At 72.9% G+C, this 41,013-nt stretch carries 26 protein-coding genes and 4 pseudogenes; 5 read left to right on the forward strand and 25 right to left on the reverse strand.

The window, feature by feature from the left end; all coding sequences use genetic code 11:
- The 12 genes from JK364_RS58615 to JK364_RS50950 all read right to left on the reverse strand — a co-directional run.
- On the reverse strand, positions 1 to 153 hold a 153-nt coding region (locus JK364_RS58615), incomplete at its 3' end, for a ubiquitin carboxyl-terminal hydrolase family protein (protein ID WP_504942995.1).
- A 121-nt stretch (positions 154 to 274) separates the two neighbouring features.
- Positions 275 to 1,036 carry a ClpB D2-like domain containing protein gene (locus JK364_RS50900; protein WP_230993814.1) on the reverse strand — a complete coding sequence of 254 codons (762 nt, stop codon included), beginning with the start codon at positions 1,034 to 1,036 and terminating at the stop codon, positions 275 to 277.
- A 43-nt stretch (positions 1,037 to 1,079) separates the two neighbouring features.
- Positions 1,080 to 2,501: a salicylate synthase gene (locus JK364_RS50905; RefSeq protein WP_201858306.1), complete on the reverse strand. Its 1,422-nt coding sequence runs from the start codon at positions 2,499 to 2,501 to the stop codon at positions 1,080 to 1,082.
- 64 nt (positions 2,502 to 2,565) lie between these two features.
- The gene (locus tag JK364_RS50910) at positions 2,566 to 4,323 is read right to left on the reverse strand and encodes an ABC transporter ATP-binding protein (RefSeq protein WP_201858307.1); all 1,758 of its coding nucleotides are present in this window, start codon (positions 4,321 to 4,323) and stop codon (positions 2,566 to 2,568) included.
- Positions 4,320 to 6,209 (reverse strand): ABC transporter ATP-binding protein, encoded by a 1,890-nt coding sequence (locus tag JK364_RS50915; RefSeq protein ID WP_201858308.1) that lies wholly within the window; start codon positions 6,207 to 6,209, stop codon positions 4,320 to 4,322. Before JK364_RS50915 ends, JK364_RS50910 begins: the two co-directional genes overlap by 4 nt.
- Positions 6,206 to 6,934, reverse strand: coding sequence for a class I SAM-dependent methyltransferase (locus JK364_RS50920; RefSeq protein ID WP_201858309.1), 729 nt, complete (start codon positions 6,932 to 6,934; stop codon positions 6,206 to 6,208). The genes JK364_RS50915 and JK364_RS50920 overlap by 4 nt, the downstream gene beginning before the upstream one ends.
- A 49-nt stretch (positions 6,935 to 6,983) precedes the next feature.
- Positions 6,984 to 7,853: a thioesterase II family protein gene (locus tag JK364_RS50925; protein WP_201858310.1), complete on the reverse strand. Its 870-nt coding sequence runs from the start codon at positions 7,851 to 7,853 to the stop codon at positions 6,984 to 6,986.
- Positions 7,850 to 9,103, reverse strand: coding sequence for a cytochrome P450 (locus tag JK364_RS50930; RefSeq protein WP_201858311.1), 1,254 nt, complete (start codon positions 9,101 to 9,103; stop codon positions 7,850 to 7,852). Before JK364_RS50930 ends, JK364_RS50925 begins: the two co-directional genes overlap by 4 nt.
- Before the next feature lie 8 nt (positions 9,104 to 9,111).
- On the reverse strand, positions 9,112 to 11,184 hold the full coding sequence (locus JK364_RS50935) for a Gfo/Idh/MocA family oxidoreductase (protein ID WP_201858312.1): 2,073 nt from the start codon (positions 11,182 to 11,184) through the stop codon (positions 9,112 to 9,114).
- On the reverse strand, positions 11,181 to 12,332 hold the full coding sequence (locus JK364_RS50940; RefSeq protein ID WP_201858313.1) for a saccharopine dehydrogenase NADP-binding domain-containing protein: 1,152 nt from the start codon (positions 12,330 to 12,332) through the stop codon (positions 11,181 to 11,183). The genes JK364_RS50935 and JK364_RS50940 overlap by 4 nt, the downstream gene beginning before the upstream one ends.
- Positions 12,329 to 17,884 carry a non-ribosomal peptide synthetase gene (locus JK364_RS50945; RefSeq protein WP_201858314.1) on the reverse strand — a complete coding sequence of 1,852 codons (5,556 nt, stop codon included), beginning with the start codon at positions 17,882 to 17,884 and terminating at the stop codon, positions 12,329 to 12,331. The genes JK364_RS50940 and JK364_RS50945 overlap by 4 nt, the downstream gene beginning before the upstream one ends.
- Positions 17,881 to 24,531, reverse strand: coding sequence for a non-ribosomal peptide synthetase (locus JK364_RS50950; RefSeq protein ID WP_201858315.1), 6,651 nt, complete (start codon positions 24,529 to 24,531; stop codon positions 17,881 to 17,883). Before JK364_RS50950 ends, JK364_RS50945 begins: the two co-directional genes overlap by 4 nt.
- 250 nt (positions 24,532 to 24,781) lie before the next feature.
- Here JK364_RS50950 and JK364_RS50955 point away from each other — a divergent pair, with 250 nt between their 5' ends.
- The gene (locus JK364_RS50955) at positions 24,782 to 26,449 is read left to right on the forward strand and encodes a (2,3-dihydroxybenzoyl)adenylate synthase (RefSeq protein ID WP_201858316.1); all 1,668 of its coding nucleotides are present in this window, start codon (positions 24,782 to 24,784) and stop codon (positions 26,447 to 26,449) included.
- A gap of 75 nt (positions 26,450 to 26,524) precedes the next feature.
- On the opposite strand, the gene JK364_RS50960 is transcribed toward JK364_RS50955, so the two are convergent.
- The 5 genes from JK364_RS50960 to JK364_RS50980 all read right to left on the reverse strand — a co-directional run bounded on the left by JK364_RS50960 (position 26,525) and on the right by JK364_RS50980 (position 31,860).
- On the reverse strand, positions 26,525 to 28,102 hold the full coding sequence (locus tag JK364_RS50960) for an ABC transporter ATP-binding protein (protein ID WP_201858317.1): 1,578 nt from the start codon (positions 28,100 to 28,102) through the stop codon (positions 26,525 to 26,527).
- Complete coding sequence (locus JK364_RS50965) at positions 28,099 to 28,959, reverse strand: ABC transporter permease subunit (protein ID WP_201858318.1); 861 nt, start codon at positions 28,957 to 28,959, stop codon at positions 28,099 to 28,101. Before JK364_RS50965 ends, JK364_RS50960 begins: the two co-directional genes overlap by 4 nt.
- Positions 28,956 to 29,906 (reverse strand): ABC transporter permease, encoded by a 951-nt coding sequence (locus JK364_RS50970; protein ID WP_201858319.1) that lies wholly within the window; start codon positions 29,904 to 29,906, stop codon positions 28,956 to 28,958. Before JK364_RS50970 ends, JK364_RS50965 begins: the two co-directional genes overlap by 4 nt.
- A complete protein-coding gene (locus JK364_RS50975) occupies positions 29,903 to 31,489 on the reverse strand; it encodes an ABC transporter substrate-binding protein (RefSeq protein WP_201858320.1) in 1,587 nt (528 codons plus the stop codon). The genes JK364_RS50970 and JK364_RS50975 overlap by 4 nt, the downstream gene beginning before the upstream one ends.
- Positions 31,490 to 31,638: 149 nt before the next feature.
- A complete protein-coding gene (locus JK364_RS50980) occupies positions 31,639 to 31,860 on the reverse strand; it encodes a ferredoxin (protein WP_201858321.1) in 222 nt (73 codons plus the stop codon).
- Positions 31,861 to 32,087: 227 nt separating this feature from the next.
- Between JK364_RS50980 and JK364_RS50985 the strand changes: the two genes are divergently transcribed.
- Positions 32,088 to 32,576 carry a GNAT family N-acetyltransferase gene (locus tag JK364_RS50985; RefSeq protein ID WP_201858329.1) on the forward strand — a complete coding sequence of 163 codons (489 nt, stop codon included), beginning with the start codon at positions 32,088 to 32,090 and terminating at the stop codon, positions 32,574 to 32,576.
- Positions 32,577 to 32,616: 40 nt separating this feature from the next.
- On the opposite strand, the gene JK364_RS50990 is transcribed toward JK364_RS50985, so the two are convergent.
- The 6 genes from JK364_RS50990 to rpmB all read right to left on the reverse strand — a co-directional run bounded on the left by JK364_RS50990 (position 32,617) and on the right by rpmB (position 38,281).
- On the reverse strand, positions 32,617 to 33,384 hold the full coding sequence (locus JK364_RS50990; protein WP_201858322.1) for a class I SAM-dependent methyltransferase: 768 nt from the start codon (positions 33,382 to 33,384) through the stop codon (positions 32,617 to 32,619).
- Positions 33,385 to 33,462: 78 nt separating this feature from the next.
- Positions 33,463 to 34,668, reverse strand: coding sequence for an aminotransferase class V-fold PLP-dependent enzyme (locus JK364_RS50995; protein ID WP_201858323.1), 1,206 nt, complete (start codon positions 34,666 to 34,668; stop codon positions 33,463 to 33,465).
- A gap of 5 nt (positions 34,669 to 34,673) precedes the next feature.
- Positions 34,674 to 36,011 (reverse strand): pyridoxal-phosphate dependent enzyme, encoded by a 1,338-nt coding sequence (locus JK364_RS51000; RefSeq protein ID WP_201858324.1) that lies wholly within the window; start codon positions 36,009 to 36,011, stop codon positions 34,674 to 34,676.
- On the reverse strand, positions 36,008 to 37,531 hold the full coding sequence (locus tag JK364_RS51005) for a Y4yA family PLP-dependent enzyme (protein ID WP_201858325.1): 1,524 nt from the start codon (positions 37,529 to 37,531) through the stop codon (positions 36,008 to 36,010). The genes JK364_RS51000 and JK364_RS51005 overlap by 4 nt, the downstream gene beginning before the upstream one ends.
- A 208-nt stretch (positions 37,532 to 37,739) precedes the next feature.
- On the reverse strand, positions 37,740 to 38,045 hold the full coding sequence (rpsN, locus tag JK364_RS51010) for a 30S ribosomal protein S14 (RefSeq protein WP_161164142.1): 306 nt from the start codon (positions 38,043 to 38,045) through the stop codon (positions 37,740 to 37,742).
- Positions 38,045 to 38,281, reverse strand: a complete 237-nt coding sequence (gene rpmB / locus JK364_RS51015; RefSeq protein WP_201858326.1) for a 50S ribosomal protein L28 — start codon at positions 38,279 to 38,281, stop codon at positions 38,045 to 38,047. The genes rpsN and rpmB overlap by 1 nt, the downstream gene beginning before the upstream one ends.
- Before the next feature lie 62 nt (positions 38,282 to 38,343).
- Here rpmB and rpmG point away from each other — a divergent pair.
- Positions 38,344 to 38,478, forward strand: a pseudogene (gene rpmG, locus JK364_RS56465) (50S ribosomal protein L33); the annotation flags it as partial.
- A pseudogene (locus JK364_RS56470) lies at positions 38,471 to 39,208 on the forward strand (GTP-binding protein); the annotation flags it as partial. The pseudogenes rpmG and JK364_RS56470, both read left to right, overlap by 8 nt.
- A gap of 184 nt (positions 39,209 to 39,392) precedes the next feature.
- Here JK364_RS56470 and JK364_RS58335 read toward each other — a convergent pair.
- Positions 39,393 to 39,623 (reverse strand): annotated as a pseudogene (locus JK364_RS58335) (transposase domain-containing protein); the annotation flags it as partial.
- Between the two features lie 297 nt (positions 39,624 to 39,920).
- Here JK364_RS58335 and JK364_RS58340 point away from each other — a divergent pair.
- A pseudogene (locus JK364_RS58340) lies at positions 39,921 to 40,133 on the forward strand (hypothetical protein); the annotation flags it as partial.
- Here the strand turns inward: JK364_RS58340 and JK364_RS51035 are convergent.
- On the reverse strand, positions 40,065 to 40,895 hold the full coding sequence (locus JK364_RS51035; protein ID WP_307841675.1) for a DUF6308 family protein: 831 nt from the start codon (positions 40,893 to 40,895) through the stop codon (positions 40,065 to 40,067). The pseudogene JK364_RS58340 and the gene JK364_RS51035 sit on opposite strands and share 69 nt — an antisense overlap.
- Positions 40,896 to 41,013 lie beyond the last annotated feature (118 nt).

The following is a 41,013-nucleotide window of genomic DNA, read 5'->3' on the forward strand; positions in this document are numbered from 1 at the left end:
CGAGGAGTCGCAGCACCCCACGTGCCCGCAGGTCAGGCAGAGCCGCAGATGGACCCAGGGGGACCCCAGCCGCAGGCACTCCTCACACCCCTCAGGGCTGCGCGGGGAGACCTGGCGCACCATCGACAGATGCGGATCGGGCTCGATGGCCATGGATGTCACCCTTTCTCGTTTCCAGGATGAGCAGGGACGGAACGGCCCGCACCTCGAGCCGCGGCGCGGTCCGGGGGGTGCGGCCGACGGCTTGGCGGTACGGTCCGGTGCGGCATCGCGCTCACGCGGCCTTCCCGAGTCCGGCGATCTCCGGGTGGCGTTCGTAGGTGACCGCCAGTTCGCCGTGCCGGCCGTCGACCTTGATGGTGGTGCCTTCCTCGACGTCGCCGCGCAGCAGGGCGCGTCCGATGCGGGTCTCGACCTCGTGGGAGATGTAGCGGCGCAGTGGGCGGGCGCCGTAGACCGGGTCGTAGCCCTTGTGGGCGATGATCTGACGTCCGGCCGGGGTCAGCTCGACGGCGATCAGGCGTTCGGCCAGGCGCTTGCGCAGCTCGTCGAACCGCAGCTCCACGATCCGTTCGATCTGGGCCTCGGCGAGCGGCTTGAAGAGCACGATGTCATCGACCCGGTTGAGGAACTCGGGGCGGAAGTGGCCGCGCAGCTCGCTCAGCACCAGGCCCCGGGCGTCCGGCTTGAGCTCGCCCTGGGAGGTGACGCCGTCGAGCAGGTGCACCGAGCCGATGTTGGAGGTCATGATGATCACGGTGTTGCGGAAGTCCACCAGCCGCCCCTGGGCGTCGGTGATCCGGCCGTCGTCCAGGACCTGGAGCAGGGTGTTGAAGACATCGCCGTGCGCCTTCCCGGCGTCCATGGCCCCCTCGGCGGCCCCGGCCCCGACCACGGTGTGCAGCTCGTCGACGAACAGCAGGATCCGCCCCTGGGCGGAGGTGACCTCGGTGAGCACGGCCTTGAGCCGCTCCTCGAACTCCCCGCGGTACTTCGCGCCGGCCGCCTCGGTGGCGGACCACGGAACGCCCTCCAACCGCCTCCGGGGCCGGAAGGGAAGCCTGGGAACCCGTGCGCTGTCAATCTGCTGAGAACCGCAGGTGCGGGGCGACGCTGCGGAGCTTTTCGCAGGTCTCCTCGATTTCCCGTTCGGGAAGAGACTGGGCGGTGACTCCCGCGCCCGCGCGCAGCCATGTCTCCTCGCCCTCTCCGATGAGGGTGCGCAGGACGAGGGCGGCGTCGAGAGTGCCTGCGGTGCTGCCGCGGAAGACCGCGCCACCGTAGAGGCCGCGGGGCCCTTCCTCATGGCGGGCCAGGGCCTGGAGGGCGGCGGGTTTGGAGACTCCGGTGGCAGTGATCGCGGGGAAGAGGGAGGCGAAGGCGTCCCACGGTCCGCCGTCCTTCCGAAGCCGGCCCCTCACCCGCGAGGCGAGGTGCTGCACCGAACCGCGTGGCCGGACCGTCATGAACTCCTCGACCGCGACGGAGCCGGTACGGCACACCGCCGCCATCTCCTCCCAGGCCAGGCGTACGGAGACGGCGTGCTCGTGTATTTCCTTGGGGTCGCTGATCAGTTCCGCGCGCCGGCGCTCGTTCTCCGCCTGGTCGGGGCCGTACGCGCGGGTGCCCGCGAGCGGCTGGGTGCTGACGCGGCCGTTCTCCGCGACCTCCAGGACGGTCTCCGGGCTGAACCCGGCCGCCCGGTAGCCGCCGAGGTCCAGCAGGTAGGAGCGGGCCGGGGTGTTGGACCGGCGGCCCGCGAGATAGGTCGCGGGGAAGTCCACGGCCGGCCCGGCGGGCAGCGGGACCTTCCGGGAGACCACGGCCTTCTCCAGGAGGCCGGCGCGGATGTCCTCGACCGTCCGGGCCACCGCGCTCCCGTAGGCGGCGGTGCCGGCGGCGATGATGTGCTCGGCTCCCCCCGGGGTCATCCCCTCCGGCGGCGTCCCCTCCGACGACGGCTGTCGGGGGGCCGGTTCGGCGAGCAGGTCGGCGACCTTGCGGAGCCACACCTCGTCCACCGCGCGGACCACGGTCTCCTTCCCCGTGAGGGTCACCTCGACGGAGGGGATCAGGGCGTGCAGCAGCGGTCCGTCACCGGCGGCCGCGGGGTCCGCGTGCAGGAGATGGGCCAGTTCGAAGGCCGCCCAGCCGTAGAAGCGGCGGCCACCGGCGTGCGCGCCGTGCGCCTCGGACAGGGCGTCCAGCGCGGCGGCGAACGCCGTCAGGGGCCTGCCGTCGGTACGCGAGGCCCACGTCCGTCCCCTCGCCCGCGCGGTGATGCCGGTGGCGTGCGCGGTGAGGCTGACGGCGGAGCCGGCCGCGAAGTGCCAGACGCCGCCTTCCGCCTCGTACACCATGTACTGGTCGGCGAGGCCGGCCCGGGCGAGGCGCGTCGCCGTGGCCGCGGCGTCGTGGCCGGCTTCCAGGGTGCTCGCGGATGCGAGCGGCGGGACGGAACCCGCCCACGAGTACCAGGTGTTCCGGGAGCCGTTGCTCATCGTGTCGTGCCTTCCTTGTGCCGCTGCCGCTGAGGCCGGTGGATCTCGGGTGCCGGGTGCGAGGTCACGAGCGCGCCGCCTCCAGTCGCCAGCCGTGGGCCCGGCTCCGGCGCTCCCAGAAGGAGGCGTAGGTGCCGCCCGCCGTGACCAGCTCGTCGTGCGTGCCGCGTTCGGTGATCTCCCCGTCCTCCAGGACGAGGATCTGGTCCGCGTGGACGACGGTGCTCAGCCGGTGGGCGATGACCAGCAGCGTCTTGCGTTCGGCCAGGGTGCGCACGGCTTCGGCGAACAGCGCCTCGTTCTCCTGGTCGAGTGCGGCGGTGGCCTCGTCGAGGACGAGGACGGGGGCGTCCTTGAGCAGGGCGCGGGCGATGGACACGCGCTGGCGCTGTCCGCCGGACAGCCGCGCGCCTCCCTCCCCCACCTTGGTGTCCCAGCCGTCGGGCAGTTCCTCGATCACCCGGTCGAGTCCGGACAGGGCCGCGGCCTCGGCCAGTTCCTCGGGCCCGGCGTCCGGGGCGGCGATCCTGACGTTCTCCTCGATGGTGCCGTCGAACAGGTAGACGTCCTGGAAGACGAGGGAGACGTATGCCGCCAGGTCGACGGCGGCGATCTCGCGGACGTCGACGCCGCCGATGCGGACGGTGCCTTCCGTGGCGTCCCGGAAGCGGGCGATCAGCGTGGCGACCGTGGTCTTGCCCGCGCCGGAGGGCCCCACCAGGGCGGTCATGCTGCGTTCGGGAAGTCGGAAAGTCACGTCGTTCAAGACCGGGCGGGCGGAAGCTCCGTCGGCCGCCCCGGTGTCGTAGCGGAAGCCGACGCCGGAGAACTCCACGCTCGCGTCGCGGGGTGTCTTCGGTTCGGCCGGCTGGGGGAAGGGCGACTCGTCGAGGACGGCGCCGAGCCGTTCCAGGGTGTTGCGGGCGATGCGCATGCCCGCGCCGGCCTCGGCGGCGGACGCCACGCTGTCGATGAGGCGGACGAGCAGCACCAGGAGCGCCAGGAGGGTGGGGACGCTGAGCGACCCGTCGAGCTGCCAGGACACCCCGAGTGCGAGCAGCAGGGCGAAGACGAGCCGGGTCGCGAAGGTGAAGGAGACCAGGCCGGGCAGGCCGCGGACGATGAGCCGGCGGTCGGCGCGCGCCTCGGCCACCAGGGCGTCGTCCAGCGCCCCGTAGCCCTCCGCGGTCCGGCCGAACGCCCGCAGGACCGGCTGGTTGCGCGTGTATTCCAAGACCCGGTCGGCGGACTCGCCGATCGCGGCGTCGCGGCCGAGGTCGAGCCGGCGCATCAGCGCGGTGCTCGCCTGCTGCACGGCGAACAGCACCGGCACGCAGGCCAGGAGCACCAGGGCGGTGCGTACGTCGAAGAAGAAGGTCGCGACGACCAGCGTCACCGGGGTGAGCACAGAGGTGATGAACGGGCGGAGCAGGTGGGCCGGTGTGCTCATCACCTGGATGACGTTCTGTCCGGCGAGCCTGCTGAACTCGGCCGTGCGGCCGGCGGTGAACCAGCCCAGCGGCAGACGCAGGGCCTGGTCCGCCATACGGCGGTGGAGCACCCGGGAGAGCTGGGAACCGACCCTGAAACCGCCGCTGACGGCCGCGCCCTGGAGCGCCGCGTAGACGAGGACGCAGCCGGTGAACGCGGCCAGCCAGGGCCAGACGTCGTCGGGGTCCGTGCCGAGCAGGGCTTTGAGGACGGGCACGAGGAGGGTGAAGGCGACGCCCTGGAGGACGGCCGCGCCGGACTGGAGGATCACCAGCCGGTTCAGTGGGCGGGAGCCTTCCGGCCCGAGGACGCGGTAGAGCTGACGGATCATCGTGCACTTCCCTCTCGGATGTCGTCCGCCGCGCGGTCGGCCCCCACGGGGGCGGACCGGTGGTGCGGTACGCCGTCGGTCTCGTCCGGGCCCGCGGTCCGCTGGGCCTCCCACAGCGCGGCGTAGCGGCCGCCGGCGGCGAGCAGGTCGTCGTGGCGGCCCTGTTCGGTGACGCGTCCGTCCTCCAGCACGACGATGCGGTCGGCGGAGCGGATGGTCGACAGCCGGTGGGCGATGACGAGGAGGGTGCGGCCGGCCGCGAGGGCGGACAGGCCGTCCTGGATCAGTGCCTCGGAGTGCGGGTCGGCGTAGGCGGTCGCCTCGTCGAGCACGAGCACGGGCGCGTCGGCGAGCAGCGCCCGTGCGATGGACAGGCGTTGCGCCTCTCCGCCGGAGAAGGTGACGGCGGTGCCGAGTTCGGTGGCGTAGCCGTCGGGCAGGGCCATGATGCGGTCGTGGATGCGGGCGGCGCGGGCGCACCGCTGGACCTCCTCGTGGGAGGCGTCGGGGCGGCCCAGGCGGATGTTGTCGGCGACGCTCGCCCGCAGCAGCCGTACGTCCTGGAGGACGAAGCCGACCCGTCGGTACAGCTCGGTGGCGGGGATGTCCCGCAGGTCGGCGCCGCCGAGGGTCACGGTGCCGGCGGTGGCGTCGTGGAAGCGGGGCAGCAGCGACGCCAGGGTGGACTTGCCCGAGCCGGAAGGGCCGACCAGCGCGGTGACCGTGCCGGGCGCGAGGTCGAGATCGACGCCGCTGAGGGCGTCGGTGTTCCCGTCGTAGGAGAAGGACACCCCCCGCAGGGAGACGTGGTGGCCCTCGGGGAGGACGGGGGTCGTCGGCTCGGGCAGGGTGGGCGCGTCCAGCAGTTCGGTGATGCGCACGGCGGCGGCCTGGCCGGCCCGGATCTGCTGGATGCGGGGGCCCACGACGCCCATGGGGGCGGCGACGGCGGGGCCGAGCAGGAGGAAGGGGACGAGTTCGGCGCCGGTCATCCAGTCCTGCGTGACGAAGACCGCGCCCAGCCCGGTCAGGAGCAGCAGGACCACGGCCGGTGCGACCACCAGGATCGCGGCGGTGGAGGTGAGCAGGGTGGACCGGACCCAGCCGGAGAAGAAGTCGGCGAAGCCCTCGGTGGCGCGGACGAAGCGCTCGTGGGCTTTGCCTCCGCGTCCGAAGCTCTTGAAGACGGCGATGCCGGACGCGAACTCCACGGCGGCGGCGGAGATCCGGCCCAGCGCGGCACCGAACTCGGCCATCTGGGCCGCGGCCCCGGCCATGGCCCGGCTGAACAGGAACACGCCCAGGACCAGGGGCACGACGCTGACCAGGGCCAGGCGCCAGTCGACGGTGAGCAGGTAGATCAGGATGAGTACCGGGGCGGTGAGCACCGAGATGACGTCGAGGAGGGTGTGGGCGAAGAGGGTGTGCAGCGCGCTCACGTCGTCCTGTACGGCCTGCTTGACCTCGCCGGTGCCTCGTTCGGTGAGCCTGCCGAGCGGCAGCCGTCCGATGTGCCGGGCGAGCCGGCGGCGGAGGGTGAGCTGAAGGTCGTTGTCGGCGATGTGGGCGAGGGCGCCGGCCGCCGTGCCGCACACGAGGGCGACGAGGCCGGCCGAGCAGGCCAGCGCCACCAGCGGCCAGAGCGCGTCACCGTCGGCCGGGGAACCCGTGGTGAGGCGCTCGGCGATGCGGGAGACGGCGATGAACGGCACCACTCCGGCGAGGGCGGTGGCGGCCTGGAGACCGACGGCGAGGGCCAGTCGTCCGCGGACGGGCGCGGCCAGCGTGCGCAGTGGCCGTGGCGGGTTGTCGGGGGTGCCCGCGCGGTCGGCCGCGGTGTCCGGGGCTGCCGGGGCCGGGCCGGCCTCGGGCGGTCGTGATTTCACTTGACGAGTACTCCGATTTCGGGGATGGGCCTGCCGCCCGCTTCGGTGATGCGGCGGCTGGTCATGCCGGCCTCGCGGGCCAGCGCGGCGACGTCGAAGGTGTGCCAGTCGTAGCTGTCGGCGACCTCGCGGACGGTGCGGCCGTCGCGCAGGACCTTCCAGGTGGTGGTGAACCGCATGGCGTCGCCCTCGGTGGGTTCGCCGCCGATCCACCACTCGTACGTCTGGCGGCCGATGGTCTCCCTCAGGGACATGACCGGGGGGATGACGCGGGGTGAGGAGACCCCCATCAGTTCCACGACGATGGGCGCCCCGTCCGGCAGGCGGTCCGCCAGCCGCTTCCACAGCGCCACGCGTTCGGGGACAGTGAGATGACCGGCCACGCCGAAGATGACGACGGCGGAGAGCCGTTCGGGCAGGTCGAGATCCTGGGCGGCCCCGTCCACGACGGTGACGCGCCGGCGCAGATCCGGGTCGCGGGCGACCCGGGAGGTCAGCATGGCGCGCATGGTGGCGGACGGCTCGGCGGCGAGGATCTCCGCGTCCGGCAGGGCGGCGGCGATGACCTCGGTGACGCGACCGGTGCCCGCGCCGATCTCCAGGACGGGACCGTGGGACACATCGAGTCCGGTGAGGACGCGGGTCAGCGGGGGGCCGCTGCTGGCGGTGTGCCGGGTGGCGACCAGTTCGTAGAACTCGGCCGAGGTCGAGTAGTAGTCGATCACGGTGCTCTCCGGGCTGCGGTGGCCGGGCGGGCGGGCTCGGGGCGGCGGCTCATGGGGTGCTCGGCCAGGTGTGCGCGCCGCCGGTGGTCAGCGACGGGTCCAGCCTGCGCAGGACGGTGGACACGACCTCACGGCGTCGGGGGGTGAGGTAGAAGTGGTCGCCGGGGAAGACGCGTACCTCGGTGCGGGCGGTGGTGAGGTCCGCCCAGCCACCCGCCCCTTCGCGGCTGCGTTCCTCGCCGAGCTCCGGGTCCGTGCTGCCGGTCAGGACGTGCAGGGGGCAGGTCAGCGGCTCCCGGTCGGGTGGCCGGTACGTCTCGATGATGCGGTAGTCGTGGCGTACGGCCGTGAGGATTAGGGACCGCAGCCCGGGATCGTCCAGGATCTCCTGGCTGGTACCGCCCAGCCGGGCCAGTTCGGCGCCCAGGATGTCGTCGTTCTGGCGGTGGAGCTGCCCGGTGACGGCCGTACCGGGGGCGGCCCGCCCGGACGCGAACAGGCGGCGCGGGCCCGGGAGGCCGCGGCGGTCCAGCTCGTGGGCGAGTTCCCAGGCCACGGCGGAGCCCATGCTGTGTCCGAAGAGGGCGTACGGCCGGTCTAGGAGCGGTTCGACGGCGTCCGCCACCGCCCCCACCAGCTCGGCCATGTCGGCCGCCGCCGGGTCCTCGAAGCGGTCCTCGCGACCGGGGTACTGGATGGCCACGAGTTCGACCTCGGGGGGCGTCAGCGCCGCCCAGGTCCGGTAGAAGCCCGCGCTGCCGCCCGCGTGCGGCAGGCAGATCAGCGTGAAACGGGGTGCGACGCCGCCGCTCCACCGCCTGAGCCACGGGCTGTCGGCACGGGCGGCGCGGGCGGAGGGTTGGGCCGCGGGCCGGGCCGAGGGCTGGAAGGACGCGTTCGACGGGAAAGGGGCGGTCACCAGGCGACCCTCAGCTCTTCGAGACCGAAGGTGGCGGAGTCGTGCTTGACCACGACGTCCTCCCGGTTCCCCGCGAGGCGGAGCGTGGGGACGCGGCGGATGAGCGTCTCCAGGGCGACCTCCAGTTCCAGCCGGGCCAGGTGCTGCCCGACGCACTGGTGGACGCCGTAGCCGAACGCGACGTGGTGGTTGTCGGTGCGGTAGAAGTCGACCGTCTCCGGCTCGTCGAACTGCTCGGGATCGTGGTTGGCCCCGGCCAGCAGGGCGATGACGCCGTCGTCGGCGGGGATCGTCCGGCCGGACAGCTCGATGTCCTCGGCGGCCACTCGCAGGGGTATGGAGTCGGCGACGGACAGGACCCGCAGGAGTTCGTCGACTGCGGCCGGCATCAGGGAGGGGTCCCGGCGCAGTTCCTCCATCAGCTCCGGCCGCTCCAGCAGGAGCAGCGCGCTCAGGGCGATCATGCTGGTGGTGGTCTCGCGGCCGGCGTTGATCGTGATGCCGAGGGTCGACAGGAGCTGGTCCATGGTCACATGGCCGGGGACGAGGTGCTCGATGACGAGCTTGGAGATCAGGTCGTCGCGGGGCTCCTCCCGTCGCCTGCCGATCACCTCGGCGAGCAGGCCGAAGAGGCCACCGAGGGCCTCGGAGACCTGCTCGGCGGTGCTGTGGCGGGAGCCGGAGACGCGGGTGACGTCCCGGAAGAACTCAAGGTTCTCCCGCGGAATGCCGAGCAGTTCGCAGATCACCGAGGTGGAGACGGCGTTGGCGTACGCGGAGACGAAGTCCACCGGGCCGTCGGCGGCGAGCATGTCGTCCAGGATCTCGTCGACGCGGGCCTGGACGGCCGGGCGCATGGCACGCACCCGGCGCACGGTGAACACCGGCAGGAGCATGCGCCGGTACTTGGTGTGCTCGGGGGCGTCGGTGCGGATGAAGGGGCGGAACCTGGCCCCGGCCTCCTGCTCGCCCTCTCCGAGAGCCGGGAAATCGGGGCGGCGGATGTCGGCGCTGACGCGGGGGTCGGAGAGCAGTTCGCGTACGTCGTCGTAGCGGGTGAGCACCCACGCTTCGCGCTTGGTCGGCAGGGTGACGCGGGCGACCGGCTCGTGGGTGCGCAGCGCGTCGTACTCCGCGGGCGCCGCGAAGGGGCAGCCGCGCTGGATGGGGAAGTCCCGGGGCGGGGTCGCGGTGTCCGTGCGAGGTTCGCCGGGGGTCCGGGGCGCCGTCGGGGTCTCGGGGCTTGTCATGGAGGGTCCTAGCCGTCGGTGGAGGAGGAGAGGAGAGGGGTGGTGCGCGGGGATGCCGGGGCGCCCGGAGTGCCGGGACCGTCGGGCGCGGTCCGCGCACGCGGCACATGCGGTCCGGCGGCCGGGTCGGACGTGTCCGGGGCCGGGGTGAGCACGGCCAACGGGGGTGCTCCGGGTCTGGTGGGCAGGGTGCGTGCGCTCATGCCGGACTCGGCGACAACGTCCTTCAGCCCGAAGGGCTCCCAGCGGTAGGAGGCGTGGACCTCGCGCTCCGCCTGCGGGGCGCCGTCCCGGTAGACCCGCCAGGTGGAGTGCAGGCGCATCACGCCGTCCTCAGCCTCGTCCGGTGCGCCGCCGAACGACCACTCGTAGCGGTGGCGTCCGGCGGTCGCGGTGGCGAGCCGGGTCTCGGGCAGGGTCGTCGGCTCCTCGAACTGCATGAGTTCGACGATCACGAGCCCGCCGGGCGCCAGCCGCCGGGTCACCCGCCGCCACAGCCTCGCCCGCCCCTCGGCGTCGAGGTGGCCGAGGACTCCGCAGAGCAGGACGACGCTGATCCGGTCGGGAAGATCGAGATCAGGAGCGGCGTCCGCCGTGACGGTCACCCGGGTCCGCAGGTCCTCGTCGCTGAACACCCGGCTGGTGAGCACGGCGCGCATGCCGACCGACGGTTCGCAGGCGATGATCTCCGCGTCCGGCCGGGCCCGGGCAACCGCCTCGGTCAGGAGACCGGTGCCGGCGCCGATGTCCACCACCGGCCCGGTGCCGAGGTCGGCGTTGGCGAGGAGCGCGGCCACCGCCGGGGCGCTCGCGGTCGCGGTGTGCACGGCGGCGACGAGGTCGAAGAACTCGGCCGACGGGGAGTACGCGGCGGCGTCCGGCGGCCTGGCCGACGCCGTTTCGGGTGCGGGCCGGGCCGGCACCCCGGCGGAGCCGCCACCCGTCACGGCCCGGGCGCCAAGAGGCGGGGCCGGCTCGGGGCGGAGGTGCCAGGACCACTCCTGCGCGGGGAAGACGTCGCTCACCGCGAGGGGGCGCGGCGTGGCCGGCCGGACGATCTCGGGAGGCCCCAGCCGGGCCGCGAGGTCGGTCCAGATGCGGCACACGGCCAGGTCGTACTGGCCCGCGCGCAGAGCGTCTCCGCCCTGCATGACCGCGTCGCGCAGGGCGTCGAGCGCGCTGCCGATCGCTTCCGGCCACAGGTCGGAGAAGACGGTGCGGAAGGAGCCGGTGCTCCCGACCACCGCCGTGCTCCCGAGTCCCAGGCGGCCGGTGCCGGGGCCGTCCAGGACGAAGCGCCGGTCGGCGTCCCGCCCGATGTGCAGCCGGGGGCTCCACAGGACGGGCCCGTGGGTGTCGGCCAGGGTGAGGACACCGCCCTCCGTGCCGAGGGCGATCCGGTGCCAGTGCAGGGCGTGGTTGTCCCGGTCGGACGGGTCGAGCTGGTGGTGCACCCGCAGGGTGAGGGGTGCGCCGGCGAACACGCCGTGCAGGGAGCGGAACGGCTGGGGGCCGATGTCGGTGGGCAACGGTGCCGGGTCCGCGAAGCGCCAGGGGCGCAGGGTGCCCATGGCCTGTCCGAGGATGTCCACCAGGGGGTGCATCAGGTGGATCGGGGTGGCGGCGTCCAGGAAGAGCGGTCGCTGCCGTGCGACGAGCCGCCGGGCCGCCTCGATGAAGGAGCGGATCGGGGCGACGTGCGGGTAGTGGGTGTTGAGCCGGTACTGCACCCCTCGGCGGCGGGCGTGCTTGAGGTTGTCCGTCAACTCGGTCAGGTGCACGGGGTGTTCCTGGAGCACGTGGATGCCCCGGTCCATGAGCGCCCGGGCCAGGTCGGTTCCCTGGCCGCCCGAGATGGACGAACTCACCGCCACGCAGGCCGCGTCGACGTCGTCGGGGAGGTCGCCGGCGTCCGTGTGGAAGGGGACGCCCAGGCTGTCGGCGTACTCCCTGGAGGCTTGCGATCCCCGGCTCAGGATGCCGGCCAGGGTGTACCCCGGGCGCCGGCGCACGGCCTCGGCGTAGAAGCGGCCGAAGTTGGTGCCGCAGACCAGCACGCGCAGTGGTGCCGAGGCGCTCACAGGACCCCCTCCTCCTCCAGCTCGGCGCCGACGGCCGTCCCGGTGAGCCGGAGGTCGGCGGCCCCGTGGGAGCGCAGGTGCCGCACCACGGTGCCGGGGTCCAACACGGCGCAGGCGAAGTGGACGCCCGCCGGGACCCCGCCCCGCAGTACCGCGTCCACCGCCAGGGCTCCCATGGCGGCGGTGAGCCGGTAGCTGCTGGCCGTGCGCAGGGTCGCTCCGGCGGTCGCGGGCGTCCCCGACGCGGTGCCCGACAGCGCGAAGTCCATGACGTAGTAGGGCTTGCGCCCGGCCAGGTCGAGGTCGGCGGCGAGGATCAGCCGCTCCGCCAGGCGGTCGGGGTCCTCTCCGGCCGCGAGGCGGCCGGGCAGGAGGTTGAGGAGGGCTCGTACGGCGGGGCCGGGGTGGACGTTGTACCAGTCGAGCCGGTCGACGCCCAGGTCGCCGGCGAGGCGTTCGCTCTCGCCGCTGAGGTAAGGCTGTACGGCGACCCGGCCGGGGAACGCCGGGTGCACGGTGTCCTCGTCGGTGCGCAGGGCGCGCGGCACGCGGCGGCCGCCGCGGACGGCCGCCAGGGCCTCGCCGTAGGCCGCGCCGTCCGCGCCGCCCGAGCTGAGGGAGAGCATCAAGTCGTGCGCCACCGTCGGGGAACAGGGCTCCATGCCTCCGCAGTACGCGGTCAGCGCGGTGACGCCGTCCAGGCCCTGCCCGGCCAGCCAGCGCGGCAGGAGGCTGGAGAGACCGGGCAGCGCTCCCGCCGACAGGACGACGGTGCGGCCCTCGCGGGCCGGGTCGCCTCCGGCGAGGAGGTCTTCGGCGGCCGGGTCGTCGCCGGCCACGTCGACGCAGTGCGCGCCGGCGTCGAGTGCCGCGAACGCCACGGTGGCGCGGAGCCGGTAGGTGGGGCCGACGCAGTTGAGGACGATGTCGCAGCCCTCGGTGAAGGCGCGCAGGCCGTCCGGTGCGGTGGCGTCGGCCCAGACCGTCTCGTCGTGGCCGCCGGGATTCTCCTCGGCGACCTCGCACAGGGCGGACGCGGTCCGGCCGCCCAGCCGCAGGCCGCTGTGGCCGAGGGCGCGCAGTTCGCGCACGGCGGCCCGGCCGACCGCACCGGAGGCGCCCAGGACCCCGATCACGGGCTTGCTCATCGGGTGATCGCTCCCTGGGCCAGCTCGGCGAGGGTCTTGAGGATGCCGGGCGCGTGCTCGACGGACAGGCAGCTGTAGTGGTCGCCGCCGATGTCGACGATGTCCAGGTCGCCCAGGGTGAGTTCCTCCCAGTAAGTGGTGACGGCGTCCTTGCTGCCCGGGAAGGGGTACGCGCCGTCGTGGCGCAGGAAGGTGATGTCACCGGCGTAGGGCTCGGCGTCGTAGCGGGTGATGGCGAAGACGCTCTGCCGGAAGGCGAGGAAGAGCCGTGTCATGTGGTCGGGTTCGTAGGTTCCGGCCGACGCGGGCACCGCCTCGCACATCCGCGCGATACGGGTGGCGCGGGGGATGCCGGCCAGCTCCCGGAAGCGTCCCGCGACGTCCGCGAACTCCTCAGGCAGCGCGGCGAGTCCGCCGTCCGGCAGGACGCCGGGGCTGGTGGCCAGGACCGCGTCGGCCGCCGCGGCCACCCGGTACTGGTCGTCCGGGAAGCCGAGGTCGGCCGGGTCGATGCCCATCATGACGGCGAAGGAGTACTCGGCGAGCAGCTCATCGTCGAGCCGGAAGCGAGGGCTGTGGCTGCTGATGACGGTGAGGCTCTCCACCACCGCCCCGGACTCGGCGAGGTTGCGGGCCACCTCGGTGGCGATCAGGCCGCCCAGGCAGTAGCCGACGACGTGGAAGCGGCTGCGGCCGTCGGCGGTCAGGGCGCGGGCGTAGTCGGCCGCCATCTGCTCGATGAGCCCCTCCGGCGGGACGTTGAGGAAGCCGTTCAGGTCCGGGACCTCCACGCCCACGACCTCGGCGAGACCCGGTGAGCGACGGCGGATTTCGGTGATCAGCGCGCGGTACGGCATGATTGTCGCGGTTCCGGCGTGGACCAGGACGGTGGTCGGCTCGTCGTCGGAGCGGGCTCCGTGCAGGTGGATCACCGGGTCCGTGCGCACGGCGCCGACGGCCGGGGCGTCGTCGGTGCCCGCGAGCCCGCGCAGGAACGCGACGAGCCCGGCGACCGTCGGGCGGCGCAGCATGTGGCGCAGCACCACCTCCCACTCCAGGTCCGCGGCCTGCGGTACGCGTTCACGCAGCCGCCCCACCATGCGGGCGACGAGGAGCGAGTCGCCGCCGAGGTCGAAGAAGTCGTCGTTGCGGGTGACGCTCTCGACCGCGAGGAGTTCCGACCACAGCTCGGCGAGGCCGTTCTCCAGGTCGTCCATGGGCTTCTCGTCCACGACGGCCGGGCCGCTCTCGCGGGGCAGCCAGCTCCGCAGACGGGCACGGTCGGTCTTTCCGTTGGCCGTGCGGGGCAGGGAATCGACGACCTGCCACACCGAGGGGAGCATGTACTCCGGGAGCCGGGTCGCCGCCGTGCGGGCCAGCTCGCCCACCGGGACGTGGTGGCGGTCGTCCTTCAGCGTGGCGAAGAAGACCTCCTGGCCGGTCAGGGCCAGCGCCTCCCGGGCATCGGGCAACGTGGTGACCTCGGACGCACCGTGCGTGTCGAGGAGTTCGCGCCACTGCGCGTGAGTGAGGAAGGACTGCCCGGTGTGTTCGCGCACGTCGGTCCACGTCCGTCCCGCGACCTCGAGGAACTCCATGGAGACCAGCAGGGGCAGGTTCTCGTCGCGGGTGTTCTCCACGAACACGAGCTGCCCGCCCGGCACCAGCAGTTCCCGCAGCCGGCCCACGGCCGCGTCCGCGTCGGCGGCGGCGTGCAGGGTGTTGGCGCAGAGCACCACGTCAAAGGTGTTGGACAGCAGATGCTGGGCGCGCGGGTCCTCATCGACGTCGAAGCGCTGGTAGCGGACCCAGGCGTGGTCGGCGAAGCGCTCGCGGGCCTCGTTGAGGAAGAACGCGGAGGCGTCCGTGAACAGGTAGTCGACGCCGTACTCGGCGAGGACGGGCACCAGTTCACCCGTGGTGCCGCCGACGCCGCCGCCCACCTCCAGGACGCGCAGCCGCTCCTCACCGGTGTGGCCCGCGGCGATCTCGCGCAGCGCGGCGACCACCGCGTGGTTGAGGTGCCGGATGGCGAGGTTGTCGCGGTAGGCGGCGTCCGCGGCCTCGGTGGCCGCGCCGGGGAAGAGCAGCTCCTGGATGCCCGTCCCCCCGGAGACCAGCTCGGGCAGCCGCTCGGCGCAGGTACGCATGACGGTGAGCAGTTCCGTGCTCCAGCCGACCTCGTGTTCCAGCTCCGCGGCCCGCCGCCAGCCGTGTTCCGCTTCGCTTTCCGGGACGGTGACCAGACCGGTGTAGGTGTCGTCGGAGTCCCGGTGGGTGAGGCGGTCGCGTGCGGCCAGGGCGCGCAGCCATCGCCGCACGATGTGCCGGTGGCGGGGCGTGGCGCGCAGCGCCGTGCCCACCTCCTCGGCCGTGCGCGACGCGCCGTCCGCGAACGCTCCGCAGGCGTCGAGGACACGGGTCATCTCCGCGAGGGCCACGTCGTCGAGGACGGCCAGGAACTCCGTGAGCCGTGCGGCGTCGACGGCCGCGGAGGCCTCTCGTACGGCGTCGGCCGCGGCCGCGCGCGCCTGTGTCCGCGTCGCCGGGGTTCCGGCGCGGTCGGCGTCATCGTCCGCCGTGCCGTCCTTGCGGGCCGTCTCCACGTACGCGGCGAGGCGTCGGCCTCCGGCCGCGGAGTCGTCGACGATGACGGCGCCCGCCGCGACCCGGGGGTGGGCCTGCACGGCGGCCTCGACCTCGGCCAGTTCGACCCGGTAGCCGCGGATCTTGATCTGGGCGTCTTCCCGGCCCAGGAACTCGATGGTGCCGTCGGGGAGGTACCGCCCGAGATCACCGGTGCGGTAGAGCCGCTCGCCGGTGGCGGGGTCGGTGAGGAACCGCTCCGCGGTGCGGCCCTCGTCGCCGAAGTAGCCCAGGGCGACACCGGCGCCGCAGATGTACAGCTCGCCCGGGACCCATTCGGGCCGTGGACGCAGGTGCCGGTCGAGCACGGCGAACGTCTGGTTGGTCAATGGCGTGCCGTACGGGATGCTCGGGCGTGCGGTGTCCACCTCGCCGATGGGATGGGCGATGGACCAGATCGATCCTTCGGTCGCTCCGCCGAGGGAGATGATCCGCAGCCCGGGGAGGAGTTCACGGGCCTGGTCCGGCAGGGCTACCGGTATCCAGTCGCCGGATATCAGTGCGAGACGCAGCGAGGCGTCGTCCGCGGGGGGCTCGGAGCGCAGCCAGTCGCACAGCATGTGCAGCTGGCCGGGTACGGAGTTCCACACCGTGACGCCGAAGTCGCGGACCAGTTCGGCCCAGTGGGAGGGGTCGCCGCGCCGGTCTGCGTGGGGCAGGACGAGGGTGGCGCCGACGGCCAGCGGTCCGAACAGGTCGTAGACGGAGAGGTCGAAGCCAAGTCCCGCGATGCCGAGGACGCGATCACGCTCGGTGACGGTGAAGCGGCGGTTGATGTCCTCGATCGTGTTGAGGGCGGCTCGGTGGCTGATCATCACGCCCTTGGGCGTGCCGGTGGAGCCCGAGGTGTAGATGATGTACGCGAGGTCGTCCGGGTCGCGCCGCGCTCCGTGCGCACCGGATGCGGCCGCGGCATCCTCGGGGAGCAGGTCGACGGCGAGTGCCGTGACGTCCGCCGGGAGGTCGTCGATCTCGGCGAGCCAGGACTGGGTGAGGACCGTGCGGACGCCCGCGTCCGCGATGATCGTGTCCCGGCGGGCCGGTGGCTGGGCCGTGTCGACGGGCAGATAGGCGCCGCCCGCCATGAGCGTGCCGAAGACGGCGACGACCTGCTCCCAGCCCTTGTCCGCCCAGATCGCCACGGGTTCCCCGCGGCGCAGCCCGGACGCGGTCAGCGTCTCGGCGAGAGCGCTCGCCCGGACCACGAGCTGCCGGTAGGTGAGGGCCAGCTCGGGGGTGCGGACCGCGATGGCGTCCGGTGTGGCCTGGGCCTGGGCGAGTACGGGTTCGTGCAGGAGGGCGTCCGGCAGGGGACCCTCGGTCGCGTTGACCGCGTTGCGGCGCACCGCCTGTACCTCGGGAAGCGGGATGCCGGCCGGTGCGTCCCAGGCGGCGTCGCCGGCCTCGCCCTCGGCCGACAGGGCCCGTACGAGTGCCGTGTACGCCTCGAACATGGCGTCGGCCACCCCTTGGGCTAGGGCGCCCTCGCGGATGTCCCAGGACAGGCTCAGCGTGTCGCCGCGGTGCATGACCTGGCAGTCGAGCCATACCTGCGGGGTCCGGGTCACGGCGTACGTCACCTCGGGGGGCACGCCCTCGGAGGTGGCGCCGGTGCCGAGGGCGCTGGTGAAGACGACCGGCATCAGCACCGGGGCGCCGGCCCTGCGGGACAGCTCGGCGAGCACCTCGGAGCCGGTGAACAGGGGATGCGCGAGGTCTTCCAGGAGCCGCGCCCCCACGGAACGCGTCCGCTCTGTGAAGGTGGCCGGGTGGTCCAGGTCCACGGCGAGCAGTTCGAGCGAGGTGAAGTCGCCGACGAGGCGGCCGATGTCCTCGTGCAGGTCGGGCCGGTCCACCGTGGGCACGTTGAGTGTGAACCGGCTGGTGCGCGACCAGCGGCCGACCGTCTCGGCGTACGCGGTGAGCAGCGCCGTGGAGAGGGTCAGTCCGCGCCGCGCGGCCCGCTCGGTGAGGCGGTCCCGGTCGGCCGCGGGCAGCGGGACCTCCAGCCTGCGGAAGGTCACCGCGTCCGCGGGAGCCGCGGTGCGGGCTGTCTCTCCCGGGTCGCCGACGCCCGCCTCCCAGGCTTCGGCGAGCGGCAGTTCGGGTGCGGGCGGCAGGGTGTCGAGCCGTTCGGTCCAGTAGGCGCGGTCGCGGGCGTGCGCGTCGGAGTCGGCGAGGGCGCGGCGGGCCAGGACGTAGTCGCGGAAGGCGATCCGGGGTGCTTCGGAGAGGGGTTCACCGCCGTAGCTCCGCTGGAACTCCGCGAGGAGGATGCGCAGACTGGCGTGGTCGACGACCAGCATGTCGATGGAGAGGTGGAGCACGGCCCGCTCCGCGGTCCGGCTCACGTGCGTCTCGAAGAGCGGCCACCGGTCGGTGGGCGCCTCACGTGCGGACAGCCGCGCACGGGTGCGCTCCACCTCCGCCTCGGCGGCGGCCGGCGCGAGAGCGGTCAGGTCGTCGGCCCCGACGACGAGGGAGGGTACGTCGGCCAGGACCTGCTGGTAGCCGTCGTGGTGGACGACGGCGCGGAGCATGTCGTGCCGCCGGACCAGCTCCCGCCACGACGCGGTGACGTGGTCCACGTCGAGGTCGGGGTATTCCAGTTCGACGTAGGCGTGGCAGCCGACACCGCCGTAGGCGTAGGCGTCGGTGCGGCCGATCAGGTAGGCGGCCTGGATGTCCGTCAGCGGGAAGGGCGCGTGGCGGTTGTCCGGGTCGGCCCGCAGCGTCGGTTCCTCCGCCTCCAGGTGACGCAGGATGGCTTCCTTGTGGGTCCGCAGTTCGGCCCGGTGTTCGTCGGTGAGGCGGCCCTGGGGGGCGCGGAAACGCAGTTGTCCGTCCTGGGCCCAGAGCACCACGCCTTCGTCGGCGTAACGGGCCAGCAGTTCAGCGATGTTCACAGCTCTCCGGTCTCGTAGGCGGTCCCGTGGGCCGCGAGCGTTCGAGTGATGTCCGCGGCGAGCGCGGCGAGGTTCGGTGCGGCGAAGAAGCGCCGGGCGGGCACGGTGGCCCCGAGGCGGCGCTCGATCGCGGTGAGCAGGCGCAGGGCGGTGAGGCTGTCGCCGCCCGCGGTGAAGAAGTTGGCATTGCGGTCGGGCGTCCAGTGCGGCAGGTGCTCGCTCCACAGGTCGGCGAGGGCCGTCTCGGTCTCGCCGTGCGGCGGTTCGGCCACGGCCGGCGCCGTCTCCGGTCCCGCCAGAGCGGCCAGGGCCGTCCGGTCGACCTTGCCGTTCGCGGTGAGCGGCAGGACCGGCAGCAGCTGGATGCGGGAGGGGACCGCGTAGACGGGCACTCGCTCGGCCAGCAGGGCGAAGAGGCTCTCGGTGAGGCCGGGGTCCGCCGCGGGTGTGCCGTGCTCGACGGCGCCGACGGGCCCCGCGTGCGTCGGCTCGTGCGGTACGGCGAAGGCGGCCAGGCGCTTCGCGGTACGCTTCCCTACCGCCACGACGGCGGCTCGGGCGACGGCCGGGTGGGACTCCAGCGCGGCCTCGATCTCGCCGGCCTCGATGCGGTGGCCGGCGATCTTCAACTGGCTGTCGAGGCGGCCCAGGAACTCCAGCAGGCCGTCTCCCCGGAACCGGCCCAGGTCACCGGTCCGGTACCAGCGCCGCCCGTCCTGTTCGACGAACTTCTCGGCGGTGCGGGCCGGGTCGGCCAGGTAGCCGCGGGCCAGTCCCGCTCCGCCGATCCACAGTTCGCCGGGCGTCCAGTCGGGGCAGTCCCGTCCGTCCCGGTCGACCACCCGGTAGTGCTGACCGATCAGGGGACGTCCGTAGGGGATGGAGACCCACCGGGGGTCCAGTTCCTCGACGGTGAGCGTGTTGGACCAGATGGCGGCCTCGGTCGCACCGCCCATGGCGACGAAGACGCAGGGCCGCGCGGTGCGTTCCCGCAGGCGGCCGGGCAGGTCGAGGCCGATCCAGTCGCCGGAGACCAGTGCGGTCCGCAGCCCCGCGAGGCGCCCGCCCTCCGGCGCCTCCTGCTCGTCGGCGTCGAGGAGCAGGTCGAGCAGGGCCGGGACGGTGTTCCAGACGGTCACCCCGTACCGGTCGAGCAGGCCCGGCCAGCGGGCCGGTTCACGACGCTGGTCCTCGGTGGGCAGCAGGAGGGAGCCGCCCGCGCCGAGCAGCCCGAAGACGTCGTACACGGACAGGTCGAAGTCCAGTGCCGACAGGGCGAAGACCCGGTCGTCCGCGCCGATGCCGTGCCGGGCGTTGATGTCCGCGATCGTGTTCCAGGCGGCGGCGTGGGTGATCTGCACCCCCTTGGGCTCACCGGTGGAACCGGAGGTGAAGATGGTGTAGGCGAGCGCTTCGGGAGACGTTTGCGACGGTGCGGGCAGCGGCTCGTGGCCCTGGGTGTCCGGGACGGACAGGGCGCGGAGCGCCGTTCCCCCCGGAGCGGACCAGTCGCCCACGACAACGTGGAAGGCGGCGGTGGCGCGCACCCGCTCCAGTCGTGCGGCGGGCTGTTTGCGGCTCAGCGGTACGTAGGCGGCGCCGGCCGCGAGGACACCGAGGACCGCGGCGATCTGCTCCGGTCCCTTGGGCAGGGTCACCGCGACCAGGTCGCCCGGAGCCACGCCGGCGTCACCGAGCGCGGCGGCCGTGCGCAGCGCCCGGTCGGCGAGGGTCCCGTACGTCACCTCCTCCCCTGCGGTGGTGACGAGGGCGGTCCGGTCGGGGGCGGCCTTCGCGTGGGCGAAGAACGCCGCGTGCAGCGGGCGCGGGCCCACCGGTTCCCGGGCGGTCTCCCGTGCGGCGGCGGCCCGCCGTTCGAGGTGGGAGGCGGGCGGCAGGTCGGGCAACGGCGCGTCCCAGTCACCGGCGACGACGTACCCCAGCAGCCGTTCGTAGGCGCCGAACATCGCGTCCAGCACGCCCTCGGGGAAGAGTTCCTCGACGGCGTCCCAGGTGACGACCAGGTTCCCGGACTCCTCGGTGACCTGGTTGTCCAGGCACACCTGCGGGGACTGCGAGATGCCCCAGACCTTCGCGGGGAAGCCGGTGCCCGGTCCGGCCAGCGTCGCGTCACCCACACCGATGGCGCTGGTGAACACCACGGGCGCGGCGGCGTCCACGGTGCCCGTCCGGCGGCCGAACTCCCTCAGCAGCCAGTCGATCGGGACGTTCAGGTGGTCCAGGTCCTCCGCCTGGCGGTGTTGCAGTGCCTCGGCCGCCGCCAGCCAGGACGCGCCGTCGCGCCGGTGCCCGGCCAGCGAGAGCGAGGTGAAGTCGCCCAGCACCCGGTGGATGTGGGGGTGGACATCGCGGCGGTTGAAGAGGGTGAGCGTAACGGTCAGCGCGTCCGTCCCGCTCCATGCCTCCAGGACCTCCGCGTACAGGGCCAGCAGGACGGTGGACGGGGTGAGGCCGTGCCGGGCCGCCTCTCGCTTGACGGCCCGCCAGTCCTCGGCCGGCAGGCTCAGCCGGCGCCGGGTGAAGACGGGCGCGTCGAGGGTCGCCGGGTCCCGGTCGAAGGGCAGGGCCGGTGGGGGCGGGAGTTCAGACAGCCGCTTCTGCCAGTGGGCGCGGGCCCGCTCGGCCGGCTCCGGGTCGGTGGGGAGCCCGGTGAGGTAGTCGCGAAACGACACGTCGACGGGCGGCAGTTCGTGCGCGGGGTCGGCGTAGAGCGCGTTCAGTTCGGCGTAGAGCGTGGTGATGGAGAGGGCGTCGAGGACCAGGTAGTCCAAGCCGACGCCGATGCGGGTGCGTGCGGCGCCGCCGTCGTGGTGGCGCACCGCCTCGACCGCGAAGAGGGGCCACCGGGCGGGGTCGCGCACCTGCTGGGACAGGCGGGCGCGCAGGCCGGCCAGCGCCTCGTTGGCGTCGCCGGCCGGGACGTCCGCCACCGGTATGCGCAGGGGCGGTACGTCGGGCAGGACGCGCTGGTGTCCGTCCTCCACGACCGCGCGGAGCATGCCGTGCCGCCGGACGAGGGTGTTCCAGGCGCGCTCCAGCCGGTCGAGGTCGACGTCCGCGCCGTCGAACTCGGTGTAGTGCCAGGTGCCGACGCCGCCGAGGGTGAAACGGGGGTCGCGGCCGGTGTGGTAGACGGCCTGGACGTCCGTGAGCGGGAAGGGCTCGTGGGCGCGGTCCGGGTCGGGCACGAGGACCGACGCGGCGGCCGGTACGGGCTGTGCGTCTGCGGCGGCCCGGGGGCGCAGCGTCTCGCAGAAGTGGTGCAGCACGGGGCGGGCGAAGAGGTCGGCCACGCGGGCACCCGGGAACCCGGCGGCACGCAGCCGGCCGATCATCCGGGTCGCGACGAGCGAGTCCCCGCCGAGCAGGAAGAAGCTGCTCTCCCGGCCCACTTCGGACACGTCGAGCAGCTCGGCCCACTCCGCCGCCACCGCGGTCTCCACCGGTCCGACCGGCGCCGAGGTGCGGGGGCTGTCGTCCCCGGCCGCCTCGGTCAGCGCCCGGCGCACGGCCGCCCGGTCCAGCTTGCCGTTGGCGGTCAGCGGCAGGTCGCGCAGGACGAGCAGGCGTTCGGGGACCATGTAGGCGGGAAGCCGCTGCGCCGCCCGCAGGCGCACCCGGTCGGGATCGGGTGCCTCGCCGGGGGCGGACACGGCGGCGGCGAGGTGCCGTACGGGCGCGTCGAGGACGCAGGCGACCGCGTGCAGCACGGCGGGGTCGTCCTCCAGGGCGGACTCGACCTCGCCGAGTTCGATCCGGTGACCGCCGATCTTCACCTGGTGGTCGGCGCGGCCGAGGAACTCCAGTACGCCGTCGGACCGGTAGCGGGCCAGGTCGCCGCTGCGGTACCAGCGTTCGCCGTCGTACTCGACGAAGCGTTCGGCGGTGCGCTCGGGGTCCGCGCGGTAGCCGTTGGCCACACCGGGCCCGCCGATCCACAGCTCGCCGGGGACGAGGTCCGGGCAGTCGCGCCCCCGCCCGTCCACGACCCGGGCCCGCATGTTGCGCAGCGGAACGCCGTAGGGGACGGACTTCCAGGCGGGGTCGGTCTCCTCGACCTCGAACACCGTGGAGTGGACGGCGGCCTCCGTCATGCCGCCGAGCGCCACGAAGCGGCAGCCGGGCACGAGGGCGCGCAGCCTGCGGGGCTGGTCGAGGCCGACCCAGTCCCCGCCGAGCAGGACCATGCGCAGACAGTCGCCGAGGCCGTCGTCCTCCCCGGCGGCCATCAGCAGGTCCAGCAGGGCGGGCACGCACTGCACCAGCGTCACGCCGTGCGCGCGCACCAGATGGGCCCAGTGGTGGGCGTCGCGGCGGTGCTCCTGCCCGACGGCCACCACCTGGCCGCCGACCGACAGCGGGGTGAAGATGTCCCAGGTGGCGAGGTCGAAGTCGAGCGCGGAGATCGCGAGGGTGCGGTCCGCGGGGCCGAGACCGAGCTGCTCCTCCATCGCCTCGACGGTGTTGACGACCGCGCGGTGCGACACCTCGACGCCCTTGGGCAGCCCGGTGGAACCGGACGTGAACAGCACGTAGGCGGGCAGGGCGGGGTCCGGCCGGACGACGGGGGCGGGCTCGTGCGTCCCGGCGTCCTCCAGGAGCAGCACCGGTGCCGCGGCGACCCCCTCGCACAGCGGCGCGTGCTCCCGGTCGGTGAGCACGGCGGAGGCGCCGGCCACGGAGTGGATGCGTTCGCGGCGTACGGCGGGTTGTTCGACGCCGACGGGGGCGTACGCGGCGCCCGCGGCCAGGATGCCGAGGACGGCGGTGATCTGGCCGGCGCCCTTGGGCAGCGTCAGCGCGACGGTGTCGCCCTCCCGCACGCCGTGGCCGCGCAGCAGCGCGGCGATCCTTCGGGCGGTGCTGGCGACTTCCCCGTAGGTGAGGGTGTCGCCGCCGGTGCGGACGACCGCGACGCGGCCCGGGTCGGTCTCGGCGAGCCGGAAGAAGCGGGTGTGCAGGGCGCGGTCCGGTACGGGCGTGGGCGGCAGCGCCGCCACCGCGCGCCCCGGCAGGATGTCGGGGGCGAGCAGGCCGTCCACCGGCCGGGCCCAGGCGTCAGGGTCCGTGATCAGGCGGGTGATGAGGCTGCGGTAGGCGTCGAACGCGGCGTCGGGCACTGTGGCCTCGAACACGCCGTCCCTGACGTCCCAGTTGAGGAGGAGGCCGCCGTCGAGTTCGGTGACCTGGGCGTCCAGGTAGACCTGGGGGCCCTGGGAGATGATCCAGGAGGGGCGGCCGAAGGACTTCTGGACGTCCTGCTCGAAGATCTCGCCCAGTCCGATGGCGCTGGTGTAGACGACCGGGGCCAGCACCGGGGCTCCCTCGGCGCGGGCGAGGTCGCGCAGGACCTCGACGCCGCCGCAAGCGCCGTGGGAGATGCTTTCCTGGAGGCGTTCCTGAAGGCCGCGGGCCTGCCGGGCGAACGGCAGGGACGCGCTCATGTCCGCGTCGAGCAGGATCGAGCTGCTGAAGTCCCCGACCAAACCGGCGACGTCCGGGGTGAACATCTCCCGGTCGAACAGTGGGAGGTTGAGCAGGAAACGCCGGCTGTCGCTCCAGGCGGCGATGACCTCGGCGAAGGCGGTGGCGAGGGCCGCGGCGGGGGTGATGCCGTGGCGTCGTGCGGTGCTGATCAGTGCCGTCTTGTCGGCGGGGCCCAGCCAGTGGTGCAGGCGGCGCGAGTGGGTGAGCGTGGTGTCGCCGGCGCTGACCGGGGTCAGCGGGTCGACGGTGGTCGGCAGGCGCGGCGCGCGGGGCAGCTCCGGCAGGCGCTCGCGCCACCAGGCCGCGTGCTGCTCGCGTTCCGCCGTCCGCCGGGCGCCGTGCTCCGCGAGGTACGCGCGGTAGTCGAGGCCGAGTGCGCGGGGCTGGTCGTCGGGACAGTCGTAGAGGCGGCGCAGATCGGACAGGAGGACGCGCAGGCTCAGGGCGTCGCCGGCCATCATGTCCAGGTCGATCTGCAGCCGGGTCCGCCCGTCGGGGAGCAGGCACAGGGCTGCGCGGAAGACGTCGCCGGAGGTGATGTCGGGGCGGGCGTGGGTGTTGCGTTCGCGCAGCAGCTCCAGCTCGGTCTCAGCGTCCCGCGGATCGTGGTCACGCAGGTCGTGGACGGCGAGGGGGGCTCCCGGCGGGCCGAAGCGCTGCCGACCCTCCTCGTCGAAGACGGCCCTCAGCATGCCGTGGCGGAGCACGAGGGCGCGCAGGGCGGTGTCGAGCCGGTCGGGGTCGACCTCCTGGCCGTCGAGCTCGACGTAGAAGTGCGCGGCGACGCCGCCGAGGGGCTGGCCGTCCTGGCGTCCGATCCAGTAGGCGTGCTGCATCGTCGCCAGCGGGAAGGACTCCGCCGGTTCCCCGTCGGTGGGCGCGTGCAGCGTGGTGGCCGGACCGGCCGGCGCGGGGCGGGTGGGTGCCTCGACGGGATACTCCCGCCCGAGCAGGGCCGTCCAGGCATCGAGGGTCGGGGTGCGGGTCAGCTCCTGGAAGGTGACCGTACTGCCCGCGCGCCGCCACGTGCCGACCAGGGACATCAACATCAGTGAGTCGAGACCGAGTTCGAAGAGGTCGCGGTCGTCGTCCAGCTCGTGCGGCGCCGTCTCCAGCGCGCGTGCCACCGCTTCACGCACGACGTCCGGCGCGAAGAGGGACCTCTCACCTTTCGCCGTTCGCGCTGGGATGGCTGCTTCATCACTCACTGATGGGGCCTTCCGGTCTGAGAGGGGTGGGTGAAGTGGCCGCGTCGGCGGCGGGGCTTCGTCCGAGGGACCGAAGCCCACCCTAGATAGAAATGATTTTCATTTCTATACTCACACATCGTAGTCACACAAGGGGTCGCGGCGCCAGAGCCCGCGGCCCGGCAATGAGAGGCAGAACCCCATGACCGAGACTCAACACACCTGGTCCGAGGCGGAATCGGCGCGCTACCGGGCCGCCGGCCACTGGGAGGGAGTCACCTTCGGCGCACGTCTGCGCCGGGCGGCGGCGGACCACGGGAACCGTGTCGCCCTGGTCGACGGGGACCGCCGGTGGACCTACGCGGACCTGGACGCCGAAGCCGACCGCGTCGCCCGCGGACTGCGCGGGCTCGGCGTCGGGCGGGGCGACCGCGTCGTGGTCCAGCTCCCCAACCGCGCCGAGTTCGTGCTCGTCTGGTTCGGCCTGCAGCGCCTCGGAGCGGTCCCGGTGCACGCCATGCCCGGCCACCGGCGCCGGGAGATCGGTCATCTGGTACGCGTGTCGGGCGCGGTGGCCTGTGTGGTGCCCGACCGGCACGCACGCTTCGACTACCGTGAGCTGATGCGCGCGGTGCGGGCGGAACACGAGCCGAGCCGCTCGCCGCGGACCGTCGTCGTGGTCGGCGATCCCGGTCAGGAGTACGGATTCGTCTCCTTCGAGGCGCTGCGGGCGGCCTCTCCCTCCTCACCCGGTCGCGCCGCGCCGGACGCCGCCCTGCCGACGACGGGTGCCGACGACGGCGGAGCGGACCCCGGCGACGTCGCCCTGCTGCTGCTGTCCGGCGGTACCACGGGCCTTCCCAAGCTCATCCCGCGCACCCACGACGACTACGCGTACAACGCCCGCGCCTGCGCCGAGGTCTGCGCCCTCGACGACCAGACCGTCTATCTGGCGGTGCTGCCGCTCGGGTTCAACTTCGCCTTCGCCTGCCCCGGTGTACTCGGCACCCTCCTGGCCGGCGGCACGCTCGTGGTCGCCCCGGATCCCAGCCCGCAGACGGCGTTCGCGCTCGTCGAGCGGGAGGGCGTGACGCTGACCTCCCTCACGCCTCCGCTCGTCACCCACTGGGTGGACGAGGCCGCCTCCGGCTCCTGGGACCTCGGCAGCCTCGCCGTGGTGCAGGTGGGCGGGGCCCGGCTGCCGGAGGAGCAGGCCCGGAAGCTCGGCCCGGCACTCGGGGTGACCGTGCAGCAGGTCTTCGGCATGGCGGAGGGGTTGATCAACCTCACCCGGCTCGACGATCCCGAGGACCTCGTCTGCGCCACCCAGGGCCGTCCCGTCTCGCCGGACGACGAGATCGTGGTGGTGGACGCCGACGGCAGGCCCGTGCCGGACGGGGCGGCGGGTGAACTGCTCACCCGGGGCCCGTACACGCTGCGCGGCTACTACCGCGCCGAGGAGCACAACCGCACGGCGTTCACCCCGGACGGCTACTACCGGACCGGCGACGTGGTGCGGCGGCTGCCGACCGGACACCTCGTGGTGGTGGGCCGCATCAAGGACCAGATCAACCGCGGGGGCGAGAAGATCGCCGCGGTCGAGGTGGAGGAGCAGCTGCTCGTGCATCCGGCGATCACCGCGGCGGCGCTGGTGGGTGTGTTGGACGAGCGCCGGGGCGAGCGGACCGTCGCCTTCGTGGTGTGCGACGGCGAGGCTCCCGGCGTGCGGGAGGTGGCCGCCCATCTGAAGGAGCGCGGACTCGCCGAGTACAAGGCGCCGGACGAGGTCGTCCAGGTGTCCGGCCTTCCGCTCACCGCCGTCGGGAAGGTCGACAAGGCCACGCTGGCGCGGGAGTTGCTCCGCCGGTGACGCGCGGCGCGGAGGGGCGCCCGCTTCTGTGCCGGGTGCCCCTCCGGCCCACCGTGTGAAGCCCTTCAACCGCGCCTACTTCGGCACGGTGAGGACCGGACCGCCCTCATGGGCCAGCAGATTCCGGGTGACGGCGTGCTCCGGGTTCACCAGGACGCGGTCGGCCGGGCCGGCTTCCACCACCCGGCCCTCGTCCAGGACGACGACCATGTCCGCGCGGGAGGCCGCGGCGGCCAGGTCGTGCGTCACCATGACGACGGTCAGGCCCAGCGTCCGCCGCAGCTCGTCCAGCAGGTCCAGGACTCTGCCCGCCGTCTCGGGGTCGAGCGCCGAGGTGATCTCGTCGCAGACGAGGACACGCGGCCCGGCGGCGAGCGTCCGCGCCAGTGCCACGCGTTGCCGCTGGCCCCCCGACAACTCCCCCGGTCGGCGTCCCCGTACGCCCTCGTCCAGTCCGACCAGCCCCAGCAGCCGCACCGCTTCGTCGGACGCGTCCCGCGCCGACCTGCCTCCCACTCCCCTGAGCGGGCGGACGAGCGCGGCGCCCACGGACTCGCGCGGGTTGAGGGCACCGCGGGCGTCCTGCGCGACGAGTTGCACCGGAGCCGCACGCCCGCGTGGCGTGCCGTCGTCCCGCCACTCGACGCTCCCCGCCGCCTTCGGATGGAGTCCCGCAAGGCATCGGGCGAGGGTGGTCTTCCCCGACCCCGACGCCCCCACGACGACGGTGCAAGAGCTTGCCGAGACGGTGAGGGAGACATCGTGCAGCACGGCGGACCGCCCGTGGACGGCGTGCAGTCCCCGCACGAAGAGCCCGCCGGCAACGACGGGTCCGGCAGCAGTGGCGCGGGGGGCCTCGCCGGGGGAGCCGCCGTCCGAGGAAGCGCCGGACGACTGGACGGGCAACGGCGCGACCGGCGTCCCGCGCCCGCCGATCCGCCCCCCTTCCAGGCGGATCACGTCGTCCGACACCGACCCGAGCCAGGCCGGGTCATGGCTGACCAGCAGCGCGGCGCGGTCCCCCGCCCGCAGGGTCTCGGCCAGCAGACCGCGCATTCCGTCCGCCAGGACCGGGTCGAGGCCGCTGGTGGGCTCGTCGAGCACCAGCAGGCGGGGCCGGCCTGCCAAGGCCAGCGCGAGCGCCACCCGTTGGGCCTGCCCACCCGACAGCTCCCGGGGCAGTCGCCGCCGGAAGTTCCTGTCGGCCGGCAACCGCACGGACAGCAGCAGTTCTTCCACCCGCGCGCGGACGCCCTCGCCGCCCGCCACGGCCGAGCGCAGTCGTATCGCCTCGGCGATCTGGGTGCCGATCCGCAGCGCGGGATTCAGCGAGGAGGCCGGGTCCTGCCCCAGGAAGGAAACGACCCTGCCACGCAGCCGGCGAGCATCCGCCCGGTCGAACGGATCGAGGCCGGCCACCCGGACGGTTCCGGCGCGGACCTCCAGCCCGGGACGCACATGTCCGAGCAGGCCGTGCGCCAGGCTGCTCTTGCCCGACCCCGACCGGCCGGTGACGCCCAGCACCTGCCCGGCCGGCACCGAGAGGCAGGCATCGCGCAGGACGGGTGGCCCTCCGGCCGCGGGGCCCACCGTCAGCCCGCTGATCTCGGCGAGCGTTCCGGCGTCCGACGGGCTGACGGTCACGCGGCTCATGCGGCTCCCCGTCCCGCCCAGTCCGCCAGCCGCCCGGCCAGCAGGCCGACGCAGACGGACAGCAGCACGAGCAACAGCGCCGGAGCGAGGAACGGCGCGGCGGCCAGCGTCGCTCCGGGGACGTTCTCGCTCACCATGCGTCCCCAGTCGGGTGCCGCCCCACCCGGTCCGAGGCCGAGGAACCCCGCGGTGGCGGTGAGGTGGAGAGAGGCGACCAGGCGCAGCGCGGTGTCCATCAGGGCCGGTCCTGCGATGTTGGGCAGCACGTCGTGGCGCAGCACGGCCCAGCGGCCGTCGCCCCGGGCCAGGGCGGCTTCGACGTACCCGCTGCCGAGAACGGTGTCCGCCGCGGCACGCAGTACACGGGTGGAGAACGGGGCGGTGGCCAGGGCGACCGCCGCCACGAGAGCGGCGTGGCTGCCGGGGAACCCCGCGGCCAGGACGAGGACGACCAGGAGGCCGGGGAGCACCGCGAGGGCGTCCACGCAGCGGAGCAGCAGGTCACCCAGCCGGCGGGAGGCCAGGGCCGCCAGTACGCCGGCGGCCGTCCCGACGGCTCCGGCCGCCGCCGTGCCGGCCAGGGCGGTGAGGACGATGGTGCGGCCTCCGGCGAGCACCCGGCTCGCCACGTCCCGGCCCAGCACGTCGGTGCCGAGGAGGAAATGGCCGTCGGGCTGCTGGAAGGGCGCGGCGAGCTGCGCGGTGGGGCTGTGCGGAGCGACCAGCGGGCCCAGCAGGGCGAACAGCAGGACGAGCAGGGTGGCCGCCCCCGTGATCAGCGGTGGCCGACGGCGCCGGGGGGCGCCCGGCCGGTCGGTGCGTACCCGTCCCCCCGGTGGGGTGAGGACCGTCGTCATCGTCCGTGCCCTTCCCGTGCGCCCAGCAGACGCGCGCAGATGTCACCCGCCAGCAGCACCATGAGCATCACCCCGGCGAGCGCGGTGGCGATGCCCTGCACCATGGGGATGTCCCGTGCCGCAACGGCCAGTTGGAGTTCCCGGCCGATCCCGGGGTAGTCGAAGACGTTCTCCACCACCACCGCCGAGCCGACCAGTGCCCCCGTGGTGAGGGTGAGCGCCTGGACGGCGGGGGCCGCGGCGTTGGGCAGGATGTGACGGACGGCGAGCCGCACCCCGCGCACTCCGTTGAGCCGTGCGGCCTCGCAGTAGGGGCTGGCCACGACGTCGGCGACGGAGACCCGCAGCAGTCTGGTGGCCACCGCGAGACCGACCGCGCTGAGCGTCAGTACGGGCAGGATCAGCGCGTGTGGCACGTCGAGCGGCGTGCCGCCCAGGGGGATGACGGAGACCCGCGGCAGGATCTCCAGCCACACGGCCAGGACGGCGACGAGCAGCGCGGCGACGACGAACTCCGGTACCGCGGCCAGGGTCTGGGCGGCCGTCGAGACGAATCGGTCGGCGGCGCCGCCGCGCAGACCGGTCCACAGGCCCAGCAGCGTGGCGAGCGGCGCGGTGACCGCGAGGGTCAGTCCGGCGAGGAGCAGGCTGTTCGGCAGGCGGGTCGACAGGACCTCGGTGACCGGCCGGTCCCCCACGAAACCACGGCCCAGGTCTCCCTGGACCGCGCCCGCGAGCCAGTCCGCGTACCGCTCGGCGGTCGGCCGGTCCAGGCCGAGTGCGGCCCGGACGTCGGCGCGCTGTGCCTTGGAGGCGTCGACTCCCGCGACCGTGCTCACGGCGTCTCCGGGGAGCACCGCCGTCGCCGCGAAGATCACGGCCGACAGCAGGACGAGCAGGACGGCCGCCCCCACGAGGCGACGGCCGACGAACGCGGCCAGGTTCACGCCAGCGACGCCTGGGAGAAGCCGGGGAACTGCTCGAAGAGGTCGTCGCGGATCCCGGTGACCCCCTTGGCCTGGGCGTTCAGGTTCGGCTTGAAGACCGGCAGCACCTGGTTGCCGTCCTCCCAGCGCGTGCGCTGCGCCTGGGTGCCCAGCCTCTTCGCCTCACGGCTGTCGCTCTCGGCACGGGCCTTGGCGACGAGGGCGTCGGTCGCGGACTCCTTCCATCCGAACGCCGACGGCGACCCTCCGGCCGTGCTCATCTGGTAGGTCGACAAGGCGGGGATGGGCATCTGGTAGGAGCCGGCCAACGGCAGCGCCGCGTACGCGGGGAAGTCCGCGTACAGCTGTCCCGCGGGCAGTTCCCTGACGGAGGCGCGGACACCCACCTTCTTCAGGTCCTCGACGAAGAGGGTGGCCATCTCCACCATGCCCGGCGTCTCGGGGCCGGTCGTCAGCGTCACCTTCATCCCGTCCGCCCCCGCCTCCTTGAGCAGCGCGCGGGCCCGCTCCGGGTCGTGGGCGCGCTGGGGCAGGCCCTCGGCGTAGTCGGGGAAGCCGATGGCGGGCAGATCGTTGCCGACCTGGGCGTTGCCGTAGAACACGGTCTTCACCATGGCCTGCCGGTCGACGGCGAGCTTGAACGCCTCCCGCACCCGGGGGTCGTCGAAGGGCTTGGCGCTCATGTTCATCTGGAAGGAGAGACCGACGAGATAGGGGCTACTCGTGGGGACGAGTTCGACCTTCCCGTTGTCGTCGAGCGTGCGCGCGGTGACGGGTGACAGGTCGTGGGCGAAGTCGGTCTCGCCGCTGGTGAGCGCGCCGGCCCTGGCGGTCGAGTCCGCGATCGACCGCAGCTCCAGGCCGTCCAGGTGGGGCACGTGGCCGTAGTGGTCGTCGTAGCGCTCGAACGCCGAGCCCTGGCCCGCGGTGAACTCGGTCAGCCGGAAGGGGCCGCAGCTGGGCATGCCCTTGCGGAAGACCTTCGTGCCGTTCTTGACGACGAGGAAGTTGCCCTGACAGAGGATCATGCGGCCGTCGGCGATGGGCCGGACCGTGGGCAGGACGACCTTCAGGTCACCGTCGGCCTTGGCCCGCGCGAGGTCGAAGTTGGCGGCGGCGAGCCGGTACACGGGCAGGGTGCTCTTGGCCGCGAGGGCGCTGAGAGAGTGCAGGATGTCGTCGGAGGTCAGTTCGGAGCCGTCGGTGAAGCGGACGCCGGGCCGCACGTGCAGGGTGTAGGTCGACAGGTCGTCGGAGATGTCGATGCCCTTGAGCACGCCGTAGCGCACCCCGTCGGCCCCGCTCGGGTCCAGGTTGCCGAGCGTGCCGTGCCAGGCGCGGGCGCGCACCAGGTCCAGTGCGGAGGGGCCGTTGAAGAAGTCGAGGGACTCGGAGGCGCCGCCGCCGACGAAAGCGGCTCGCAGCGTGCCGCCCGAGCGGGCCGAGGCGCCCGCTCCGGCCTTCCTGTCGGAGCGGGGCTCGTCGGTGGAGCACGCGGCCAGCAGGCCGGGCCCCACCGCCAGGGCCGCGGCACCCGCCGCGCCCCGACGGAGGAAGGCACGACGGTCGAACTGTCTGGACATGTCTCTCCTTAACGTTCTGCAAGCTGAACCGAGCGCCGGGAGCTCTCCACGGCACATGAGCTGAGGCCCGGACAAGGGCGGGTGACCGTGGGCGACGACCGCGCGTACGGACAGGTCGCGCCGTCGACAGCGATCGGTCCGGCCGAGGACTACCGCAGGGTGAGAGCTCCGGACGGGCAGGACCACACGGCCTCGCGTACGGCGTCCGACTGGGACGCCGGCGGCTGCTCGGCGAGGACGAGCACGAGACCGTCCTCGTCGTCCTGGTCGAAGACTGCGGGTGCGGCGAGCACGCACTGTCCCGCCCCCACGCACCGGTCCCGCTCCGCACTGACTGTCTCGTGTCCGGATGCCTGGTCCGACAAAGTCATAAGGGCCCCTCCCCGGTAGCCGCGCACGCCATCGACGGCACGACAACCAGACCATAGACGAAAACGACTTCCATCTTCAACTACTGACCGCCCTGCGGTCGACAACTCGCGGCAAGAGCCGGCGTACTGAAGGGCACCCCCGTGACAAGCTGATGCGCGTGACAGCATCCGAAGTCGCGGCACCCGCGTTCACCCAGCTCACCCGGCCGTCCGAGCTCCCCTCGTCGATGAGACGTGAACTGGCCGCCTGCTGGGCCGCGGTGGTCAACGCCGGCGGGGCGGTCATCCCGGCGGACTGCCCGCTGCCGCCGCTGACCTCCACGCACACGGAAGCCGCCGTGGACCGGATCGCCGGTGAACTGGCGCCCGAGCAGTGCAGGCTCGTGGTGGCCACCGTCGACGGCACCCTCGCAGGCTGGCTGCTCGTCCGGCGCGAGGCGCATCCGCTCGAAGGGCACTGCGGCACGGTGAACCACGTGCAGACGCACGTGCGCTTCCGGGGCTCGGGGGTCGGGGCCGCGCTGATGCACCGCGTCCGCCGGATCGCGCGGGAGGAGATGGGCCTGGAGCGACTCAAGCTGACGGTGCGGTCCGGCCTGGGGCTCGAAGTCTTCTACGGCAAAGCCGGATGGACGGAGGTGGGACGGTGGCCGGGCGCGCTGCGCCTGGCACCCGGCGACGACCGCGACGAGATCCTGATGAGCCTCGCCCTGTGAGGGCCGGGTCAGGTCGGAACACCGAGCGGGTTCGGCACTCTCAGTCCTTCAAGGCCACCAGCACGCAGCTGTCCCCCACCTGCCACACCGGCGTGACCCGGCTGAAACCCGCCTCCCGCAGGAGTTCGGCGTGGCGGCTCACCGGCAGGTGCCAGTTCTCGCCTCCACCGCCGGACGACGGGCGACTGCGCTCACGCTGCTCGAACAGGTTCGCCAGCTCCGGGTCCGCGGCCGCCGCCGACCACCAGGACTCCCAGTCCTCGTGACTCCCGTCGCCCGCGCGTTCGGCCCGACGGCGCCCCACGTGGGCGGTGAGGTCGGAGCAGGAGCGCGCGTCCGGCGGGAAATGGTCTCCGTTGATCAGCGCTCCCCCCGGACGCAGCAGGGCCGCGATGCTCTGGTAGGTCTTCAGCAGGGCGGAGGCCTGGAGGTAGTGCAGGGCCGTCGTCGTGACGGCGCCGTCCAGCCCGTGCTCCAGGCCGAGGGTGTCGGTCCAGCCGTCCTCGCCGATCACCGCGTTCACCCAGCGCGCGACGTCCGGATGATGCGCGCGCGCCAGTTCCAGCAGCATGGGGTCCATGTCGACCGCGACGATCTCCGCCTCCGGCAGCCGACGGGCGAGCCGGGCGGACAGAGATCCGGGGCCGCAGCCCAGGTCGAGCAGGGTCGGCCGGCGGCGGTCGACGCACACGTGCTCCACGACGTCACAGATGACGGTGAAGCGCTCCTCGCGGTCCAGCGCGTACCGCTGCTGCTGCCGCTCCCAGCGCTCGACCCAGGTCCTGGCCGTCTCCATGCTCACGCTCACCGGTCGCGCACCTCTTCCGTCTCCCACATCTTGCGACTACCGCGTAATCTACAGGTGGAAACGATTATCAATAGCCATTCACTCCAAGGAAGCCAGCACGTCCAGCAGGCGGTCGATCTCCGCACCGGTGTTGTAGACATGCAGGCTCACCCGGACGGACCCCTCCTTCTCGTCCGCGCCCGCCTGGCAGAGGCTGTCGGCCCGGACCATGAAACCGTGGCTGAAGAGGATGAAGCCGAGGTCGTCGGAGGGTATGTCACGGTGCCGGAAGGTGACGATGCTGTGCCGCCGCTGGGCCGCGGGCAGCGCGGAGCCGGCGGCCAGACTGGCGGGGCAGCCGAGGACCTCGTAGGCGTCGAGCCGGCGCAACCGGTCGGTCAGGCGGCTGGTCAGGCCGGAGACGTGGGCGGCGATACGGTCGACGCCGACCGCGTCCAGCCAGTCGAACGCCGCCAGCAGTGACACGACGCCCACGGTGTTGGGGGTGCCCTGCCAGCCCACCGGGCGCAGCGCGGGCCCCCGGGTGTTGCGCGCCCACACCGCCCCGGTGCCGGGCAGCGCCAGGGTTTTGTGCCCGGAGAAGACGACGAAGTCGACGTCGAGCGCGGGGTCGTCGAGCCGGATCGGCAGGTGGCCGACGCTCTGCGCCGCGTCCAGGCAGATCGGCACCTCGGCGCCGACGGCGGCGCGGATGCGGTGGACGTTCATGTCGCCGCCGTAGACGTGGTGCACGTGGGTCGCGGCGACGAAACGGGTGCGGGGGCCGACGGCCTCGGCGAGGGCGCGGTGGTCGTAGTCGCCTGAGGCCTGCCGGGGCAGGGGCCGCACCCGCACCTCGGTGCCGCGCTCGGAGAGCAGGCGCTGGGCCTCCAGCCACGGTTCGAGGTTGGCCTGATGGTCGGCGAACGGGACCAGGATCTCGTCGCCGTCGGTGAGGTGTCCGGTGAGCCAGTCGCGGGCGACGGTGCGCAGGCCCTCGGTGGTCCCGCCGGTGAAGAGCACGGTGGAGCGGCCCGGCGCCGGGTCCCCGAGGAAGGACTTGACCCGCTCACGGGCCTGTTCGACCAGTTCCGTGGTCCGGTTGGCCCACGGGTAGGTGCCGCGCCCCGCGTTGGCGTTCGTCGTCGTCAGATACGTCTGCACCGCGTCCAGGACGGCTTGCGGCTTCTGCGAGGTGGCCGCGCTGTCCAGGTACACCAGCTCCGGGTGCGCGGTGAGGATGGGGAACTGGGCGCGCGCCAAGGCCTGCCAGGCCTCGCCGTCGCCGGGGATCTCGCCGGGCATCGGGCTCACTCCCTCACCAGCGGTGCGCCCGCGTCCCGCCAGGCCACGATGCCGCCCGCGAGGCTGCGCACGTCGGGGTGGCCCATACGGGTCAGCAGTGCCGCGTAGAGCAGCGACTTCTCCCCCACGGGGCAGGCGAGCAGTACCGGGGTGCGCTTGCTGAACGGCAGCCCGGCCCGCACCAGTTCCTCGAAGACCTCGTCGACGATGTTGGCCGATCCCTCGATGTGCAGGGCGGCGTAGGCGTGCGGACCGCGCAGGTCGATCACCAGCGGGCGGGGTTCGCCCCCGGCCAGCCACTGCTGCGCCTCCTCGACGGCGACGGTACGGGCCTCGGCACGGACCTCGGTGTCGGTGAGCGACGCGGCCGAGTGACCGCGCCGTGCCCTGCCGAGCAGCTCCGGGCGACGGTCGCGTACGTAGCTCAGATAGCTCTCGGCCCGGTCGCAGACGATGAACACGGCGGTCTGCCGACGCCCGGTGCCCGCCAGTTCGGCGTCGACCGCGGCCAGTTGGCGGACCGCTCCCTGGTAGGCCGCGCCTCCGGTCGGCCCGGACAACAGCCCGCAGCGGCGGATCAGTGTGACCATGCCGTCGATGGCCTCCTGGGAGGTGACCGACGCGATGGAGTCGTACGTCGCCGGGTCGAACAGCCCTACCTGGTGCACCTCGTCGATGGTGCGGATGCCCGGGATGAAGTCCGACTTGTCGGCGACCAGCCCGAGTACGCGCATCCGCGGGTCGTGCTCGCGCAGCACCTTGGCGACACCGGTCGAGGAGCCCGCCGTGCCCACGCAGGCGACGAACCAGTCGGGGGCCCGGCCGTCCAGGTCCTTGACGATCTCGGGTCCGGTCCCGGTCGCGTGCGCCTCGACGTTGCGCGGATTGAAGTACTGATCGGTGTGCAGGTAGGTGCTGCCGGGCTCGGACAGCGCCTGGTGGAAGCGGGTCAGCGGATCGTCGGTGTCCGTGGGGTCCAGACACTCGCTCCGCCCGGGCAGCTCCTCGATCTCCGCGCCCAGCAGGAGCAGCAGTTCCTTGATCTCGGGAACGCGCATCCGGTTGGTCACGCTCTTGAATTTCAGCCCGTTGAGGCCGGCCAGGAGCGCGAGGGCCTTGGCGGTGTTGCCGCTGGACAGTTCCACGACCGTGCCGTCGCCACCTGCCGCCTCCGACAGGAGCGGACGGGCCATGTGCCAGGCGGGCCGGTCCTTGACGGACCCGAAGGGATTGAGCATCTCCAGCTTGGCGTAGAGGTCGATGTGGTGCAGTCCGTGGACGGACGCGTCGATGCGGACCAGGGGTGTGTTGCCGATGGCGTCGGTGATGCTGTCGTACCTCAAGACGGCCCTTTCTGCGGGTGTATGAGCGGCCAGTAGTCCTCGTCAGGGCACCAGCGCCAGGTGCCGGCCTCCCGCGTGACCGCCACCGTCCGTGCGACGGGCTGCCGTTGCGCGCGGTGGGCGTGGAAGTCCATCACGTATCCCGCGGTGTTGAGGAAGGCCAGGACGTCCCCGGCGCGCGGCAGCCGCGGCAGGTACACCAGCCGCCGGGTGATCAGGTCGGCCTCCAGGCACAGGTTTCCGACGAGGTGGACCCCGACCGGACCGTCGCCCCCGGTCCCGTCACCGTACGGCTCGCCCGGGGCGCCGTCACGGGGCAGCAGGACGGGGTCCACGAGCACACCGTGCTCCTCCAGGCTGACGTCCCCCGCGTTCATGCCCAGGCGCACCAGGTACCGGTCCGGAGCGTCGCTCGTGCGCCGCACCTCCAGCACCCGGGCCAGTGACACCCCGCACTGGTCGACAAGGGCCCGTCCCGGTTCGATGTACAGGTCGTTCAGGTGCTCCAGCAGCAGGGTGGCCGGCGACCGGCCCAGCGCCGGGGCGGGGCGGGAGAGCAGTTCGTCGAGGTAGCCGGGCCCGGCGACGGACCGGTGGGCGGGGTACAGCGCCGCCGTGCCGCGCACCGTGCCTCCCTCGGCGCGCAGCCCGTAGCCGTGGCCGCGCCAGGTCAGCGGCGGGCGTACCCCGAGGACGGCCTCGCTCAGCGCGGTGGTCCAGCGCTCCCACTCGGCGGCCTCGGCGACGTATCCGACGCCGAACCCCCCGCCGATGTCCACGGCGCCCGGTGCCAGGCCGCGCGCCCGGCACTCGTCCATCAGCAGGACACATCGCTCCAGGGCGCGGGCCTTCTCCTCCAGGCCGGTGGTGTCCAAGTGATAGGCCAGGCCGACGAGTTCGACGGCGTCCGTGTGCTCTTCCAGCGCCGACCACAGCGCCTCGGCCTCGGCGACCGGCGTGCCGAACCGGCTGCCGCGCGACAGGACCCGGGTGCCGGCGCCGCCGTACCCGGCGTCCGACTCGAAGCCCGACAGGCGTGCCAGTACGCGTGTCCTGCTCAGGCCGTGTCCGCGGACGATTTCGGCCAACTGCCGCAGCTCACCGGCCGAGTCCACGTTGACCGTGGCTCCCACCCGGGCCGCGAGCCACAGGAACTCCGGGTCCTTGGGTCCGGTCGCCATCACCCGGTCCCCCGTGAACCCGCAGCCCAGTGCGTGCCGAAGCTCCCCCAGGGAGGCCACGTCGACGCCGACGGCGGCCGGGTCGCACGCGGCCAGCCTCCGCACCAGGGCGCTGGACCGGTTCGCCTTGTGCGCGAAGTACACCCGGCCGAGGAGGCGGTGACGCCGGTACACGGAGAGGAAGCGTGCGGCGTTCTCCGCGACCACCTCGGGGAGCAGCACGTTCAGCGGTGAGCCGAGCGCGTCCACCAGCGAGTGCAGGAGCCTTGCCTCCCCGAGCAGTGAGGCGAGCGGTGGCTCCACCCGCGGCCTCAGATACAGGGGCGCGTCCTTCGCCACATACCCTCCCCACGTTCACGTGTCGCCGCCTGATGGTGACGACAATCGTTCCGGGGGTAGTCGTTTCCACCTACACGCGCGGCTAAGCATCGTCTTGCGCGCGCCGTGCCACATCCTGGTCCCGGCGCTCGCCCGGAGCGCCCTGGGCGCGGCGGGCAGCAAGAGAGGAAAGGGCGGCACACCCGTGCCGCCCCCTCCTCTTCGGCCGTCACCAGGACGACTTCGTCACCCCCGGCAGGAATCCGGCGTGGGCCTGCTCGCGCACGTTGACGCGGGAGAGGCCGAACTTGCGCAGGTGACCGCGGGGGCGGCCGTCCACGCTGTCACGGTTGCGCACGCGGGTCGCGCTCGCGTCCCTGGGCTGCCGGCGGAGTTCCGCCTGCGCGGCCGCCTTCTCGTCGTCCGTGGTGCTCGGCGAGACCAGGACGGCTTTGAGTTCGGCGCGCCGCTGCGCGTAGCGGGCCACGATCAGCTTCCGCTTCTCGTTCTTCGCGATCTTGCTCTTCTTCGCCATCAGACACGCTCCCCGCGGGCTCGGATTCGGGCGACGGCGGCCTCGATGCCGATCGCGTCCACGGTCTTGATGGCGCGCGCGCTCAGGCGCAGCCGCACGTGGCGCCCCTCGCTGGGCAGCCAGTACCGCTTGTTCTGGATGTTCGGGTCGAAGCGGCGCGAGGTGCGCCGATGCGAGTGGGAGATCTTCTTGCCGAAGACCGGCTTGGCGCCGGTCAGTTGGCAGTGGGCAGACATACGGGTTCGGCCTTTCTGCACCTGCGTATCGGTAATGGAAATCATTGTCGTATGCTACCCGCATGGCTCGCAACGAACTACGCCCGATCATCAAGCTCCGCTCCACCGCCGACACCGGCTACACGTACGTGACCCGCAAGAACCGCCGGAACAACCCGGATCGGCTGGTCCTCAGGAAGTTCGACCCCATTGCTCAACCACCTGCTGTCGAACCGCGAGGGACTGCGGGTCGCCGTCATCGTGAACGACATGAGCGAGACCAACATCGACGCCGCGCTGGTGCGCGGCAGCGAGGCCGCCCTCTCACGCACGGAGGAACGGCTGGTCGAGATGACCAACGGCTGCATCTGCTGCACGCTCCGTGACGATCTCCTCGAAGAGGTGGACCGCTTCGCCCGGGAGGGACGCTTCGACTACCTCCTGATCGAGTCCAGCGGCATCTCCGAGCCCATGCCGGTCGCCGCCACCTTCTCCTTCGCACGCGACGACGGGGCGACGCTCGACGACCTCACCCGACTGGACACCATGGTCACCGTGGTGGACGCGGCCAACTTCCTGGCCGAGCTGGGCACCGGCGACGAACTCGCCGAGCGGGGCCTCGCCCCCTTCGAGGACGACAAGCGCACGGTGAGCGACCTGCTGATCGACCAGGTCGAGTTCGCCGACGTGATCGTCCTGAACAAGCTCGACCTCGTCGACGGCGCCTCCGCCGAGCGGCTGCGCGGCGTCCTCGCCCGGCTCAACCCGGGCGCACGCCTCGTCGAGGCGGTCCGCGGGCAGGTGCGCGCCTCGGACGTGCTCGGAACCGGCCTGTTCGACCTCCTGCGGGCGATGCGGGCGCAGGACGCGGCTGTCCAGCATCGTGGCCTTGATCGAGAAGTACGTGGTCTCGGCCTGCCACCTCTCGTGGTAGAGAGCGACGAGTTCGCGGGCGGGGTAGCGGGCGGGGTCCGTGAGGGATGCGCCTGGCCCCGGACCGGCACAAAAACTCCGCTCCGGCGGACCGGAGTCGGAGCAGGAAGGGGTAACCGGCTACCGGCCCGGCCAGCGTCTCAAACAATGCCTGGAACGGTGCGGCTCCCACCCGGCGACGTGCCCGGCACAGCGCCGAGGTACACGGCCGCACCAGGGCGAGGGCGTCGAGGCTCGCGACGGGTTTGCTCCACACCGCTCGGTAGCCGCACCGCTCGAACAGTGCCAGCGCCAGGACGAAGTACACCACCACCCGCGAGGGCAGCAGCCTGACCCGCTTCCGGACCGTGCCGGTCTCTTCCAGTACCGCATCGACCAGGGCGAAGTCGACCACCTGGGTCAACTCCCCGAGGTGTCCCGGCGCGAACACGCCCTTGGCTACCGCGATCTCGCGGGTGAGGACAGACTGCCCCTGCAACGGAACTCCTTGATCAACTCTCTTGGCAGAAGGTTGATCTACCGGAGTTCCGTTGCGTCGTTCAACCCCCTTGACACGTCACCGCCAGGCCAAAGTCAACGGTGTTGGCACTGGAGTACTAGGCTGCGTGCCATGGAATCCGTGATCGACGTCCTCGCCGCCCGCGACATCGACCGCCTGAGGCCGCTCTGGCTCCAATTGCAGGCCCACCACCGGCGGGTCGGGAGTCACCTGGAGGCCGTGGCGCCCATGCGCGCACCTGAGGACACCTGGCGAGTGCGGCGCGACCTGTACGTGGAGTGGCTGCGGTCGCCCCTTACGCGGGCGTTCACCGCGGGCGGCGGGGATCGCCTGCTGGGCTACGCGATGGTCCGGGTCGCTGAGTCGCCGGGCTCATGGCAGTGGGGCGAGCGGGTGGGTGTCCTGGAGACGCTCGTGGTCGATACCGATGCCCGCGGCGCGGGCATCGGCCAGGCCCTCGTATCGGCTGCCCGCGACCATTTGGCGCAGCATGGCGTCAAGGTATCGAGTCCGAGGCCGCCGAGAAAGCGCGCCGCCACGCCGAGGACAAGGAACGCCGCCGCCAGCAGCGCACCGGCAGGCGCCGTTGTCCGCCCGCAGGACCGCAGCCAGCGCGGCCCAGAAGGAGTGGTCCACCTTCGGTCGCTCGAACAGCTCCTTGATGCGGATATCGTAGATGGGGATGAGGTGGGGACGCTTGCGGGCCAGCAATTTGCCTGCGACAACCGGGCCGCTACCGTCGGGCTTGCTGGGGTACCGTTTGGTGCCGACCAGGCGTTCCCACAACTCCCATGCGGGTCCGCCCTCCTCGATAAGCGCATCGCTTCCAGGATTCTCCAAGCGCGCGTCACGAGGGATGAGCGACAGCAGGCGCGCCCAGTTCCCATCGGGGTCGGTCAGCAGGTTCATCGCCCCGTGTGGCCTGAGGGAGACACTGAGCAGGGTGATGGCCACCAGGTCGTTGCTGTCGAAGCGGTCCACGACGTGCTCAACGTCCCCGCCCCCGAAAGCCGCCGCCAACGCATACGCCTTTGCTACGCCTTTTTGAGGTTGGGGGTGGCTGGGGGACGTGGTCCAGGCGTGGGTATCGGTGCCGTTGCCGACACTGCCTGATCCTGTTGCCCATTTACTGTTTGTGCTGGTCGGGGTGTTGATCGTTGCGGCAGGCTGGTCTCGTGGCCGGTCCTTTTCGTTCCCGGTCACGGAGTGGGAGGGGCCCGTGTCGATGGAGCCGCGGTCGTGGCCGGAGCCGGCGCCGGAGGTAGCGCGGGCAGTGAGGGCAAAGTACCCGGGACGTCAGGTGCCGCTGCCGGTCGTGGTG

It is taken from the genome of Streptomyces endocoffeicus (genome assembly GCF_016741935.1).
In the GTDB taxonomy this organism is placed as follows: Bacteria; Actinomycetota; Actinomycetes; order Streptomycetales; family Streptomycetaceae; genus Streptomyces; species Streptomyces endocoffeicus.

Excerpts from the sequence above, each read along its gene's own strand:
- JK364_RS50905 (WP_201858306.1), bottom strand. The coding sequence starts at position 2,501 with ATGAGCAACGGCTCCCGGAACACCTGGTACTCGTGGGCGGGTTCCGTC.
- JK364_RS50910 (WP_201858307.1), bottom strand. The coding sequence starts at position 4,323 with ATGATCCGTCAGCTCTACCGCGTCCTCGGGCCGGAAGGCTCCCGCCCA.
- JK364_RS50930 (WP_201858311.1), bottom strand. The coding sequence starts at position 9,103 with ATGACAAGCCCCGAGACCCCGACGGCGCCCCGGACCCCCGGCGAACCT.
- JK364_RS50940 (WP_201858313.1), bottom strand. The coding sequence starts at position 12,332 with ATGAGCAAGCCCGTGATCGGGGTCCTGGGCGCCTCCGGTGCGGTCGGC.
- JK364_RS50955 (WP_201858316.1), top strand. The coding sequence starts at position 24,782 with ATGACCGAGACTCAACACACCTGGTCCGAGGCGGAATCGGCGCGCTAC.
- JK364_RS50960 (WP_201858317.1), bottom strand. The coding sequence starts at position 28,102 with ATGAGCCGCGTGACCGTCAGCCCGTCGGACGCCGGAACGCTCGCCGAG.
- JK364_RS50965 (WP_201858318.1), bottom strand. The coding sequence starts at position 28,959 with ATGACGACGGTCCTCACCCCACCGGGGGGACGGGTACGCACCGACCGG.
- JK364_RS50975 (WP_201858320.1), bottom strand. The coding sequence starts at position 31,489 with ATGTCCAGACAGTTCGACCGTCGTGCCTTCCTCCGTCGGGGCGCGGCG.
- JK364_RS50980 (WP_201858321.1), bottom strand. The coding sequence starts at position 31,860 with ATGACTTTGTCGGACCAGGCATCCGGACACGAGACAGTCAGTGCGGAG.
- JK364_RS50985 (WP_201858329.1), top strand. The coding sequence starts at position 32,088 with ATGAGACGTGAACTGGCCGCCTGCTGGGCCGCGGTGGTCAACGCCGGC.
- JK364_RS50995 (WP_201858323.1), bottom strand. The coding sequence starts at position 34,668 with ATGCCCGGCGAGATCCCCGGCGACGGCGAGGCCTGGCAGGCCTTGGCG.
- rpsN (WP_161164142.1), bottom strand. The coding sequence starts at position 38,045 with ATGGCGAAGAAGAGCAAGATCGCGAAGAACGAGAAGCGGAAGCTGATC.
- rpmB (WP_201858326.1), bottom strand. The coding sequence starts at position 38,281 with ATGTCTGCCCACTGCCAACTGACCGGCGCCAAGCCGGTCTTCGGCAAG.